The following is a 57,671-nucleotide window of genomic DNA, read 5'->3' as shown; positions in this document are numbered from 1 at the left end:
GAACCAGTCGAGGGGTCGCCGTCGGGTCCGTACACCCTGACGGCTGCTGGGCAAACGCTGACAAGTCTTCTTGGAGTCCTAGCTGCGTCGATTACCCGCACAGCGACAGGCGCCTACTCAACTCCGTAACGCCTGAACGGCGGTTTCGTCCCGATTACGCGGATTTTGCGCCCAATCGCTGCACTGACACATAGCGCACATATCGGTTGACGTCGCATCCATCGCAAAAGATTTCCCTTGACAGCACCACCGCGCCTTGTGACTTTGAAGGCTACGCATGACCTAACTCACGCCGCATCATGTCGCGGCGGTGAGCGGCGGGGGCTGAGGGGAGCTGCGTGGAAACATCGCACCTACAGAACGCGAGAGAGATCTTCGCTCGCAAGTGGGACCTTGTCGTCCTCACGCATCTGTCCGAAGGACCCTTGCGATACACACAGCTTGCGCACGCGATCCGCAAGGAGTACCCCGAAATCACCGAAGGGGTGCTGAGCAAGACCCTCCGACGTTTGACCGGCGATGGGATGGTGCACAAAGTCGCGCTCACCAAGTCGCGGCGTGCGCACGCCCTCACGACAGATGGCCGCGCTATCGTCGGCGTTCTCGCTCAGATCAGCGCGCTCTACGACCGTCACCGCAGGCCCGATGACCCTGCCGGCGAGGCGGACACCGATGACCCTGGTGACGACCCGAACCCAGGACAGCGATCTTGAGCGTCGTTTGAACAATCTCCGCGGCCATTCTGCAGCAGCCCCGCGCCTGCCCTCGCCGCAGAGACGTAGCTTGCCGGGAAGCACGGCCGGCTGCCGCGTGCCGACCGCACGATCCGCACCTACTGGTACGGACCTTCTGGACTGTGGCGCAGCAGGGGCTCCACGAGATACCAAAAGGCAATGGTGTCCGTTAGCGTTCGCGGGAGGTAGCGGGTGTCTGCGCGGGGGAACAGCTCTAGCGCACGGCCAGACCGACGCCGGACCGCTTCGGCAGACGGGGAGCCACTGCCGGCCAAAGCCAACGCCACGAAACGGCGAGGCTCCCCAGTTTCGGCCGCAAGTAGCCGCTCCTATTCGAAGGCGATGGCGCGCGGTGCGTGCTGCACAATCTTCGTGACGCCGCTCCTGCGGTGGGCGATCGTGCACCACTCAGTTTCCGCTCGACGAGCGTGGCGGCGAACGTGCCCTCGGTGCTCCACTCTGCTGGGTCCGAGCGGTGATACAGCTTCACTGACGCCCCGGGCGCGGTGCGGCGTCTGCGGCCAACGGCTCGGACCGCCGCCGTGGACCGTCGAGCTCGTGTTCGTTGCCTCATTGGCGCTGCTGGTCCTGGCGGGCATGCGGGACCTCACGCTGGTGGCGTTCGGTTGGTGGAGCGCGGTGGGCACGGTGTTGATGTTCGTGGACTTGGCCGTACAGCGGTTGCCGGCCCGGCTCTGCTTTCTCGCCGCGGGCGGCCTCGGTGCGCTCCTGCTCGGCGAAGCCGCAGCTAACCATGATTTTGAGCCATGGCTGCGTCTCGTGGTTGGTGGGCTCGGATCCGCTGCTGTGGTCGCTGCTTGCTCCCTGGCCGCTCCGACGAAGGTCCGGTGGGGAGACGTCCGGTTCGCCTTGGCTGTTGGCGGTGCAGCAGCATGGGTCGGATGGCTGGCGTTGTACGCCACGGCGATGCTGGCCACGCTTGCGCCGGCCGTGGTGGGACTCGGGCTCGTTGCGATGCGGCGAGCAACGTTCAAGACCCACCTACCGCAGGGACCGTTCTGGCACATCGCTGCGCTGGTAGTCGTCGTGCTGATGACGCTTTCAGCAGCCCACAACCCATGACGGAATCCCATCACCGGTGTCAGATGGATGTCACTTCCGACACCGTCTTGGAACCGCAGGCGTCGCTGTCGGGGTCACGGGCCTGGAATCTTGGACAGGTTCATCGGTCGGCCCGTCGGGACGGACGCATCGCGTGGTCGCTAAGTGAAGGCCCCCCGCAGCGCAAAGTCGATCACTTCTGTCGCGGAGTCGTCGAGCGTTCTGTCCTCCAGGACGAAGCGGAAGGGCTCGACGAGGCCCTGCTTGCGCAGCTGCTCGTTGCGGCCAGCGAGCTTGCGGGGCTCGTTGTCGACGCCTTTGATCAGGCCGAAGCGGCGTAGTGCGACGTGTGCTTCGTAAGCGTCGCGGGTGAGCCCGAATCGGCGCCTCCGGGTGCTGTCGGTCATAAAGATCCCCGACTCGCGGTAGGCGGTCGGATGCTCCTTAGCGAGCAGGCGCAGGCTGAGCCATAGTGCGATCTCACTGTCGGTGAGACAGTGGACCCAGTTGTTCGTGTAGAACTCCACCGGGATGTCGACGCCTTCGTTCCGCCGTGGCGTGATGTAGCGGCTCTCAGCTGGCAGTCCTGGCTGCACTCCGCCATCGTTGCGCAGCAGGAAGTGCTCAAACTTGTTCCGGGGACGTGTTCCGGCAGGGAGCATGACAGCGCCTTCTCTGACCAATCGCTCGATGGCGCTTTTGACCTGCCGCAGCCGGTTGTCCATCTCAGAGCGCCCTCTGGCGGAGACGGTCGCCGTCACCGCAAGCAGTCCGATCCAGCCGACGTCCTCGGACGACGGCGGCCATAGCAGCCGGTCGTTGGTGTGTGCGCTTCCAGGCCGTTGCCGGACCTGGGTCTCGTAAAGGGTCGTGAGGTACAGCCGCATGGCCAAGCCCCGTGGAGCAATGAGGCGGCCGATTAAGGGTCGGCTCGGGACGGTCGAGTCAGGGTTTTGCTCAGTCTGACGCGCGGCCTCGGGAGTAAGGGCAAGTACATTGGGCCGGAGTCGGACCTCGTTGATACCGAAGATCGCCACCTCCTCCAGGGCGCGGCGGCTGCGCCGGTGCAGGTCTCCCCGCTGTAAGTCCTGCAGTCGCTCCCGCCGAAGTTCCACGGACCAGTTTTGACCCTTTGACCGCAACCCGACCTCATTCCCAATGGGGGGGCCTAGCTGCAAGAACGCCTTTCTCTCGCAGCGCCCTCGTGTTGTCTATGCGCGGGTTAAAGGGTATCGACATCCGGCATGACGAAGGCAGCCAAGCGCTGTGATGCTGTCCGAGACCCGTCCCGCAGAGTTTCGAATGGACAGCGATGAGTTGGATCGAGACCGCCATAATCGAGATGAACAAGACCATCCGCTACGCGTTGCGGAACACCGGAACAACGCTCCGGCTCTGTGCGTTCGTCGCCACGCTGACCGCATGCGTCGCGGTCATGTCGTGGTTCAGCGTCCTGTGACTTTTCGCCTGCTGCTCGGGTAGCCACCTGTAACGTGCTGAGGTCGCTTGATCAGGGCCGACCCTGACGACGAGTACAAAGGCAGCATCCAGGCCGGCGCCCTCAACGTCAAGTTCACACGCGCGCATCGGCCGGATCAGCAACCACATTGCGGTGCACCGACCACCTCGAACCTCACACCGTCAAACGCTGATCCGGGCGAGGGGTGCGCAGGTCACCGGGTGACGGAGTTGTGGCAGTTGCTGTTCGCATCGATGTGTTGACGTGCGTGGGTGGCGGCCGGTCGGCTAATCACTGCGGCGTGCGGTATGGCGGTGTCGAGTTTGGCCAGTTGAGCGGCGGCGTGTTGCGGCTGTTCGGCGCCACCTTCCGGTCGGTGCTCGGCTGGTGCGACCGGTCCGTCTTCCGGTTGCCGCGCGTTGGCGATCGCTGCGTCGATCTCGTCCCAGGAGATACCGTACAGGCGTTGCTCGGTTCGTCCGGGGCGATAGTGCGGGTCGATGAGTCGTCCCCGCTGGGCAAGTCGCTCGGCGGCGTCGAAGTCGCCTGACTTGAACGCTGTGAGGGCGTCGGCCGCGGCCTGTCCGGCTTGGTGGTGACGGTCCGCTCGGATTTGCTCTCGATGTGCGTCCGAGCGTTCGAGCACGTCTGGGGTTGTGTCGATGACGGCGCTCACTGCGGTCCAAACGGTGGCGAGGCTGTACTGCTCCATCAGGTCGCGGAGGTGACCTTCGCTGACGTACCGGGCTGTTGCGGAGGCTCCGGTGTGCAGCGGCCCGAGGGCATAGAAGCCGGCGTGATCGTCGACGGCGTTACGGATGGTTGCCTGCTCGACCGCCGTGAAGCGGCTCAGCGCCGTATGGGCTGGTTCGTCGCTACCGTCCGCGGCTGTAGCGGTGGGCGTCACCGTGTCGGTCGACTGCGCACCGATCGGTGGCTCAGTGCGCTGCCGTGGCTCCGTGTCGCTGGGTGCGGGCGCCGGGTTTGGCGGCGTTGCCGCTGCGAGCAGGATCGCTCGTTGCGTGCGGTCGGTGATGGCCGTGCCGTTGGTGAGGTAGGCCCGGCCGTCCAGGCCGATTCGGTCGACGGTGACAGGGCGGTCACGGTGCTGGATCTGGTCGCCTGGATTGAGGTGAGCCAGCCATACTCGAGACCCGACCTTGTCGGCGTTACTGCTCGTCGGGCGCTGATCGAGGCCGATGGCGCGCAGTAGCGCCTTCGCTGCATCGACGTGGTCCGCGGTGGCGCCTTGGATGGTGGTGCCGTACGTCGTCCGGTTGCGTGGGATGGTCTTCGTCGCGCCGCTGGTGGTGATGTCGGTAAGGTCTGCGCGGATCGCGGCCTGATGCACGGTGTCCAGCGCGTAGAACTGCGCTGCGGACAGCGCTCCGTACAGGCCGACTCGGACGTGGTCTTGGTGCAGCGACGGGACGCCGGCCGCTGCGATGGCGTCCTGTTGCGCTTTGGTGTGCTCGGTTCCTCCGCCGAACCATCGGTGTGTGAGCAGCAGGGTGGTCGACTGTTCCCGAGGGCTGCCGGACGCGGCCACCTGTTCGAGGTCGGCGCGCAGGGCAGCTTGGACGGTCACCGGCAGACCGGCGACCTCGGCCGTCGGTAGTTGTAGGTAGGCGCTGAACCGGTGCGCGGCGGTGCTGTAGCCGGTGCCGGCTGTGGCGACTTCGCTTGCCACGTACTGCTGGGTGGGCGTCAGACCGCCCTCGCTGGAGGGGAGCCTGGCTGGTTCGGCTGGCAGAAGGTCACCGACTGCGCCAACTGTTGCGGTCGGAGTAGCGTGGTGCTCGCGGTTACCGTCCCGAAGGCGCTCAACCGCGCCTATACCCGGTGCGGCCTGCTGCAACGGTATCTGCGGCTCGACGTGCGGCGCTGGCAGGTCGGCGTCACTTTGCCGGGGTGCTGCTGTTGGGTCTGTCGCTTGGGCAGGCGTCGGGATTCGCGCAGCGGTCACCGCGCGCAGCGGCGTTCGTCCCGCTTGCTGGTTTTCTGGATCGGTAATCCAGGCGAGGGAGCCGAGCTCCAGTTGACGACGAGCTCGGGTGACGGTGACGTAGGCGAGGCGGAGCTGTTCGGCGTTGGGCAGCACGGTCCTGCCGGTCTGCTGGTTGGTTTGGGGTTGTGGGAAGTCGCTGGCGATGCGTACGCGGTCCCATTCGCGGCCTTTGGCTTTGTGCGCGGTGGACACGATGACGTCGTACGCGGGTTGCCCGTCCGCCCCGGTCTCGTTTTCGTTGATGAGGTCGCGGACCATCTGGAGCAGGGGGTCGGAGCCGCGTCGGTCGACGAGGGTGACGAATGCGCGGAGCGAGACGGCGTCGGTCTCCGCGTCATCGACGTAGGCGCGGACTTCGTTCCAGGACGTGAACCGGGCCAGTTCCGGGTGTTTGGTGGGTCGGCCGGCCTGTAGGTCCTGGGCAGCCTTGGCGATGTCTTCGATTGCTCTGCCGCCGCCGACCAGGGCGACGCGCCGGCCGGCGTCGAAGGCGTCGGCTACTGCGGCGACCGCGCCCGCGTTGGTGCGGGCGAGCACGGCGTCCGGGAGCGCGACGTCGCCGATGCTGCTCTCCAGGGCCGGGTTACCGCTCAACCGCCACCGAGAGCCGAGCAAGGTCAGGAACTGGTTGCCGACCTCGGCGACGGCCGGGCCGAACCGCCAGGACTGAGTGAGTGGCAGTTCGGTGTCGGCGGGCCAGTCGTGCAGGGCATCGATGGCGCCCCGGAAGCCGTAGATGGCCTGGTTGGAGTCGCCGACCACGATGGTCTGCGCGGGCTGGTCCTGGATGAGCTTGCGCAGCACCGGGTTGATGTCCTGCGCCTCATCGAAGAAAATCACGTCGTAGGGCATGACTGGGTGGGTCAAGGCCCACGCTTTGAGGTAGTCGTCGTGGTCGAAGAACAGCTTGCCCTTGGGATGGACGAGGTCGGCCCAAGCAGTGCGGGCGTGATCGAGCACGACGCGGGCCAGGTCGGGTTGGTCCACCGCGAGGTCGCTGGGGAGATGTCGCGCGACGATGGTATCGGCCTCGCTCTGCCTGAACTCGTGGACGGTGGCGATCACCAGGCGGGCCACCCGGTCAGCGTCCACAACACCGCTGCCGTCGGCGTGCACGTGCGGCTCGATGTTCAGGTGAGCGGCCCATTCCTCCGCCCAGCGGGCGCCTGTGCGGATCGCCTTGTCGCGCAGGGGCCCGTTGCCGAGCGCCTCCCTGGCAAATGAGTGCGCGGTGGCGGCCCGGACGTGGCGTGGGAACTTTGCCGCGGCTTCGGCCGCGATGGGGGCGTTGAACGCGATGTATGCGATTCGGGCGTCTGGTCGGGCGTTCGCGAGCATGAGCAGCGTCGACGTCTTGCCGGTACCTGCGAGGGCTTGCACTGCGACGGCGTGGCCGGCCCGGAACGCTTCGATGATGCGTTGCTGCTGCGGGGTGGGGGTCATCGCGGTGGGCGTTGGCCGGGTGTGGCTGTCGGCGCGGTCTTGCGCCGCCAGCCAGCGGCGGATGTCGCCGAGTGCGGCGTTTCGGTCGGCGGGTCGGCCGTTGTAGTGCCATTCGCGGTTCGCCGAGTTCCATCGGAAGCGGTGCTGTTTGAGCAGACCGCGAAGTCCGTCTTCGCGACGGGCGCCGCTGGTGCCCCGGACGACGGGTTTCGGGTCGTCGGTGACCTGGATACGCTCGGCCCAGGATGGGCGCGCCGCAGTGGTGTCGGCTGCGGTGGCTGGGTCGGCGGCAGTTGCGGTCGGGTCCATGGCAGGGGTCTGTGCGGGGCCTGGTGGCGTGGCTGCCGCGGTGCCGGGGGCAGATTCGGCCGCGGTCGTCTGACCGCTGCTGCCGGGCTGTTTGGTCACGGTGCGGGCGCTGACCGGAGGCGGTCCGCTGGGCGGCTGCGGTGGAGCCTGCCTTGGGGCGGGTGCGGCTGACGCTGGTGTATCCGTTTGGCGGCGGGTCGGCGGGGCGAGGGGCGGTGCGGCCGGTCCTCGACCGTCGTTGGTCGGCCTCGGCGTTGTCTCCGGTGCGGGTGCCCGCGTGTCGGTGAGTTCGGTGTCGCCGGCTGTCTGGATGGGCGGGACGGGTCGTACTTCGGACCGCGCAGGAGTTGCCGGCGCCTGGGCGGCTGCGTGGTCCGGCAGCGCGGTCGGCTGGCGCGGTGCGCGGGGTCCAGGCAGGTTCGCGTCGCTGGCCTGGACCGGCCTCCAGTAGAGGTCGCGTTCGATGATGGTCAGGCCGCGGTTGATCGCCTCCAATTCGGGCAGGTTGACGTAGCCCCACTCGGCGTCGGCCGGGTCGCCGATGTTGATGAAGCCGAAGCCTTCACCGGTGCCGGGGTCGTATTCGGCGAGCCAGACGTCTGTAGCGCCGCCGAAGTAGTGCAGGTGCAACATGGTCTGCTCGGGCGAAATGCCGTCTGTGCCGTACAGCCTGGGTATTACCGCGGCGACCTCGGCTGGTGGGTAGAACGGATGTCCGCGTCGCCATCGGTGCAGCTCCGGCAAGCCGGCCGCGGGTGCCGCCGGTTGGTCCGTCGGTGCCTGCACGCCGTCCGTACTGATGCTGACGCCTGTTCGGCCGGTTTGGCTCGTGTCGTCGTTGTGCCGGCCCTGTTCGGTTGCCGCCGCCGCAGGGGACAGGTCTGCCGGGTGCGCCTGGCCGGGTGCGGCGGTCGAGATGCCGGAGCCGGGCCTGGCTTCAGGGCTGCGGACGGATGATGTCGGGCGGTCGGCGCCGGGCGAGAGGCGGGCGTCTGCGATGTTGGGTTCGCGCAGGCTACTGCCGTCGTCCGCTGGGCCGCTGGCGTCGTCGATCGGCGCGGCGGGGCTGTCGGGAACGGCTGCGTCGACGATGCGGAGTTTTCGGTGCAGGGTGGCGAGCTTGGCGGCGTGCTGGTCAAGGTCGTCCTGCTGCGGGAAGGGCTTGCCGATCCGGTCTGTGGCGCGTCCGATGTTGGTCTGCAGCCGGTCGATGGTCGCCTGTTGACGCGCTCGGAGGTCGTCGGCGCCGGCGAGCTTGTTCTCCAACTGCCGGATGAGTCCGACGCGGTCCTGCCCTTCGCTGGCGGCGAGTGCGTCGAGGTTGTGTTGGCTCAGCTCGATGGTGCTGTCGGCGATCCCGGCGAGAGCGACCCGTGCGCGATGGCCGAGCAGGTCAGGCTCGATGTCGGCGCTTACCGCGATACCGCCGAGCACGCCGAGGTCGAGGCGGCTCCGTCCGTAGGCGGTGTGCACGCTGCGGTGCAGCCGCTCCACCAGCGCGGCGCCGGCAGCGGAGCGGCTGTCGAACGCGGTACCGTCGAGGGTCATCGTGAATTGTTCGTCGCGGGTGTCGGTCCGTCGGGCGAGGACGTCGTCCAGGTCAGTGACGGCCCGGTGCAGCTCGGTGATGCTGCGCCGGTTCTGCTCGACGGTGGCCTCGAGCGCGACCTGTTCGTCCGCCCAGATCCGCTGTTCGAGGCGGAGCGCGCCGACGGTCTCTTCGGTGCGGTGCAGCTCCAGCAACTCCGGTCGACCGGCCGCGACGGCGAACATGACCGCCGGGTCGATCTGGCCGTCGCCCTCGCCGTCCTGGGCGTCGATGATGCGGGTGGTGTCGTTCGGGTCGAGCATCTGTTTGGTGAAGCGGGCCTTGTCGTCGACCTTCTGCCAGAGGAACGGGTCGTAGGAGTTCTCGGTGACCACGAACACGTGGTGGATGGCCGGGTTGGCGTTGCCTTGCCGCTGGCCGCGGCCAAGACTCTGCACGACAGGGCTGAGTTTCCACGTCGGGTCGAGCTGCAGCACGCTGATGACGCGTCGTTGGATGTTGCGTCCCGTGCCGAGCCCGGCTCGGCTGCCAACCAGGACCGCGATCTTGCCGTCGCGGGCGTCCTGGTCGAGCTGGTCCTTCTGCCGCCGGCTGGTGGCGTCCTGGGCGAAGCGGATCGTGTCGGCGGGCATGCCGCGGGCGACCAACGCGTCGCGTAGCCCGTCGTAGACGTTCCACCGTCCGTCGCGTGGGACGCCAAGGTCGCAGAACACGAGCTGCAGGGAGCCGGGGATCGGGTCTTGAGTTCCGTCGGGGCGTGTGTAGACGTCGTCGCGGTGCCGCTGCCAGGTATCGATCAGCCAGTCCGCGGCGGCGTCGAGTTTCTGTGGTGCGTTCGTGTGCTCGCCGATGAGCCGCAGGTCGAGCGACGCGGCCCTCCCGTCGGTGGAGATCCACAGGATGTTGTCGTCGCGGAGGGTGCCACCGGTGGTCAGCCGCTGGTCCGGGTGCCCGCCGGTGACTGCTTTGGCCCGCGCCGCCAGCGAGACGAGGTGCCCTTGCAGTTCGGGCGAGGCCGGCACGGACAGGATCTCCGGTTTGCCGCCGATGATCACTGGTTCGCCGAGGTCGAGGTGTTCCTTGAGTTTGACGTCGGCCCACGAGTACATCAGCTGCTTCTGCTCGGGCAGGTTGACGAAGCGGGTGTGCCGGGTGCGTGAGGTGAACCCGGAGCCGTCCGGGCGCATCTCGACCCGGCGGCGCGGTTGGATGAAGGCGGCGTGGTACTGGTCGTCGTCGACGATGCCCATCTCGGCCAACAGTTCCGGCGCGGCGTACTTGGTCATCGTCAGGATTTCCGACGGACTATTGTCGATCGGGGTCGCGGTTGCCAGCGTGACCACCCGCGGGCTGATGGTGCGCAGGTACTCCAGCTTCATGTCCAGGTCCGCGGTGATCTGGTTGCCGCGGTGTGCCAGCTCGTTGATCGCCGAGATCACCCGCAGGTTCTTGTAGGTGTGTGCTTCGTCGATGAACAGGTAGCCGATTCCGGTGCGCTCGAACTCCACACCCGGGTCGCTGGGTGTTGCGAGCTGCTCCTTGATCTGTTCCTGCAGCGTTTGGATCTGCTTCTCGACGTCCTTGACGGAGAACCGGTCCGCGTCGACTGCGTTCTCCAGGTGGCTTTTGAGCCGGTCGAGCTGCTTGTTCAGGTAGGCGACCTTGTTGGCGCGGGAGACCGGGATCTTCTTGAACGCGCCGTGGCTGATGATGATCGCGTCCCAGGCGCCGGTGGAGCAGCGCGCGACGAACTGGCGGCGCTTGTCGCCTTCGAGGTCTTCGGTGTCCGCGGCGAGCACCTTGGCCCGCGGGTACGCCTGAAGGAACTCGCGGCGGAACTGGCCGAGTACCCCTTTCGGCACAATGTAGGCCGGCTTGCTGACGAGTCCGAGCCGGACCAGTTCCATGCCACCGACGATCATCTCCAGGGTCTTGCCGGCCCCGGTGCCGTGGAACAGCCCGACGCCCCGCGAGTTGCGGATGCGCGCCACCGCGGCCATCTGGTGCGGGCGCAGCGTGAACGCCGCGGACATGCCTGGAGCGGTGATGTGCTCGCCGTCGTAGGTCCGCACGACCCGCGCGTTGAACCGGTCGTTGTAGGTGCGTGCCAGCTCGGCGGAGCGGTCGGGGTCCTCCCACAGCCAGGCCCGGAACCTGCCGTCGAGCTGCTCGGCTTTCGCCTGCGCCATCGCGGTCGCTTCCAGGTCACGGACGGTGCGCTTGTCCGTGCCGGTGCCGATCGTCTTGGTGATCTCGATGCTCTGGCTGTTGAGCAGGTTCGCGGCGAGGTCGGTCGCGGTCCGGTTGCGGGTGCCCCACACGGTGGTCGCCAGCACGCCGGTCTTGGCGGCGCCGCTGACCGACCATGCGGCACCGACGTTGGAGACGATGACGCCAGGGTCGTCCAGGATCTCGCGCAGGAACTGCTGGACGTAGCTGGCTGCGATCCACGGCGAGCCGAGCCGGGCGCTGATCTCGGCTGGCGTGAGGTCACGCGGGAGTACCTGCTGGAGTGCCTCGACGTTGCTGGCGAACCGGGCGTTGGTTTCGGCCGCCTGCTGCGCGGCAGTGAACTTGGCGCGGACGTTGCCCGACAGGTACTCGGCTTTGCGGATCAGCGCACCGGACTGTGGGTCTTCGAACACCAACCCGTCCAGGGCAGCGCGGGCTGCCGCTTCGGAGTCCAGGCCGAGCAGTGAGGCAACGACGTCGAGCCGGACCTCGTTGTGCCGGTCCCAGCACACCACGACGGCGTCATCGGCGGACTGGACCCGCTCGACCGGGGTCGGCACCGTGATGACCCGCTGCCGGAACACCTCGGCCTTCTCTGCGGTGCCGGTGTCGTCGTCGAACTTCTCCAACGCCGCGACGTACGGGAAGTACGGGTCGTCGCGGAACCCGCCCATCCGCGGGTAGGTCCGCCGTTCGGTCTCGATGAGCTCGCCGGTCTCTTTGTCGACCTTGGTGCTTACTGAGGACTGGAACCGGTTGATGGCGCCGAACGTGGCGGCGTAGGCGTTGTACTGCTGGTTCAGGTTGGCTCGCAGCCGTTGGGTCTGCGGGGTGTCGGTGCGGTGGGCGGCTTCCTCGTCGAGCAGGCCGAGGATCGTTTCCCGCAGGCCGATCAGGGCGCGCAGTTCGGCGACCTGGGTTCGCGGCGGTTCGTGTCGGGCCCGCCGGCCGTCGCGGACCTGCCAAAACCGTCCGTCGCCGGCGTCGATGAACAGGCCCTCCTGGTCGGGGGTGGGACCGCGGAGCACCACCGCCGGGGCCACTTGCTCGGCCGTCACGATCTGCTGGAGGGCACGCTCCAGCGCGGTGACGACGTCGGTGTTGTCCGGCTCGACGACGACGGTCGGGCGGGCACGTCCAGTGCCAGTGAGCTGCCGCCCGAGCACGAGTTCCGGCCGGTCGAGGAAGTAGCCGTTGATGTCGAACGTCTCGGCCTGCACGCCTTCGGTCGCGGCGGGCAGCTCGACGGACTGCACGGCCGTCCATGCTGGCCCGGACGGAGCCTGGCCGGCCTCGCGACGTCGGAACACCAACAGGTCGGTGACGACGTTGGTGCCAGCCGCGGCCTGGTGCGCGCCGCTGGGCAGCCGGACCGCACCGACCAGATCGGCCAGCGCGGCCATCTGGTGACGGGCCTCCTGATGCGCATCATCGCGGCCGTCCATGGTGTATCGGGAGGTAATCAGCGCGACGAGCCCACCGGGTCGGGTGGCGGCCAGGGCCTTGAGGATGAAGTGGTTGTGGATGCTGTGGCGGCGACGTGGATTGTGCGCGGGGTCGTGCAGTTTGTGGCTGCCGAACGGCACATTCCCGATCACCAGATCGAGCCCAGAGTCAGGCAGCTGCGTGTCGGCGAACGACTCGGAGCGGATGTCGGCGTGCGGGAACCGGGCCTGGGCGATCCGGGCGGTGAGCGGGTCGACCTCCACGCCCAGCAGCCGGGTACCGGCCGGGGCATCGGCCAGGAAGTTGCCGCTGCCGCAGCCGGGCTCCAGGACCGAGCCGCCGTCGAAGCCGAGGGTGCCGAGCGCGGCCCACACCACCGCCGCGAGGCGCGGGTCGGTGTAGTGGGCGTTGAGCGTCGTGGCACGAGCAGCTCGGTACGCGTCGTCACCGAGCAGCTGCTGCAACTCCGCGCGTTGGGCGGCGAACCGTCCAGCTTCCCTGGGTCGTTCGTCGAAAAGGCCCGGTGTGGCGCCCCACCCGGACCACCGGGCCAGCGCTGCCTGCTCCTCGTCCGTTGCTGGGCGCTGTTCGGCCTCGATGCTGTGCACCAGGACCCGCAGGGCATCGAGATTGGCCTGCACCCGCGCCGCTTCGCCCGACGGCGGCAACACCACGTCGGCATCAACACTGCCGTTTACGTTGCTCGTTTCGGGGATGACCGCGCTGACGTCGGCATTGCCATCGACACCGACGGCTGGCGTCGGCACCGGGGCGGGTGCGGCGGTGGGTTCCGGCGCTGCAGGAGCGAGCCCGGTCGGCGCAGACGATGGCCGGGGCAGGATCTCGAGCGGAAGCATGTCGTCCGACACCGCTAGCGGAGCCGCTACTGCGGGTGTGGCAGGTGCTGTTCCGGGGAGCGGCGGTCGGTCGATGACCGTGAAGTGGGCGCCGGCCACAGGTACGGTCACCGTCACCACCCGGTCCCGGTAGGGCTGGCCGTCCGGATCGCCGACCTTCACGGCCACGTGCGCGACGGTGCTGCGCTGCGTGCCGTGGCTAGGTGTCCACCACCGGTCGTACGTGCCGGTCACTGTTGCGTCGGCGCCGTCGACCAGGCCGGTGATCGTCCCGTAGGCGCCACGGCGTACCGTCCGCAACGGCGTCAGCCCGTGCGTGGTGACGCCGCCCCAGCAGCCTTCCGTGACCGCCTGATCAACCAGGGGCTGCCGTAGAAGCGGGTCGACCCGGCCACGCCATACGCCGTCGCCGAAGAGGTAGGTGGCGATCGACTCGACCTCGTGGAACTCGCGGTCGACGCCGGGGATCGTCCACCGGGTCCGGCCTTGCGCGTCGAGTTCTTCGTGCAGGCTACGGCCGGTCTCGGCAAGGGCTGCGCTGACCTGGTCGATGACCGGCATGTGCCGCCACGGTGCCACGGTTCCAGCCGGCGCATCAGGTGGTGGCGTCACCACCGTGAGGTCCGCACCCAGGGGGACGGCGACAGCGATGCCGTCCAGTGCTTCGGGACTGGTGGCAACGGTCACGACCAGGCAAGGCTCCGGCGTCCAGCCCTGGTACCCGGCGACCGCCTGATGGGTCGCGACGACGTAGCCGGTCAGCCGGGCGTTGCGGCCGTCGGGCAGTTGCCCGGCCACGATGCCGTACGTGCCATGGGCGATTTCGGCGGCCGGGGCAGCACCCAGCTCAGAGCCCGTTGTGGCGGTGTGCTCCAGCAGGGGTTGCAGCAGCTCCTCGAATAGCGGATCTCGCGTCGGACCGCCGGTCGCAGCTTCGGCCACGCCGCCGGCGACGGGCGCATGGGCTGTCGGAGCTACGCGACGGTCAGCAGCATCCCGCGCAGCACCTGGCTCTCGGCCTCGAACCGGGCCGTGGTCAGGCGCCGTACCCGAGCCATGTACGGCTCGTCGGTCGGAGTCGGTCCGGCCAGCGTCCGGGCCAGTTCCTCGATCGCCGCCTCCAGTTCCTCGCCCATCGCTGTAAAGAAGCGCTCCGGGTCGTCCAGATTCCGGACGCGGACCGGCATCGTCTGTTGCCAGTGACGCTGCGCCTGCTGACCGTACCGGTTCACGTTGTGCTCCCTCGTCTGCTCGCGGTTCGTCGGCAGACGGCTCGTCTGCCGGTGCTTCATGTTCTGGTGCTTTGCTTGCGGGTTCTAGCTCCGGCTGTGGCGGATGTGTGCCCGGCAGGCCGAAGGTGAAATCAAACGCGAGCTGGTCAGGGCTTGGTTCGCGGCGGCGCCGAGCCATCTGCTGTCCTCTTATTCTGCTACGGATGAGCGCCGATCGGGGGGCGCCGCGGGGTCGGGTATGTTCGGCCGGCGCAATGGCCGGTCGACACCACGAGGGGGATGTGACGTTCCCGGGCGTTCTTGGCATGCGGCTGACTCCGCCGAGCTGTGACGGCGGTTCAACGGCGCGTCACGGGGTGCGCGGCAGCCTGGGCGGCCGGCGTTGCGCTTCGTCAGCGGGTAAGGGGGCGGCGGATCGCCGCAACTGGCTTGAAGTTCGCGACGGGCGTGATCTTGACGACGTCGCCGGTGTGTGGCGCTTGGACGAGGTACTGCTGACCGTCGCCGCCGCGGCCGATGTACATGCCCACATGTCCCGGTCGTTGCATCGAGCCGTTGGAGCCGGGGATGAGGATCAGGTCTCCGGGCTGCATGACGTCGAGCCCGGCCACGGCGACGCCGGTGTGCACTTGGTCGCCGGTGACGCGCGGGATGCGCACGCCTGCGTGCGCCCACGCCTGCATCATCAGCCCCGAGCAGTCGTAGCTGTCCGGGCCTGCTGCGCCGAACACGTAGGGCTTGCCGAGCTGGGCGAGCGCGAAGGACACGGCGGCGGCTTGCTGCGCGTCGGACGGCAGGGTGTAGCCGGGTGGGATGCCGCCACCGCCGTTGGGCAGTCCGTCGCCGCCGGTGTCGACGGCGTACTTCGGTAGCCGGCTACGGATCTGTTGCGGGTAGTCGTGCGCGAGACCGGAGGCCGGGACCCCACCGGCGGCGAGGATGCCGCCGCGGCCGGCGAAGTACGCGGCCCATGCGAGGTCGAGCGGGTCGCCGACGAGGCGACCGTTGGCGACGTTGGTTTCGGCCCAGGCGACCAGGTCGCACATGAGGTGCCCTTGGGCGAGGATCGCGTCGCCGGGGTCGTAGGGCGAGCTGGTGCCGTTGTGGTTGTAGTCGTAGCCCCACGTCTGCCAGGTGGCATCGGTGAACTGTGCGATGCCCTTCGCCGGTACCGCACCGGTGTCGGTGTAGGCGTTGGGGTTCCAGCTCGACTCCAGGTCGAGCTGGGCGGCGATGTCCGCTGGTCCGATCGACGGACACAACGCTCCGGCCACCCGCACGTGGGGAAGGTATTGAACGGGTACCGGCGCGTCAGAGCGAAGCTGGTTACCGTCGACGCCATCCGCCTGGGCGACGGCCTGGGCCGAGCCTGCCGAGGCCGCCAGCATGAACCCGCCGCAGCAGCAGCCGCCGAGGACCAGCAGGACGACCAGGCAAGCAATGACGACCCACCGCGTTCCGGTCCCTCCCGTTTGCTGATGCCCGCTCACTGCCAAGCCCTCCAACCGCCGCCGAGTCCCCAGTCGCGGTTCTTGCCGTGCCGGCCCGCACCGGCGGCGGCCCGACCGCCCACATCGGCGTGGCGAAGGCCGACACCAGCCGGGTCCGCTGCGCAGCTATGCCTTCGGGTACGCGATCGCGATGTGACGGGCATGGCAGCTCCTCGACGTCGGTGACTGCTCCACCGAACCCGTCAACGGTGGGTGGTGGCGCTACCCGTAGCGCCCGTAGCGCCCGCATCACCTTGTGCGTCAACGCTTTCGTCCACACCGCCGGCTGATCGTCCAGGTCACGGCCCACCACCGCGGTGGGTCACCTGGACGAAGGAGCACGCGTGCTCACACATCTGGCAGACGTCGCGTTGAATGTGCTGGCCGCTCCCGACCCCACCGGGGCGTCGGTGGACCTGGACCCCGCCTCCCAGCCGATCCCCGGACTCGGGGTGCTGGTCACCAAGCTGTTGGCCTGGGCCAAATGGGCGCTGATCGTGGCCGGCATCCTCGGCATGTTCATCTGCGCCGGCATGATGATCATGGGTCGTCGGAACCGCAGCTCCACCGCCGTCGACGGCGCCACCGGCATTCCCTGGGTGCTGGGTGGTCTGACGCTCGGCGCGGTCGCCGCCACGGTCGTCGGGGCGGTGCTGTAGGCGATGACGGACGACATCACCCTGGCGGCCAGACGGCGCACCCGCGCCGTGGTGGCCTCGGTGGCGGCCGTTGCACTGATCGTGGTTGCCGTCGTCGGCGTGCTCGTCGCGACGGTGGGGCGCCGGGGCAACCCGGCGCCCGCGCCACCACCGGCCACCCCCGAGACCACCGCTCCCACGGGACCGCAACCCGGGACGACATCACCAGCCGCCCTGCAGTGGGTCACCGTCGCCGGGGCGCATCTGCCCGCAGGCGCGGACGGACCACGCGACACGAGCGCCGGCCGGGCCCGCGGATTCGCGCGCACCCCGATGGGAGCGGTTCTTGCCGCCGCTCACATCACCGTGCGGCTGTCGCCGCAGGCCGGTCCGTCCGTGTTCGAGCCCACCCTGCGCGAGCAGGTCGTCGGCTCTGACGCCGGTCGGCTGCTCGCCGCCGTGGACGAGGAGTACCGGCAGTTGCGGGCACAGTTCGGCGTCGCGCCGGGCGAGCCGGCCGGCCAGCTGTACTCGACCGTCACCGGCTACCGAATCGGGTCCGCAACGCCCGATGTCGTCGACGTCGGGCTGCTCATCGAAGGACCGAGTCAGTCCGGCCCGACCCTGGTGGCGTTGTCGGCCCAGATGCGGTGGATCGGCACCGACTGGGCGCTGCAGGCGCCGAGTGGCGGCGACTGGAACACCGCAGCGGTCCTCGTGTCGACCACCGCCGGCTACACCGGCTTCCCGACCGGGGGCTGATCACGGTGTGTGCCCCGTGGGACACGAACTGCATGGCCAATGCCGTCGTGACGGCGGTCGCCGACAGCTTCTTCGGTCGGCTCGAACAGATGATCATTGCCGCGGCGTTGTGGATGATCGACATCTCCGCAACCTGGTGGGTGGCGGTGCCCTCACTCAGCCTGTACGCCGATCCGGAGAACATCACTGCATCGTCGTCGCCGATCGACGCTGTCACGCATCTGCGCGCGCTCATCATGCCGATCACCGCGGCTGTCGCCGTCGGAGGCATCCTGTGGCAGGCCATCCTGATGGTGCTGACCCGCAAGCCCGCCCCGCTGGTGAACGTGCTCCGTGGGCTGTGGAACACGGCGCTGTGGGCGGCCGTCGGGATCTTCGGCACCCAACTGTTGCTGACCGGATGCGACCAGTTCAGTACCGCCGTGCTGTCGGCCGCCCTGCAGTCGGTCGGCAACCCCAGCCTCGGCAAACGGCTCGGCGCCCTAGCAGTACCCGCCTCCGGCGGCGGCTTTCCAGAGATCGTCGTGATCCTTGCCGCCACGCTCGCGATGCTCGCCTCGCTCACCCAGGCGTTCCTGATGTTGTTCCGTGACGGCTCCGTCATCATCCTCGCCGCGCTCACGCCACTGGCCGCAGCAGGCAGTTTCACCAACGCCACCAACGGCTGGAAGAACAAACTGCTGGCCTGGCAACTCGCGCTGATCTTCTACAAGCCGATGGCGGCCATGGTGTACGCCACCGCGATCTACGTCACCGGGGAGAACACGTCAACCGATCCGCGGGTCCTGTTCGTGGGCCTGGCCATGATGGTCATCGCCCTGGTCGCCCTGCCCGTGCTGATGAAGTTCTTCAACTGGACCATCGGCTCGCTGCAGAGCAGCAACGGCGGGATCGGCATGTTGGCGACCGCCGGAGCTGCCGGGATGCACGCTGCATCGTCGGTGCTGGGCGGGTTCGACGCCGGTATGCACGCCCGCTACCTCGCTGACGCGTTCGACCGGGCCGGTCCGGCGAGCAGTCCCGGCGGTGCCGACCCCGGTCCCGGGCCGTCCGGTCCTGGCCGCAGTCCTGACGATCGCGACCCACCCAACCCCGGTCCAACATCCGGGCCGGGCCCCGGGTCGGGCGGCGCACCAGGTCCCGGCGGGGGACTCAAACCGCCGACGTTCATCGGCGAAGCCGGCACAGGGAAGGTCGCCACCATCACCTCGGCCGGTGCAGCGCCAGGCGCGGCTGTATCCACCACGACAGCTGCTCCCACCGCAGCAGCGTCCGGTGCCACGAGCAGTGCTGCAACGACTGGTGCCGCCAGCGGCGCGGCAACAGGTGCCGCTGCCGCAGCGGGACCAGCCGGGCTGGCGGTCGCCGGTGCCACCGAAGTGGTCAGCACGGTCACCGAGACCGCCAAGGCCGCCGCTCACGCTGCCGCCAACGCCCTCGACAACCCGACGAAGGAGACGTGACCGTCGTGACCGCATCCGAAAACCAGGTACGAACCTACGGCGGCTGGCGCCGAAGTCGCGGCATCGGGCTGATGGGCCTGGGTTCGGCGCAGACGCTCGCGGTCGTGATCGCGCTGACCGTCCTCATTATCGCCGTCTCCGTGGACCGGACCATCGGCATGATCGTCGCCGGGCCGGCACTGCTGCTCATCGGTGGGACCGTGCTGCGCTGGGACGGTGTGCCATTGCTGCACGGTCTGCTGCAACGCATCCGGTGGGGCTGGGGATCCACCCGCGGCTACACCGCCTACCGATCCGGGGTGACCGCGGCACACCCGCACGGCTGGCAGCTGCCGGGCCTGCTGGCACCGACCACCCTGCTCACGGTGGAAGATCCGGCCGGCGACTACGGCGTCGTGTGGCACCGCCGGCTCGGCACCATGACCGTCACGCTGCGCGTGGCCGCCACTTCGACCTGGCTGGTCGATCCCGGCCAGGCCGAGCGGTGGGTGGCGAACTGGGGTTCCTGGCTGGCCGGGCTCGGCTACCTGCCGACGGTGCGGTGGGTCGCGGTCACCGTCGACACCGCCCCGGCATCCGGGTCGCGGCTCGCGCACTACGTGGCCGGGCGGGTCGCGCCACACGCCCCGGCCGCGGCCCGCAGGGTCCTCGCGCAACTGGTCGAAGTGTCCCCGGCCGCCGCCGCAGACGTGGAAACCCGGGTCAGCATCACCTTCGACCCGGCGTTGTCACCGACCCGCCCGCGGGACCTTGACGAGTCGCTGTCCGAGGTCAGCCGGGCGCTGCCCGGACTGACCGACGCGCTGGGTTCCTGCGGGCTGACCGTCCTGGGCCGCGCCACAGCATCGGACCTGCTGGCCGTGGTCCGTGCTGCCTACGATCCGGCTGCCCGCGGCGACGTCGCCAACGCGCTCGGTGACGGTACTGGGCTGCGTCGCTTCCTGGACTGGGACACTGCCGGGCCGATCGCCGCGAACGAGTTCTACGACCGCTACCAGCATGATTCCGGCTGGTCGGTGTCCTGGGCATGGCACGAGGCACCCCTGGCGAACGTCCACGCCGACGTGCTGAGCCGGCTCTTGGCACCGGGCGGGCATCCCAAGCGCGTCACGCTGCTGTACCGACCGGCCTCGGCCGCCGATGCCTCCCGCATCGTGGAGCGTGAGGTCAACGCGGCCAGCTTCCGCGACGCATTGCGGGCGGCGCAGAAACGCGACGAGAACGCCCGCGACCGAGCCGACAAGGAGCGGGCACTGCGCGCCGCCCGCGAAGAAGCCTCCGGCGCCGGCGTCGGCCTGATGTCGATGTTCGTCACGGTCACCGTCACCAACGAGGACGATCTCGGCCGCGCTGTCGCCGACGCGGAAAGCCGCGCTGAGGTGGCGAAGATCCGCCTCCGGCGATTGCGCGCCAATCAGGCCGCCGGGTTCGTCGTCACGATGCCGTGCGGCATCTGCCCTCCCCAACTGGCCACCCAGTGGCCCCGCTAGCGACGCGCGGACAGGAGTCCATCGTGCAACGACAGTCCACACCGGACCGTGATCCGCGGCTGAGCACCGAACCGGTCGCGCCGTCGTGGGGATGGCGTAATCCCGGTGCGGGCCGGGTCAGCCACCTCGCGCCCGGCATGGAATACCAGGCCACGACCGTGCAGTTCTGCGGCCTGTACCCGTTCGTGGCCGGGTCCGGCTCCCCGATGCTCGGGGTGCCGATCGGCCGGCACATGCTGTGGGGCGAGGTCGTCTGCCTCGACCCCCTGCAGTGGCTGACCAGCGGTCTGGTCACCAACCCGGGCATGTTCCAGCTGGGACAGCCCGGGATCGGCAAGTCCAGTCTGGCCAAGCGGCTGCTCACCGGACTGGTCGGGTACGGCGTGCACGGCCTGGTCCTCGGCGACTCCAAACCGGACTACACGCCCCTGATTCGTGAACTCGGCGGGCAGGTCATCACCGTCGGGCGCGGCATGGACCGGATCAACCCACTGGATGCCGGACCCCTGGGAGCAGCGCTGACCCGGATGAGCGGCCCGGACGCATTGCGGCTCCGTTTGGAGATCCGCGGGCGCCGGCTGTCGCTGCTGCTGGCCCTGTGCACGCTGGTCCGGGCCGGGCGGGTCACCAACCCCGAGGAAATCGTCCTCGGCCGAGCCATCGACATCCTCACCGACAGGCTCGACCGCGAACCCACCGTCCCGGACGTCCTCGCCCTGCTGGAGGAAGGCCCGGACGAAATCCGCACCGCAGCCCGCGCCGGCACCGCCGCCGACTACCGCCGCCGCGTCGACGAGCTCGTCCCAACCCTCGCCCTGCTGTGCGAAGGGTCGCTGCGCGGCGTGTTCGACCAGGCAACCACCACACCGATCGACCTCGACGCTCCCGCCGTGTCGGTGGACATCTCGCACGTGTCGGCGGCCGGCGACCAACTCGTCGCCGCCGCGATGCTGTGCACCTGGAGCTACGCCTTCGGCACCGTCGACGCTGCCGCCGTGCTCGCTGAACAGGGATTGGCACCGCCACGGCAGTTCATCGGCGTGATGGACGAGCTGTGGCGGGCGTTGCGGGGCGCCCCCGGCCTCGTCGACCACGCGGACGCACTGACCCGCCTCAACCGGCAGCGCGGCATGGCCAGCCTCATGATCACCCACAGCCTCGACGACCTGGAGGCGCTGCCCACCGAGGAAGACCGAGCGAAGGCGCGAGGCTTCTTCGAGCGGGCCGCCATCAAGATCCTCGGCGCGCTGCCGGGCCGGGAACTGGACCGCATCAGCCGGATCACCCGCCTGTCCACCCCGGAACGTGACCTGGTCAGCTCATGGGCAGCGCCCGAAGCGCTGTTCCCGGGCAGCGTCCACCCCGGACGCGGCAAGTACTTGATCAAGACGGGCGAGCGACCCGGTCTGCCGGTCGCGATGCGCCTCGTCGGCGATGAGGCCCGGCTCTACGACACCGACCGGGCCGTGCGGGGTGGTGCCGCATGACTACAGCGACGAGCCGGCTGCACGTCATCGCGTATGACGGCGGCGTCCAGTCAACCGCCCTGACCGTACGGAACCGGCCCCTGCGGACCCTCGACGCGGCGCAGGATCCGCTGCCGGGCTTCGAGCCGGATGGTGACGGCGGGCCCTGCGACAACGGGGCGTGTTTCACATGACGCGGCTCTCGGTTCGTGGGCGCGTTGCTCGGGCCGGGCGGCCCGGCCGGCAGGTGTTGCGGCGGTTCACGGTGGGCGTCGCTGCCGGGGCGTTGGCGGTGACCGTGGGATGCGGCCTCGTCTCGACACCGCCGTCACCCGTTGACGGTGGCGCTGCCGTAGCGCTGCTGGTTGCCCTCGCCGTCGCGCATCGCCGGCCGCCACGTCCGGCTGGTCGGCACCGTCATCGGCGTCGGGCGCGTGCACAGGGTGGTGTGCGATGAGTCTGTCGCAGCAGCCGGTGCAGCCCCGGGCCAGCGCGGGCACCATGCCGTTGACCCCGTTCGTGTTGCTCGGTGCCGCCTGGGGCGGCATGGTGCTGACGTGGCTGGCCTGGGCTGCTGGCGCGCTGACCGCCGCCGCGACCGGCGGACGTCCCGGGCCTGGCTACGGTTCGGGATTCGTTGTGGCATTGCTGCGTGGCCAGTGGACTGTGCTGTATCCCCACGTCAGCCATGTCGCGGTTGCCGTGGTGTTCGGTCTGTTCCTGGTCGCGGTGCTCGCGCCGGTGGTCGCCGGGTGGGTGTGGTGGGAACGGCACCGCACCGCGGCCGATGATCCGCTGCCGTCGTTGGCTCGCCCCCATGAGGTCGCCGACCTGACGCCGGCCGGTGTGACGAAACGAGCGCTGCAACTGCGCCCGGGGCTGGCCGGCACTGCGCGCCGCGAGTTGCCGGCCGCGCAGACCGGGCTGGCGTTGGGCACCATGCAGCGGCCACACGGGCGGTTCGGTCCGCAGCTGCGCGCTTCCTGGGAGGACGGCATCCTGGCCATCATGGGCCCGCGGGCCCAGAAGACCACGGCGATCGCGGTCCCGCTCATCCTCGACGCGCCCGGCCCCGTGGTAGCCACGTCGAACAAGGCGGATCTCTGGGCCACCACCAACGCGGTCAGGGCCCGGATCGGACGGGTGTGGGTGTTCGATCCGCAGGCCATCACCCGCGTGGGGCAGCGCTGGTGGTGGGATCCGCTGACGTCGATCAGCTCCGTGGAGGATGCCGCCCGGGTGGCCGGCCACTTCGTGCAGCCGTTGCGCCGCGACCGCGGCGAGGACTTCTGGCTGCTCGCCGCCGAGGATCTGCTGACCTCGTTCTTCCTGGCCGCCGCGGTCAGCCGGGGCTCGATGCGTGATGTCCAGGCGTGGCTGGCCGACGCAAGCGAGGACCAACCGGTCGGGCTGCTCTTCGCCTCCGGCTATCCCGAGGTCGCACGAGCCCTGCGCGGCCGGCAGAACGGCGCCCCGGAGACCCGCGACGGCATCTACGAGACCGCCCGTACCGCAGCGAAATGCCTCCAGGACCCGCGCATCATGGCCTGGGTCAACGAACCCGCCGACGCCGACCTCGAACGATTCGACCCGGACGCATTCCCGGTCAGCAGCGACACGCTGTATCTGCTGTCGAAAGACGGCGCTGGCTCTTCCGGGCCGCTGGTTGCGGCGTTGACCGACCAGGTAATGCGCCACGGTGTTCGCCGGGCCGAGTCCCGCGGCGGCCGACTCGACCCACCGATGCTGGCCATGCTCGACGAGGCCGCCAACATCTGTCCGCTCGCCGACCTCCCGCTGCTCTACAGCCACTACGGCAGCCGCTCCATCGTGCTCGTCACCATCCTGCAGACCTACCAGCAGGGCAGCACCGTCTGGGGCGACAAAGGCATGGGCACCCTGTGGGGCGCCGCCACCGTCAAGCTCATCGGCGCAGGCGGCGACGACCCCCGCTTCGCCGCCGACGTGTCCTCGCTCATCGGGGAGCACGACGTCGCCACGATGTCGCATACCCGCGACGCCAGCGGCGCCACGTCACGGCAGGTCAGCGTCCGTCGGCAACGCATCCTCGGACCTGAGGACGTTCGCGCGCTCCGGCGCGGCACCGCGATCCTGCTCGCATCCGGCGCCCGACCAGCGCTACTGCGGCTCGACCCGTGGTTCCGCCAACCCAATGCGTCGGCGTTGGCGCAGGCGACCGCTGCGGCGGTCGCACAGATCAGCGACGCCGCCGACCGCGAACGGGTGACGGCCGAGCTCGCCAGCGACGGCGTGCACCTGCCGACCGCCCCGACGCCGCCCGTGTTCCCGCAGCCCGACATCGAGCCCGCGCCGAGAAGCGCACCGTTGCCCGACGACGAGGACGGCGGTCCCGGCGCCGCCCGGCGCACGACGAAACCGGCGGTGCCGCAGTTCCGCGGCCCGGCACGACGGCCATGAACGCCAGCCGCTCGTCCGACCCCGCTCGGCTCATTGCCGCCCACCGAGTCGCCAACGAGTTCTACCGCAGCCACCTGCTCGACGAGCCCCGCGCGCTGGCGTACCTGCACAGCCGCGGCATCGTCGCGGCCAGCGCATCAACGGCCCCGTGGACGATCGGCTACGCCCCGGCCGGCTGGACGATCCTGCGTGACCACCTCCGCGCCAACGGCTTCACCGACGCAGAACTGCTCGACGCCGGCCTGATCACCACCGCCCGCAACGGCAACCACATCGACGTGTTCCGCGACCGGGTAACCTTCCCGATCCGCAACGCGCAGGGCGACGTTGTCGCGTTCACCGGCCGGGACCTGTCCGGCCGCGACGGCACCCCGAAGTACCGCAACACCACCACGACCGCCATCTACCACAAGAGCGCCCTGCTCTACGGACTCGCCGAACAGCTACCCGTCAACCCGGCACCATCAGCAGTTCTGCTGGTGGAGGGACCAGCCGACACGGTCGCGCTCGCCAGCACCCACGGCGACCGCAAGCTGTTGCTGGCGGCCCCGTGCGGCACCGCACTCACCGCCAACCAGGTCGAGCTCCTGGCTTCCACGGTGCCTGCACAAACACCGCTCGTACTGGCCTTCGACGCCGACGCAGCCGGCCAGGCCGCACTGGACAAGGCATACCGGCTGGTGCGCAGGTGGCCCGGCCCGATCGAGGCGATCATGCTGCCCACCGGCACCGACCCGGCATTCCTGGTCGCGCGGCACGGAGCGGCACAAGCAGCGGCGACACTGCACGACGCACGCCGCCCACTCGCCGACGTCGTACTGGAGCACCAGTTGGCTCCCCGCCTGCGCCGGCTCGACGAACGCGAACAAGAGTTGACAACGACTGGTCGTGACCCAGGCCTCGAACTGTTCATCCGGCGGGTCGACACCGTCCGGTCGGTCGCCCCGCTCCTCGCTGATGTCGCCCACGTCGACCCAAACCACGCGGCCCGCCTGTCGGTCGAGTTGGCCTTGCGGCTGCATCTCGAACCGTTGACCGTCTTAGAAGCAGTCTTCCCGCCACAGGACGCTAGCGACGAGGCAGCGAGCGCACCGGACCCGCCGCCGCGGCCGGCCATGGCCATGGGCACCCGGGGATATCCCGATCCCAGCATCGTCGGGCACGAGTTCGCGCGAGCCTGCCCGCCCGATGCTCCAGCCGCCACCTGGGTCGAGCACGATCCACACACCGGCCACACCGCCTGGGTGCTGTGCGAGGGCGTCGGCGTTGATCCCGCCGACCGCGACGCGGCGCACCTCGCGGCTGAGGTCGCCGGCCGTTCAGCGGTCCTCGTCGGCGCCTACAAGGCCGTCGAGATCGCCCGGCACGCCGTCAACGCCGCGTTCGCCGAGCCCGGCGTCCGACAGGGCAACGCCAGCATCGTCGTCGTCTGCTCCTTCGACGGAGACCGGCCACAGCCAGGCGCCGGACAATTCACCGTGGCATGGGCCGGCGATGCCGGCGCCTACGCCACCGCCTCGCCCGACCACGCCCGCACGGTCGCTGACACTGCGACGGTACGCAACTGGTTCGCCGCCGTGACCGTCGACCACACCGTGACGTCCCGGCATCCCCACGCCATCAGCGGGCGACAGCCGGCTTCGAGCGCTGACCGGGCAAGAGCCTCGCAACCCGGCGGTCAACGCTCTCCAGCGGGCGGACAACTGCTCACCGCGTCGGTCCGTGGTGGCGCGATCGGTCTCAACCGTCTCGATCTGCCGCCCACGAGCATCGTGCTCGCCGGCCGCCGAACCACCGCTGTCGGCATCGAACGCCTCCGCGCTGCCGTCGAACCGCGGCGACCCGACGTCACCCTGGCCAACCTTCGCCAGCTCGCCGGCCGGCAGACGATCGCCATCGTCGTCCGCCCCGACGCTGCGCGACAGCGCGATGTGATGACCGCCGCCCGGCTGGCCCGCCAGGACCTAGCGGGTGCCAATGTGCCCCATCACCAGACGCACTCCGCCGCTCGTCAAGCCGGTGTACGTCTGACACTCCCGCCGGGACCGGCGAACACGTCCGTGAGCCGCTGATTGGCCGTGACGGACGAGACCGGCCCGCCGAGGGGTCAGATCTCGCAGTGATTAGAGGGCCGGGTCCCACATGTCCAGGATCGTCTGCTCGTGGTGCCGGTAGCCGGCCTCGCTCAGCCAGTCCCGCAACGCCGCCGCCACAATATCGCCGGACCGGTACCGGTACCGGTACTGGTAGATCTTAGAGTACTGACTACGGACGGCGGCGCCGTGCCGCGGGTAGGTGCTGAGGTCGATGACCGCGGGGAGTCCTTCGGCGGTTGTCAGCGACAGGTGCAGGAGCGCGGTTTCGGGTGGGGGTGACTGGTCGTCGAGTTGCGTCCACAGCGCTTTCGCCGTCTGCGTGCACCGGACGAGCGCGTCAGCGAGCTCGAACAAGCCGTGCAGGGTGAACGCTGCGGGAAGGGGCACGACGCGGGCCCGCGCCTCCGCAGGTCGGTGCTGTTCGTCGAGTTCGGCTAGGTGGAATCCGATACCGACGGTCAGCAGCAGCGACTGCTGGTTCGGGCTCTGCGCGGTGTGACCGGTGGTCAGCTGGGCGCCGACCCTGACCGGAAATGCCTGACGCAGGCCGAGCGCGCCGGGCGTGGCGGCTCGAGCACTGGACTGAGCGGTGGTGTGGTGGCGACCGTCAGCGTCGCTGATGGCCCAGGGTTCAGCGGCTATGCCCCAGTCGGAGTGGCGGGCCCGGAGCCAGCCGCTGATCGGTGCGCGTCGCATCGCGGCGAGCAGGACTTCTTCACGTGTGCCGGCTGAGGGACCCCATCCGCTGTGGACCCGTGCAGGAAATTCGTCGCCCGCAGGCAGCAGCACGGCGATTTGCAGCGTCAGGTCGAGCGGTTCGCCTCCATCGTTCAACAACGACGGACGGTAGCTGGTGAAGGGGTGGCGTTGCGCCTCGGGCGGGGTCGGCAGCAGCCTTCCCGGTTCTGTAGTGCCGGCGTCAAGTGCCTCGATAAGGGTGCAGGCGGCGAACCGGCGCCGGTTCGCCCACGACACGTCGGCGCGGTCGAGCGCGCCGAGCCGGGTGCTCGCCGCAGCGCTGTCCAGGTGCGCCCGCACCGCGGAGACACGCTGGCGTCCGATACGCCCCAAGAACGCCGTCGCGTCGAACCCACCGATGCGGGTATGAGGGCCGCCGGACGCGAACACGACCTCAATATCGACCAGTCGAGCCGCGAGATCCACGATTGGTAGACCACTGTCGACGGCGGCGGTGATTCGCCGGTCGACCTCCGCGTCGCCGAAAGCCGACTCCAGCCGGGAGACGTACACGCTCACCGGCTCCACGGGGGCGGTGTCGCCGAGGCGCGTGTGCGCCTGTACCCGCGCCCACGCCGCTTCGTAGGTGGCCCGAACGACGTCCGCAAGCCACGACGAGCCGGGAGGTTGGGCAGCGAGACGCGCGATGGCGGCGTCGGCCGGCTCGGGTACCGCCATCCGGATCGCCTTCAACAAGTACGGCAGCAGACCAGAATCGTCCGGGGCGGTGACGGGCAGCGGCGCGCCGTCGGCACGTTGCAGCAGTGCCGCAAGCCAAACAGTCGCTTCCTCATCAGGACCGAACCCGCCCGCCGCGGGAATGCGAAGGTGGTCGAACTGCTCGAACACGTACGGGATCACCACGGCGGCTTCGCTGCCGGCCAGCTCCGCGGACAGCGACGCGGCCCGCCGGAGCGTCCGGGCCGTCCGGGCACACGCGTGAGCGTCGGTGAGGTCGGGTCGCAACGCCATGGTGAGATCCTCGGTCGCCATGCCGCGGCGTCCCTCGGCCAACTCCCGGATGGCCCGGACAAGGCTGCCGTCGCTGATCTCGCTGGTAATGGACGTCAGGGCGAAGTACCGCTCGGTGTAGTCGGGGTCGCTGATCCGCCGCTGCCCTCGCCGCCGGTGCTGGGCCACTATCGATCTCACCGGGTCGGTGGTCAAACGCGGGAAGAGCCGCTGCAGAGCGTTCGCGACGCGACCAGTGTGCGGCGCCGGGACGTCGAGCCGGGCCAGCGCCGCCTCATCGAATTCCGCGCGGAGGTCGGCGACGTCGGTGGTGTCGACCAGGCCGCCGCGATGCCTGGCGATGGCCTGGTACAGGCGAGGATAGGTAATTCGCAGGAACGTCAGGGTGATGAAGTCGACGACGTCGACCTCGGCGGCGCCGACCAGCGGCAGATAGATATCGACCTGGGCGAGCAGCCGGGCCACGCTGCGCGGCTCGGTCAGAACCCGCAGCAGCAGCGCCTCACGTTCTTCGACCATACGGCGCTGCGCGTCCTCGCTCAACGACGCGGACGCCCGGCCGAGCGCGCCAGCGCAGCCACTGTTGAACAGGGACTCAGCATGCTCCAGACGGACCGGCGGCTGCTCGAGGCGTAACGTGACGATCTTCTCCAGGAACGCGACAGCCCGGGCGCCGTGCTTGTCGGCGATCGGGGTCGTCGACAGCACGTCAAGGATGGTTTCTTGGTCGTATGCGAGGACGTAGTGCACGTGCGGCAGGCGGCCCAGCACCCGCACCGCCCGGAACACCGCCAGGAGCTGCTCGGGCTGCAGCCGGTCGACGTCGTCGATGACGACCAGCGTCGGACGGGCCAGCGTGTACAGGGCGTCCCGGACCTGGTCCGCCTGTTCCCCGAGAGTCGTTCCCTGGTCGGTAAGCCGCTGTATGGCCTCGTTGGCCATCGCGGTCGCGGCGCTACCGACCACCGGCACCATGGACAGCGCTGGCGTGGCCAGGACGCCGTAACGGGAAAGCTGACGCCGGACCCGTGCGCCGGCGGTGGTCTTCTCCGGCACCGCGGCCCGGATCGCGCCGAGCAGTTCGGTGACGACCGCGTCAGGACCGGACAAAGCCCACGGGTTGATCCAAGTGACGCCCCACCGGTCAGGGTTGAGTCCCGCCGCGATCATCCGGATCGTGCTGGTTTTGCCGCTGCCCCACGGGCCTACCAGGCCGATCACCGTGCTGCTCGGCCGGGAGCCGATCTGGTCGAGCAGGGCGATCGCACGTGCCACGAACGGGCCGCGCCCGAGCAGGTCCTCGCCCGGCTCATCGATCGGGTCGTCGACCCACCAGCTGCCATCGGGCAGGCCGGACACCGCCATTCGCCAGACACCTCCAAAGCCGCGGCCAGCGTACCGAACCAACGCCCGCTCACGCGTGAAGTAAGTAGTTGGCGGACACCCGACGAGTACGAGCGGAATAGTCGCTGGCTGCGGGACGAAGGCCTCGGTCTCCACATCTGCCGCAGACAACGCTCGCGTGTGAGAACAACGGCGGATGTGGCCACGAAGAGTGATGACGTGCTGGGGAACGCTCGATGCCGGTGGGCCAGTAATTGACGTCCTGGTAGGGTCACCGAGCTCCGTCACTGCCAGCATCTGATGCCGCACCGATCGGGCAGGTACGCAACGGCGACCGACACGCACGGCAATGCGGCCAAGCCGTCACCGGGCGGAGACCTCACAAGCGCACTTCGCCCGGATGGCGAACCATCCGGGCGAAGCAGCCACCTGTGGTCGTTGAATCTGGCTCGGGTTGCCGCTACCTTTAGGCCGCCGCTGACTGCCGGCCGCTATCGGTGTCGTCGTCGACGCCGAGCAGCTTGAAGAGCAGGTTCGTCGGGACGAGATAGCGCCGGCCGATGCGCAGCACCCGGACCGGGAACTCCTCGGCCTTGGCCAGCTCGTAGGACTTGGAACGGCCGATGCCAAGCACAGCGCCGGCAGTCTCGATGTCCACCGTGGCGGGCAGCTTGCGGACGGCATCGATCGTCCATACCTCGACGGGGTTTCGCGTCGTGACGGTCATGGTGGTCGTTCCTCCTGCCGCCGGCTGTCGGCCGGCACCGCTCGATGTCGCTCCGAGCGTGCTCGGCGACCGTGGATGCAGCGGTGACCCGTAACGCTGGGGTCGTGACGGATAGCGTCTCCGTCAACCCTGCGATTCCAAGCCAGCTCGCTCGCGCTCGCGGGCCCGTTCCCATTTCCACATCGCAAGGTCGTGATCGTGGGCCCGCCGAGCAAGTTCCCACCGCCTGCTCCGGACGCCGTATGCACGATGGCCGTGCTGCTCGCACCAGGTTGAGGGAAGTGCACCCGGCGAGTAGCCGGTGCCAAGATTGCACCTGACGCACAGCGGCCCGGCGGGCGCCTCGTCGGTGTCGGGAAAGGTCCGCTCATACCGGTCGGAGCCGCCAATCGCCAGGATGGTCGCCCGCTGCAGGGCGGGCAGCAGCACGGCCGCCACCGCGCCGGTGATGAATGTCGGCAGCCGAATCCCGCCTGGCCGGACAGGGTCGGTGTCGAGGGCCCGGTCGATGATTTGGGCCAGGAACTGGCCGAGGTCGGTTCCGTACAGGTCGAACTGCCACTCCTCGTGGACGAGGGGCTCCCCGGGGAACGGTTCGGTCGATGCGACAACGAAGAGTTCTCCGTAGCCGGGGTTGTCGACGTACAGCTCGAACCCGGCCGGATAGAAGATCATGCCCATGGTTGTCTCGCTCTCGCGCGGTGGCGGCCCGGAGACCCTGTTGGTTCTGTTGCGTGCTTGCCGCGACGGGCCGACGCGTTCAGGCGCCGTCGACTCGCGAGCGGGCGAGTTCTCGCAGGACTCGGGAGCCGTAGTTGTTGGTGTTGAACGCGACGTCGAGCTCCTTGCCAGTAACGGGCACCCCCTGCGCGATCCGGTCCTGGGCGTAGGCGAGCATCTGCGTCCGCAGGGACGCACCTGACCCACCTCGCCGGGCCTTTGGACCAGCAGCGCTGCCCGCACGAGAAGTGCTGCCGCGCTGACCGTTGCTGCGGTTACGAGTCCCACGACGGGCGGTAGAGCTGCGGGGCTTTTCGGTCTCGTCTCTGGCTCTGGTCTTGCGGCCAGCAGGCGTTTCGTCTCCCACTTTCGTCTCAGGGCCGACGGACGCCTCGTCTCCCGGCTTTGTCTTGTCGCCGACGGTCGTCTCGTTTCTCTCGCCCGTCTCGCTGCCGCCGGTCGTCTCGTCTCTCTCGCCCGTCTCGCTGCCGCCGGTCGTCTCGTCTCCCCGGCCTGTCTCGCTGCCTTCGGTCGTCTCGTCTCGCGTGTGCGTCTCGCGGCCCACGGTCGTCTCGCTCGTCTCGCCCGTGCTGTCTCGCAGCGGCGCGACGGTTCTCGAGGCTTCGTCGTGCGGGGCCTGACCCGTGGAGCGGGTGTCGTGCCCAGGAAGGTCGTCGACTGCCTGCTCCGGGCTGTCGGGGCTTGCCGTAGCTGGGCGCGACGCCGGACGTCCACGGCGAATCGCTTTTCGGGCCAGCTTGGCTGAGCCGTGTTGCTCGATCGCGTCGACAGCGGCGCGCCAGGCAAGGTCGGTGGTGGTGTAGCCGTCGCGGACCGTCAGCAACCAAGCGATGCGGGTGATCGGGCGCATGTGCAGCCATCGGGCGAGTCCGAACCGGGGCCGGGCGGGCGGGAGTTTGCCTTCGGCGCGCAGCCGGGTGCGGTGCCGGTAGGTCGACAGCAACTCCCAGAGGATGACGCCGGTCAGGGACATCAGCCCGTAGGAGACGGCCTCGCCAGTCGGAGCGAAGTTCGGGCCGGCTGCGTGCCAGTAGTTCATGACCGCAGCCCCCGCGGCGAAGCCCCAGGTGGCAGCGCGGAACAGCAGCGACGAGTCGCCGGCCGCGCGGGCGCGCCAGTCCAGTCGAGCCACGTAGGCGGTGGATAGCTCGAACCCGGCGGCGAAGACGATCGCAGCCGGGAGCGGCCAATGCATGACGTCCATCGCGAAGCGGATCTGCCCGACCCAGGCGACCGCCATCGGAAACATGATCGGCAGGCTGAACAACGCCCACTCCGCCACCCGGGGGACCACGGTCGTCAGCCGCGCCCAGCGGGCAGCCCGGCGGGTCTGCCGACGTTTGCGGCGCTCGCGCTGTTCGCGCTCGGCGGCGTCGCGCTCACGGCGAGCCGCGGCGCGGCGGGCGTCCTGTAGCTCCAGTTCCAGCTTGGCCGCGCGAGCGCGCCGCTCGACCTCGGCGTCTGCGTTGAGCCGGTCCTGTTCAGCCCGGCTGATCTGGCGCAGCGTCCGCGCGTCGGTGACCTCCGCTAGTACCGGCCTCGCGGCCGGTCGCGTGTCGCTCGGCTCGGCGTCGGCGGGGTGGCTGGTCAGGGTGGTCACGGCGTGGTCCTTCCAGTTCGGCGCTGTGTCCGGGCTGCGGTGCTCTGGGATGCAGCGGAGGTGCGGAGGCTCTGGTACGGCTGGCCGTAGCGCTTCCGTCAACGCTGGCTGCGCTACAGACCTGGTGGTGCACAGTGATGGTGTCGGCGAACCGTTAGCGGACCCGCTACGGGTCGAGGCATTTGCCCTGGTGGTGGCCCAGGTGGTCGAGTCCGGCCACGTGCTTCCTCGGTGCGGGCGCCGCCGGCGGCGGCGTTCTTCAGTCGTAGCGGTGGGTGGAGCTCGTACAACGGGTGGCCACGGGTCCGCCGCCCCGGACCGGCCCGTCGCGGCCGGATCATCGCTTGGAACCGGAACGACAGGCGTAGCGGTGGGTGGAGCTCGTACAACGGGTGGCCACGGGTCCGCCGCCCCGGACCGGCCCGTCGCGGCCGGATCATCGCTTGGAACCGGAACGACAGGGTTGCGTGAGCGGCCCGCACGGCCCAGCCCGCGGCGTTGCGGCGGTTGCCCTCCCGTCCGTCGCGTGCCCGGCCTGGTCGCTGGGTCTCGGGTTGGTCGGGGTCGGTCAGCGCGAGTGGAGCGGCGGGCGTGGCCTGGTGTGCTGCTGCGGGCGAGCCGTTCGACCATTGCGCACCAACGATGCAACTCCTGGCGGCGGGCCTGGATCACCGCGCACTGCGGGCAATTCAGCGGCTCCTGGGTCGTCACCCAGCCGTTTCGCCGCCGCCGCGCCCGACAGGCCGGGGTCGGCGTACGCGGGGGTGTGAGGCGGGCGAGGTCGAGGTGGATGGGACCGCCATAGGCGCCGATGACGTGCCGCTCACCCGTCACGCTGTGGTGCGACCGGGGCGGCACGGCGTTGGCTCGAGGAGCGGGCACGATCGTGGTCAGTCCGGCCGTGAGCGCCGCGAGGCGGCGCAGCTGTTCGCCGATGCCACGAGTGCCGTCCAGCGGGCAGGTCGCGTGCGGCCAGACGAACCGGGCGAGGTGTGCGTACGACGCCGGAGCGAGGACGACGACGTTGGGGACGTCCAGCAGGCCGAGCTGTTCAGCCTGTTCGCGCAGCCCGTCCCGGGTAACGGTGTGCTTTTGGCCGAACCGCGCGTCGTAGCGCAGCAGCATGTCGGACAACTCCACCAGGCCGTACCAGGCGGACAGGATCATCACCCTGGTGCCCGGGGTGGAGATCGCCTCGGCGGCGCGACGGGCCGCCTGGTGGTAGCTGCCGACATACAGCTCACCGGCCGGTGCTTCGATGCGGTCCGCTTTCCGGGCCCCGCAGACGACGATGATCAAGCGTTGCGGTGCCGGTGCCGGTTCCGGGAGGCTGCGTTGGCCGGCGGCGTACTGCTGGTGCTCGGCGACGGTCCAGCCCAGCCACGCCCAGCTCGGCAGCCAGGTCCGGCCGTCGGGGAAGGTGGTGCGGTATCCCCGGCCATGTCGCCAGGCGGCGACCGCAGGTCCGGCCGAGGGATGCAGCAGGTCGTTGCGGATCCGCCGGGGTCCGCCGCCGTCGACGTCGACCAGGGAGGTCTTGGGCCCGATCGAGCGGAGGATGCCGTCGCCTTGACCGCCGTCCGGCGCCGGGAGCGAGCCGGGCATGCAGCGGACCCGCTGGCCGGGCGTGACCGTGCCCGGCCCGGTCGGCAGCGGCACCTCCATGCAGGTCTCGGTCGGCGTCGCGAGCGGGGTGCTGGGCTGCCAGCCGGGCGTGACGGGGGCGTGACGGTTGACGGTGCCGTTGCGGTAGGCGGCGGCGTGTGGCCGGCACACGGTGACCTGCCCGCCGCCGGACAGGCTGAGCTTCAGCGTCGCCCGGTTCGAGCAATCCGCGCACGCGTACGGGTTCGGGTGCGCGAGCCGCTCCTCGGCCAGGACGGCGGGCTGGGCGGACTCGGGGTGGGTGCTGGTCACGGTTGGCGCTCCAGAGCTCGGGGCCGGCCCTGGCAGCGGGGCCGGCCGACAGCGGGATGGTTACCGGAGGTTCCGGGCCGGGCAGTCCAGCTCGTTGTGCCGATCGGCAGTCGGGCCGCAGACGGCACCGGCGAGCGCCCAGTCGAGCTCGGCGCAGGTCTCGGCCGGCTCGTGCAGGGTGCGGATTCGGGTCCGGTCCTCCGCCGCGTCGCAGCGCCCGGTTTCGTCCCACTGGTTGCCACGCCACGGGCGCCGGGAGCCGGCCAAGGGCGGGTAGGCGTAGATCGGGTGCCCGCAGTGCCTGCAGGTGGCCACCTGGGTTCCGTCGGCGTAGCACTCGCGTGTGCCCGCCCGCAGCGCGATCGTGGTGGCAGCGCTGTCTTGCAGGATGCGGTGGACCTGCTCGGTGTGCGGTCCGCAGGCCGCGAGCGTGTGCCCGCGGCGGGCGAGCACGATGTTGACGGCCGTGACCGAGCACTCCTCCGCGTCGCAGGGCATGGTGGCCGGTTCGTTCGCGTCCAGGCATCGCTGGCACCGTGCCTCGGGAGCGTGTGCGCGCAGGCACGGCTGACGCGCGGGCTCGTGCGGGGCCCGAGCGCGGTGTTGGAGGTCGACGAGGTTGTACCCGCACCTCGTTTCGCCTTCGGGGAGCAGCAGGTCCGCGACCGCGGTGCCGTCAGCGCGCACGTGGACCGCGGTCACCGTCGCGGCGGCGCTGATGCCCGAAGCGGCCACGCTGTCGCCGACGCGGACGGGGATGCTGTACGCGCCACGCGGGAGGATCACCGAGCGGCTCGGGACGCCGCTGCGCCACGCACCGCGGGCCGTCAACTCGATGCCGCTAACCTCGAAGTCGCCCTGGTGATCGGGCCGGACCGAGGTGACGTCGAGGGCGAAGCCGACGGCGAGGGTGCGGTATGTGTGGCCGCTCTTGGCCGCGCCAGGGGATACCGTGATGCGGTCCCCGGGCCGCAGCCCGTACACGTCAGTGCTGGTCATGCTGGGCTCCTTCATGTGGTCGCAGAGTGGCCGAGCCGCACGAATCCGTCGCGATGTCGGCAGCTGACGCGTCATAGGAGGACCCGTGCGTCAGTGGGTTGGCGGGTTCGGCTCGGGTGACGAAGAGTTGGTGGATTCGGCGCAGGTCAGCTGTCGACTTCGCCGAAGTCCTTGGCGTTGAAGTGGGCACCGTCAAGGCGCGCCGCTGCGGCGTACAGCGAGAGGCCGATGTCCTGGAGGTCGGCGGTCATCCCGTGCAGGTAGACGACCAGGGCCCGCATCGGCTGTGGCGCGGCGCCCCACTCCACGACGAGGAAGTCGGTGAGGAACTCGCGTGCCTGCTCGACCAGCGGCGTGGCGTGTGTTTCGCCCACGAGCTCGACTGCGGCGGCGACCATCGCGGATCGAAGATGGTAACCACTGCGACGCCGATCGCGGCGGACGGTCCACTCGACAAAGCCCAGCTCGCGCATGACGAGACGTCGGGCCTGGCCGTCGGTGACTCGGTGGTCTGCCAGGCGTCGTACCGTCGCCCGCAGGATGGTCGACTCGCCGAAGACACCGGTCTGGAACGGGCACGCCAGGCGGCACGGGGCGTTGCGGTTCGTGCCGCAGCCGACGCAGTTGCCGTTGTGGTCGTACTCGGTAACGGGGGTGGCAGCCCGCCCGTTGGAGCGCTCGGGTCCATGGGTCGTGGTTTCGGGCATTGCCGGCCGCCTTTCGCGCTGAGGAGCGGGTTTGACTGGTTGTGGGAGTGCCGCGTGGCAGCGCTTCGCGCAGGCCGGTGGTCCTAGCTGCGGTCCAAGGGCAGGTACCAGCCGCCGCCCAGCTCGCCGGGCTCGAACAGAGCCGCTCCGCGCTCGCGGTAGACCGCGGTGAGCAGCCGGTTGATCTCAGCGAGTTCCGCGTACGGGTCGCCGTCACGCTCGCCGAGCCACAGACGCTCCCCAGGGTCGTCCGCGCCCTGGGACACTTCGCCGTCCTCGTCGGGCCACAGCGGCCGACCGTCGCCGGCGAGATCCCATAGGATGATGCGGTCGTCGTCATCGTCGCTGGGATGGTTGAGGTACGCCATGACGGCGTCGGGGTAGCGGCGGTGGATGCGGGTGATCACCTCATCGAGGAGGGCGGCGGCGGTGTCACGCTGACAGTCGTGGCTGCTGGCCGGGTGAGCGGCAGGTGCGTCGCCGGCCGCCGGGGCTGCTTCGTTCGACATGGGTTCCTCCAGACAGAGCGCGGGATCGGGTGGCCGGCTGGCCGCGCAGGACCTCATCGCGTACGCGGCCAGCCGGAGCGCAAGGTCAGCCGTCGAGCCGGGCGGACGCCGTCGCGCCATCGCCGGACGGGGCGGTCTCGGCGGCGGGACGGACAGCGATCTCCGCGAAGCGGGCGGTCTTGATCGACCGGAACGGCTCCGTCCAGGAGCTGCGCGGGTCAGCCGCGTCGCGGATGGCACCTTCGGTCGTGTGCTCCACGGCGGCGTTGAGTCGACCGATCCGCACGATGACACCGACACGCCACCGTCCCCGCGAGTCGATCGCCGCGACATCGCCGAGCTTGAGGTCGGTGCCGAAGGTGAATCCGGCGGCCTCCACCTGGTCGCGGTTGGAGTAGCACGCCACCAGACGCATCAGGTCTTCGATGGGCGGCGCCGTGGGACGGCTCTGACCGGCGTCGGAGGACGTAGGGTTGGTCATTGGAAACACCTTTCGCAGTGGTGGTTGTTTCCGCAGCCCGGCCGGTGTTCCAGCACCTGTCGGGCGCCTTCACCACAAGCGTATAATAAATGGTATAGACAAGTCTAGGGGTGGGCTGTCTTTTCTCAGACCTTTTTCTGTACGCTGCAGGGATGCCGCAGAACGAACCCCGCCCGACCCGACCCGAGGTCGCTGAAGGGATGGCTGCCGCCCGCGACCGCGGCGTACGGCTCGGGCGACCGCCCGCAGCGCTTCCCGAGGGCGCCCCGCGAGCGGCTGAACTCCGCGCCGCCGGCAACTCGCTGGCACAGATCGCCGCCGCCCTCAACGCCGAACAGGTCGCGACGCCGTCCGGGCGCGGGCAATGGACGAAGAGCAGCGTCCAGTACGTGCTGACCCGCTACGACCAGGAGCGCGCCGAGGAGGCGTAGCCAAGCAAACGCCGCGCCCGCCGACGCATCCATGAACCGACGCATCGGAATGGATGGCTCACGGCCGGCAGCCACCGCCAGGCGCGCCTCGCCATTGCCCATTGGTGCCGGCGCAGCCGACCCGTAGCGCCCTGGAACCAGAGTGGATGGACTCCCGCTGAGTTGCGGGAGCAAGTTATAGGCTCCGGTTACCGGAGCGACGGTTGACCGGGCGCGGTCAGCCGTTGAGCAGCGACGATGCGTCGTCGCTGGGTGGACCCGTCGTAAGCGCTAACGGTGTCGGCAATGGCGGTCGGCGACCGTGGCCTGGTGATCGAGCAACACTCGCCGAAGGATGCCAACGCGTCGCCGCGTTCCGGTCGTGGCCGCGACCGGCGCCACCTCTACCCTGGGCGGCCCGCACGAATCGCTCCGCGGTACACCGAGCAGGAGATCGCCGACATCGCGGCGGCAGCCGCCGCCGCGGGGCTGACGCCGACCGGGTTCGTCGGCGAAGCCGGCCTGGCCGCCGCCCGCGGTGACCAGCCGACGACGTTAGGCCGTGAAACCCTCGCGCAGCTTCAGGTAGAACTGTTCGACGCCCGGGTCGCGGTCGGGCGGATCGGCACCAACCTCAACCAGGGCATCACGGCGCTACACGCCACCGGCGACGTACCGGCCTGGCTGGCGCGGGCCGCGGCGCTGTGCGAGCAGCGGATGCGGCGGGTCGATGACGTGATCGCCCGGATCGACCGGGCCCTGCGATGATCCCCAAGATCGGCCGAGGCCGTCGGGTGCACGGGCTACTGCGCTACCTGTACGGGCCGGGGCGACGCGAAGAGCACGTCGATCCGCACCTGGTCGCCGCGTGGGACGGCGCCGGGCCGCTGTCGAGCCTCGAGCCGCCGATCGGCCCGGACGGTAAACCGGATCTGCGCAAGCTCGTCGACCTGCTGGAGCAACCGGTGCGGCGCGGGGTCAACCCGCCACGCCAGCCGGTCTGGCACTGCTCGATCCGCACCCACCCCGAAGACCGGTGGCTCACCGACGAGCAGTGGGCGCGAATCGGCGCCGAGGTCATGGCCAAGGTCGGACTCGCACCGCACGGCGACTCCCGCGCAGTTCGATGGGTCGCCGTACGGCACGCCCCGGATCACATCCACATCGTTGCGACGCTCGTTCGGCAGGACCGGCGCACAGCGTGGGCACGTAACGACCGATGGCTCGCCCAGGCGGCATGCCGAGACCTTGAGGAACGCTACGGGTTGCACCGGGTCGGTCCCGCTGACCGCACCGCACACACCCGACCGACCACCCGCGAGGTGCATAAGGCCGCCCGCACCGGTCGGCGTGAACGCCCTCGCGACCAGCTGCGCCGCCAGGTCCGCCACGCCGCCGCCGTCGCCGACAGCCAGGAGCAGTTCTTCGCGCTCCTGCGAGACACCGGGCTACTCGTTCGGACCCGAACAAGTGAAGTGCACCCCGGGCAGGTCACCGGTTACGCCGTGGCGTTGGCGAGCCACACCACAGCTGCGGGTCAACCGATCTGGTACGGCGGCGGCCGGCTCGCACCTGACCTCACGCTGCCGCAGCTGCGTCGTCGCTGGGGTCAACCCACCGGCTCGGTCCCGCCGCCTCCACGGCTGGTCCAAGCCGAGCTGTATGACGACGCCGCCAGCGCGGTTCGCGCCGCTGCCGACCTGATCGGACAGCCGGGCACGGATCGAGCGGCTGCGAGCGCCGCCGCGTACGCCGCGGCCGACACGCTCACCGTTGCTGCCCGCCTACTGGAGGGTGATCAGCGCGGTCCGCTGCACCGCGCGGCCGAGGCCCTCGACCGGGCCACCCGAGAGCCGTACCGGCGACCGCTGCCGTCAACCGGCCGCCGAGGAGCGCTGCGCTCGATGTCGCGGCGCCTGCGGCTGGCCGGAGAGCTCAGCGACAGCAACGCGACAGTCGCCATGCTCCGGCTGATCCGCAACATGTCGATGCTCGCCGACTCCCTCGCCGAGCTGCGTAACGCCCAACGTCGTCTGCACCAGGCACGCGCCGCCCGTACCGCCGCGCGGCTCCTGCGATCGGCCAGCACCCGCAACAGCATGCCCCACGGCCACATCCCGGACGTGACCGCAGCACCGCCATCAACGCGGCCATCAACCATGCCGCCAACGCGCCCCAACGATTCTCGACGCCAACCCGGGCCGGGCGTCGGCCACGGCAGATAGGGGAAAGGCTGATGGACCTCGGACAGGAGCAGCACCCAGACATCGCTGCGGAGATCACCCAACGCGCCGGCCAAGCTCTGGCGGTCCTCGGGACCCTCGGCGAGGCCCTGGCCCGACTCGCCGCCGAACAGCGCCGCCGCAAGCAAGGACGGGAGGAAGCGCAGGCGCAAGCGCAGCAGCGTCAGCAGGAACAGGCTGGGAAGCTCCGCGAGCACAGCGACCGGCTCGCCGAGTACGCCGCCCGGCAACGCGCGACGCACGACCGGCGCCTCATCAACCAGACGCTCGACCCGAACTGGGTCGCCACCGCAGACCTCTACGACCTCGCCACCGTGTGGCGGACCGCTCGGCTCCGCGAAGAGCAGTTCCCCGAAGCACGCGCCGCCGCGGAAACGGTCGAAGACCGGCTCCGGGACATGTACCCGCGGCCGATGCACCTGTACGACGAGGCCGTACGCAACGGCACCCCGCGCGCCGACGCGATGCGTACCGCCGCAGAGCAGATGGCCCATACCCCGATGATGCGGCCATACGGTCCGGGAACCCGAGCCGGCGCCCTCGGCACCAGCGATGAGCCTCTCGTCGGTCCGGCCGCTTTCGATACAGCGGTCGCCGACGAACAGATCCGCCTCACCACCGGGATCGACCCGACCGATTACCTTGCCGAACTGCACCGGCTCGGGCCAGGCGGCGACGCCGCCGTCGAGGCACTCCGTGCTGCGCTCGCCGAGCGTGCGGGCCAGGAAATCGCGCACGGTCTCGCCGACGCAGCAACACCTGACAATCCGGCCACGAAGGGCGTCGACGAACACGCCGTCGACGGCATGCCGGACAATGCAAACCACATCGGCGCCGCCAGCCGCGATACCGCCGCCACGAAGCGCAACGCCGCGCAACTGGCCGGCGAGTGGTACCCCAGCGGGCTGAACCATCCCGGCGCCATGCCACGTGATGTCGCCCGCCGCACGCCCGCAACCGCTGTCCCCGCGAACACCGCGGGCCGCACGGCCGGACTGGCCCGATGACCACACCGGCGCCCACGAGCGCGACCGAGCAGGAGCAGCACCCGCCGCTGTACCCCAGCCTCGAAGCCTGGGTGATCGGCTACTTCACCCCGATGTTCCTGCACCGCATCCCTGGCAACCCCCGACTGCGCTGGTGCGCCGAGTGGTGGGACCACGCCGAAGCCATCGCCCGACTCACCCTCCTGTGGACCAGCTGGGAAGCCGCCCGCTGGCAACCCGAAGCCAAAGCCGGCTGGTGGCTCGACTTCGACCACCACCTGCAAATCCTGCTCGCCGTCGACGGCCCGTTCCGCAACTGTCGCCAGCCCGAAGGCACCAGGGCCGGAAAACACGAGCCGCCCGCCCTCCCCGACGTTTCACCAGCGCCAACGGACTGGTGGGACTAACTCGACAGCCATGCGCCCTGCACGGCGAACAAGCTTTGCGCCCCTGGGCGGACACGTCAACCTCTGCGAAAGGGCACAACCATGTCAACCACACCGGTCACCCTGCGCGACCTGCTGCTCGGCATCACCGAAACCCTGCCCGCGACAGTCAATCCCGACGACAGTTCTGTACTGCGGGCGCTCTCGCTCGCCGCGCACGCAGCAACCGCTACCGCTGAGGGACCAGCCGCGCAAGACTGGGCGTTCTACGCTGACGCCGTCAAGCATGCGGTCAGGGTGCTGGAAGTCGACCATGCCCACACCGCGTCTGTGATACACCCCGCGCCTACGGCCGGACCAGACAGTATCGAACTCCGCCGAGCGACCATCGGACTGGTCAAACGTCTCGCCGACCTCTATGCAACGGCAGCTGCAGATGCGATCGGTACCGAACATCAGCGGAACATCTGGTCACGCGTCGCGCACTACCTCGACGACGCCGCTGCCGAGTTGGCATAGCCGATATGCAGTTTGTGGGGCACTCGGCGAACTGACACCTCTTTGCTGGCAGCGCGCTCCGAACATCCCAGTGCGCTCGATTGCATACCTTCGCCACCTCCAGCCCGGTGGGCCCAGCGAGCGGAGGGGGACGAGCGTGGCGCTTCGGCATTCGTGACATTTATGACTCTACGGTCAGGTGCAGGGCGCCGATCATGGAGCCAGCTGCAACGAGCCCGGCCAGCAGGGCTGATGGCCAGCTTTTTGTTTCCGCAAATGTGAGGGTTCCCACTACAAATATGGCGTGCGAGGCTGCGGTCAAAATCACCATCCATCGCAAGGGGATAGGCGCGGCACCAGATCGTGATTTGCGCATTTCTGCGCCTCCTTTCGACTGCGTGTCTCTATTTTTCAGTGCCCTGAGCTCACCCTTGACGAACCGCTCCAAATTTTGCCGATCCAATACAGTCTTTTACAGGCGCTTACAGAAGTGCGCCCTCTCCGGACCTAGCTTGGACCGGCGTGGGATCCTGATGCGCACCATGGCAAACCACGCTAACAACCTACGAGGTCCTGGTGAGGACGCCGCTCTTCAAGCGTTGCGTGACGCTTTGCAGCGGGCACTCCTGCACGGCGGCGAGCCGAGCCTCCGTGACATCGCGAGACGAACGCATGGGGCGATCAGTCATACAACAGTCGCGGGCGTACTTCGCTGCGACCGGGTACCGCGCTGGGGCCACGTCGAGGTCACCGTGGTAGCACTCGGGTTCGAAGTCGATGAGTTCCAAAGGCTCTGGCGTGTAGCACGCGAGGCAGAGAAGCTACGACAAGAGGCGTCGAAGCGGTCGCCGCGGATCAGTGCGGCGACCAGCCAGGAGCAGTCAGATATTGCACTCCGCCTGCGGTTTATAACGCATCAGACGCTACTCCTTGGCGACTGTCAGACTTATATTGGGATCGTCGACTGTGGCCAGCTTGTCGAATGGCACGGTGCCTACCACGAAAATCTTTTCACAGGTGCGCAACACGAATTCTGGACGAGTTCCGAGGCGCAAAGCATGATTGCAGATATACGGAGAATTGACCCCGAGCATCTCCTGACGTACTTTAACGGCATCTCAATCCTATCTAATGAGATCCGAAAATGCGAGGGGATCGCCACGGAAGGTTGTCTCAACTTGGTCGCCAGGCAGGTTCGAATAATCAATGGTATATCAACCATTAAGTGCCTTGTGGCCGCAGCTCGCGACGCCTCATACGACCTCCGCCAGGTCAAAGCATTGGTACACGTTATTGGCAGCGCCTAGCTTCGTACCAACGATGCCTGCGGGATGAAGGTAGACCAGATAATCTAGGTTTGACTTTGTCTTCGAGTTGATCTGCTACCTGAGCTCACTCATCTCGGCAGAACGGCAACACTTGGCCTCGGCAAGGGCGGTCACCTTGTGTAGCGGTCCGTGGCTGGTCATCGCGTATCGCTGCGATACCAGTGACCGACATGATCTGATTTGTCACCTTCGCAGTGGCTCAATGATCGGTGGGTCCCAAACTCACCGACAGTGATTGTGGAGCGGCGACCTGCCTGGGTCCCAACGTCGTGCACATTTGGGCCCCGCTCTCACCAGCGGAGCCAGCCGATGTAAAGGGCGACGACTGCCGCGGCCCGCTCGCAGCGATGATGCTGCTCTCGGTTGTTCAGGAGCCACCGGTTCGCCAGGAAAAGAGGTGGCTGCCCGCGCTAATGTCGCCTTGAACTGTACCGAGCAGCGCTTTCGGTATGGCCTCAAGAGCCACGACAGGGCATGCGTTGTGCAGGGTCGGGTCGGTTCGCGACGGCAGCCATCTGAGGATCGGCTCGGTGGCGGAGACGTGCTGGCCGACCTGCGCGAGGGTCTGTGACGCGGCCTGCCGTCCGTTGGCGTTGACTCCCAGGTGAACCAGGATCGCCCGGTCGTCCAGCCCCACCATGACGAACGCGTGAGGCGTGAGTATCCGCAGCACGCCGCTTATCGGCGCGGACACTGTGTGTTCCTGCAGGCTGGGTAGGATCGCCCGGCCTGGCCCGACGAGTTCCTGCGCGAATACGGGATCTGGTACATCGGACAGGGGCAGGACAGCGCCTGCCAGCGGGGCCAGCACGGCAAGGGCCCGGGTGATCATGGAGTGTCGTTGGCTGCGGCGGCGGCAATCAGTTGCGCCATGGCGGTGGCGAACGGGGTGACCGCTGCGGGTCCGACCACGATCTGGAGAGTCTCCCGCCGTAGTACGCCGAGCACGGCAGGGTGGCTTCGAAGTCTCGTGTCGTCGAGCAGCCGCAGATCGGCCAGTGCAATGCGCAGGCGGGTGACGCAATGCTCGAGGGAGGTGATGTTGGCCGGCCCGCCGAGTGCGCCGACGATCGCCTCGGCGGTGGCCACATGTTTCGGTGTGACGTCGTCAATGCCGGGTCGCAGGTTCATCGGGCACCCCACAAGTAGCGTTCAATGTCAATGGACGCGTATTCGATGTGTGTCTTGTTGTCCCAGTAGGCTTTGGCGACCTCGTGCGCGAGGAGGGACCGCAGCCGAAGGTGACTGTCGAGCCACGTTCCTGGCTGCCGGGCGCGCGCCCATGCGTCCGGGTCGGCTGCCTCGAATTCATGCAGAGCCTGATCGAGCCTTGTGCGCCACTGATGCAGCGTGCTGGCGGAAATGCTCAGCGCATCGCGGTCTTCGTCCGCGAGCAAGAGGGTCCGCATTTCGTCGATCAGCTCAGCGATGTCCTCGTGGACGCGTAAGCCGACTGGTGTTGGCGGTGTGGCGAGCTGGCGGAGAAGCCGTCGGGTCGTGAGTGCCTGCCCGTGCGTCATCGGTCCTCCCATGCTTCCGGTGCGAGAACGGCTGTCAGCTTGCCGGCAAGGGGCTGTGGGAGCAGTGCGGCAAGCTGAGGCCAGCCCAGGTCATCGTCAGCCTCGATCGAGATCAGTTCGGGATGAGGCGTGAGCCAGGCATCCAGGCGGGTCAGGAACTCGTGATAGGCGGCAAGGAAAGACCGATCGAACCAGAGTGCGTACCGAGGGTCGGTGGCGTACCGGGCTCGGCGGGCGATAGAGCGTTCCGGATCGATGAGGATGACTAACGCGCAGACATTGGTGCGGGGTATAAGCAGGCCCATTGTGTGGCACAGGGTCAGGGCGTCGTCGAACGTGCGTTGTGGGCTGCGGCCCGTCTGTGCGAGCGCGTACCGGTAGGCCAGTACGCCGATGTGGCAGCGGTCGGAAGCGACGACCAGGCCGGGCTGTGCGGTGATGAGCTGTCCGGCGGTCGTGATGCGGTCGGCGGCCTCGTTGAGCAGCTCTCTGGCGACCTGCAGGTCGTCGCTGTGATCTGTTGGTTGCGCTTCGGGGAAGATCTTGACTTGGCCGGGCGCTGCGTCATGTAGTCGGCGCAGCAGCGTGGTTTTTCCGGCGCCGGGCATGCCGTCGAGGGCGATCATGGGAGATGTTGCGGGTCGTGTTCGAGCGCGTCCAGTACGGGCGCGACGAGGGCAAGGATCTGGCTGGTCAGGGGGGCGTCGATCTCCGGGGCCCATTGCAGGACCCAGCGGAAGTACAGGGCGGTGTGGAAGAGCAGGTGCCCTGCGTCGATTTCGGCAGCTTCGGAGCGAAGCCGTGCTTGTTCGGACTGGTACCCGGCCACGATAACGTTGATGTCGCGACCGTCGATGAGGCAGTTCTGCACGTAGAGGTTGGTGATGTCCTCGTAGACGCACCCTACGCCGCAGCCTTCGAAGTCGATCACCCCCGGGTCGTGCCCGGGAGCGATGAGCGTGTTGCGTGCCGAGAAGTCGCCGTGTACGAATCCCTGACGGCATTGCGCGAGTTGCTGGTGTTTCGTCTCGTCAAGCACGGTGGCGAGGCGGGTGCTCAGCGCGGGGGTGTCTGCTGGTAGCGGGCGGATGTTGCGCAGAAAGGTGGGGAGCTCGGAAAGCTCCTCCGCGCCTGCGGTGTGCAGGCGGGCTGCCATCGCTCCGAGCAGGCTGGTCTCGTCGCGGTCGAGGGGATCGGACGGCGGCGTGCCTGGCAGTTTGCTCATCGCCACCCAGGACAAGGCGCCGGGCACGTCGTTGTGGCCGAGCACGGATGGCGTGACCAAGCCCGGCCGCTGGCCGCCGAGCGCCAGTCCGGCCAGTTCCCGGCGGGCTCGTTCCGCAGGGCGGTGCGTGTAGATCTTGAGGACGGTTTCGGAGCTGAAGAACACGATGGAACGGCCGCCGTAACCGGGGATCGCCTCGCCGTCGAAGGCGACGCCGAGGGCGGATTCGGCCGCCTGACGGGCGCATTCGATCTCGTTTGCCAGTCGGGCGAGGACGGGGTGCTGGGCCACTGCGCCGGTGCGGTCGTGCATGCGGGGTTCCTCCCGGGAGAGCCATTCGAGCAGCCAGTATGGCTGGCGGTCGGCGAGGTGACGGGCGTCGACCGACACGTGTGGCGTGCTGTTCGGTCGTGATCTGTCCTGGGCGGTCTTGCGGTAAACGTGCGCGGCATGGGCTGCCAGTGCGGGCCATGAGAACCGATTGAGGACGAGCCGACGGCCGGCATCGCCGAGCCGCTTTCGCATGGCCTTGTCGTGGAGCAGCTGCGTGACGAGGTCCGGGAAGTCGGCCATCGCGTCGGCTGCGGAGACCAGCGCGAAGGTCTGCGGGTCGGGGATGCCCGCGAAGGCTTCTCTAGTGCCGACCACGGGCAGGCCGGCCGCCATGTACGCCAGCACCTTCAACTTCATCCCGCCGCCGGAGTCCAACGGCGCGACGCCCACGGCGGCGGTGCGAAGGGCCGCCTGGAGGTCGACCACCGGGCCATGCAGCCGAATGCCGGGTCGACCGAGACGGCGCAGCGCGCGTGGATATCGGCCGTACACGTCGATCCAGCCGCCGACCGTCGCCAGCCTCTCGCGTAGCCGGTCGTGCAGAAACTCTACGGCCCGGACATTCGGTTCGTAGAAGAGGTTGCCGACAAACGCCACGGCCGCCGCCGGCGGCCCGGCGCGCGAGACGGCCCTTCTCCGATCACGGTTCACCCCACACGGCACGACGAACACGGCGGTGGCGCCGAATCCGCGAGCCGCAGCCTCGTCGCGCCCGGTGAAGGTGACCACCGCGTCCGCGAGGGTCGCCGCTGCGGTCTGCAGCGTGCTCGCCCGGCGGACCTCGAGGTCGCCACCGCCGATGCTTCGTGCCAGCTCGGCTTCGTTGTCGTGCATTTCGTAGATCAGGGCGCCGCCAGTCGCGTCCGTGAGGGCTCTGCCGTACCGGACGGTCAGTTCGGTGTTCGACATCACCAGAACGTGCGGGGCGAGCTCGCTGACGATCGTCGTGAGCTGGTCACCATTGCCGTACATGACGTCGAAGTCCAGGTAGCGCACCGGGAAAGGCCAGTCCTTGGCGGGCCGGGATCGGGGGTTCAGATCACACAGCAACAGCGTGACGTCCACCCCGTGGTCAAGCAGGTGCCTGTTCAGCTCCAGGGTGCGGGCGGCAGCACCCGTGAGTGGCAGCGAGTGCAGGAACCCGGCGGTGTCGAACAGGACCACGGCTCGTAGGCGTTCCGGGTTGCCGTTATGCACCGGTCTTCTCCACGACGTAGTTGCCGATCTTCTCCACGACGTAGTTGCCGATCACGAGCGCATCGAGATCGGTGTGACAGAACGTGGCCAGCGCGTCGGCCGGACTCTCGACGATCGGTTCGGTGTCATTGAAGGACGTGTTGAGCACCACGGGCACCCCGGTGATCTCACCGAACCTGCTGATGAGCCGGTGGAAGGCTGGATGCACGTCCGGGTCGACGGTCTGCACCCGGGCGCTGCCGTCAACGTGGGTAACCGCCTCCAGCTGGTTGCGCGCGCTGTCTCGCACGTTCGGTGCGAAGAGCATGTACGGGCTTTCGCCCTCCAGCTCGAACCACGCGTCCGCGTCCGCGACGGTGACGGCGGGCGCGAAGGGCCGGAACCATTCGCGGTGTTTGATGCGACTGTTGAGCTGATCGCGGATGTCGGCGCGGCGTGGATCGGCGAGGATGCTGCGGGAGCCGAGTGCTCTGGCGCCAAGTTCGCTGCCACCCTCGAACCAGCCGATGATCTTTCCTTCGCTGATCATGTCCGCTGCCACGGTCGAGGGATCGGATTCCCATCGATAGGTGAAACCGGGCATCGGGTACCGGTGTACCCGTCCAGCGCGCGGATGGCGGCGCAGCGCGAGATGGATCTCCTCGCTGGTGTACCTGCGGCCGAAGGAATCGCGGCCCCCAAGCGGCATCTTCGGCGCACGCCCGGTGAGCTGGTGCATCCCGAACAGTGCGTTGCCCAGAGCCTGTCCTCGGTCGGAAGCCGCCGGCGGAACGAACAGGTGCGCGCCTGTCCGCTGGCGGATCGCCTCGTTGGCCACGCAATTCATCGCTACGCCACCGGCGAAGCAGACCCGCCGCTGCTGGTATGTGCTCATGAGCATGCTGACCAGCTCGACCAGTGCCTCTTCGGTCTCGTGTTGCACCCACGCGGCCAGGTCTCGGGCCCGGTGGCCATGCCAGTCGCCGGGGTCGCCGAGGTCCAGGCCGCTGGCCCTGGCGAAGTCCATCAGGCCCCGGTCGTGGGTGCGGGTGAGGCGGCCTTCGACCTGGAGTCCGTGCACGGCGAACAAGGGCGCGCCGATAGCCGAGGCGTCACCGAAGGATGCCAGGGCCATCGTCTTGCCTGACTCCTGTCCGTCGAAGCCCAGCCAGTTGGTGACGGCCTCGTAGACGGCGCCAATGCCGCCGGCCCGAGGGCGGTCTGCACGGTTGCCGCCGATACGGGTCAGCGCTGCAGAGTTGGCGACGAAGTAGCTCTCCGTCTGATGATCGTTTCCCGAGCCGTCGGCGATCACCACCAGGGCATCATCAAAGCCCGACAGGCAGAACGCGCTGTAGGCATGGGAGAGATGGTGATCGACGCTGACGATCCTTGTCGGCTTGACGCCATAGCGGTCAAGCCCTCCGGTGTACCCTGCTGGCAGCCTTGGGCCCACACAGCTGAACACGAAGATGTCCACGTCGGCAAGGTCAAGATCGGCGCTGTCGAGGCAGTAGGCCAGCGAAGCGTGCCAGCCGTCGCTGTAGCGCTTCCGGTTGAGCCGTTCCTCGGCGATCGCCACGATGGCATCGCCGCGTATGACGGCGCATCCGCCGTCGTGTCCGAGGTTGAGACCGACAGCGACAGGGTCAGACATGCTGATCAGCTTCCTTCCCGGGCTCATCTTGGGGGTTGCGCGACGGCCTGGGTCGCTCGACGCCTCGTTTATGCGTGCGCAGCTTCGCGGCGAGACGGGCACCGTGATATCCGGCGAGGCGAGCCAGGTGGGTCAGCCGGGTCAGGTGATCGCTCTCGGTGATCACATCCCATAGCCGGTAGCTGTCGACGATGTAGCAGGCCGGGACGTGCCTGCGCAGCTGCGCGACCGACACGCCGTGCCAGAAGGCCCGGCTGAGCAGCGCTCGCAGCCGAAGGTCATCGGCTGTGACGGTCCGGTGCACGGCCGCGGCGGGAACGAGGAGCACCCGTTGGCCGGCCATCTGCGCCCGGATGACCAATTCGAGGTCTTCGCAGCTACGGTGGCGGCGGCCGACGGCCCCGAGGTTCTCGTCGAACATCGGCGGCGGGCTGGTGCGCCGGAAGCCCATGTTGCATCCGACGATCCAGTACGGGGGTGTGAGCTCCTGCGTGTGTTCTGGCCAGACGGGAGGCACGAACCATTGGCGAAGCTGCGGGCGCAGCGCCACTTCCATCGGGAGCCGAGGTGTCGCCGGGCCACCCGCGACAGCAGCAGCCTGGTCGATGAGCGCGGTAGATAGCTCCCTCACCCAACTGCCGCCGGGCCGGGAATCCGGGTCGGTGATTAGCACGCATGCGCCCCGCGTACGCCTGATCCCGGCATTGCGCGCACGGCTCACACCCGCTATGGGCTCATGCACCAGTTGCCAGTCGAATTCGACTGCGGCGAACAAGGTCGGTTCCACCACGGCCGACGGATGGTTGTCGACCACGACCAGCTCATAGAGGTCGGTTCCCATGTCTTGGCGGCTGAGCGCAGCGAGCAGCCCAGGCAGGTCCCGGGCATTTCCGTGTACCGCGACGACGACGCTGGCCAGCAGCCCGGACTCGTCGGCCCTCACGGCATCGGTCGCACCGCCGCTGGCAAGGACAGAAGGCATGTCGTTGATCCACCGTCGCCGCGACATTGCTGCATTACCCATGTTCGACACCGCGGAGGTGGTCCGAGGAGCGCAGTGCTCCATCCGCCGCACAGTGGACGCGGTAGCTGGACGTGATCATCCGGTCGGCCCTGACCGTCCGCGGTGACCGGCGTCTGTTGCGTCAAGGGCCTGCGGGTCCAGATCGACCACGATCGGCAGGTGGTCCGACAGCTGCCGGGCCGCTGGTGTGTCGATCACCTGGTAGCCGCGTAGCGCCGCCGGCCGGGTGGTCCAGAAGATGTCTTCGCGCCGTCCCCAGCCGCCGTGGTGGCCGCCGGTGGCTTTCCACGGCACCCGCAGTGTCGGAGCGGCGTCGTGGAAGCCGCTGCGCTGCATCAGCTGTGCCGGCCGCCGGTCGGCTACCCAGGGCGCGGACGGGTCGTCGTTCCATCGGACATGCCGGGCGGTCCACTCGGGAGGCAGCGCCGACCAGTCCGGCTCAACGTCATACCCGGGGTCGGCGCCGAAGGAGTTCCAGTCGGTACCCAGCAGGACGGCGTCGGACAGCGGTAGCTGCCCGGTCAGGGTGAACGCGTCGTCGAGCTGCTTGCCGGGATTCCACGGCCCGAGGTGGGTAACTGCCACCGTCAGCGGCACGTCCGCGCCGACGTCGAGCCGGACAATGCCCAGGCCGTGCCACATCAGCAGGTCATACGCGCGCTTCGACAACACGTCGTACTCCGGCCGCCACAAGATCGCGAGGTGGCAATCGGAATGCCTTGCAGGAACCGCGAAGGCGGCCATCCCCAGAGCCTCGGCGATCGAACTGACCAGCTGGCCGAGCTCCGCCACGTCCGCGCCTACGGTATAGATCTCCTGCAAGCACACCACATCGGGCCGCAGGAAACGCAGCAATTCATGCTGCCCACGCCGCGTTGATACCGCCGACTTGCCATACGACAGCAAGTTCCAGCTCACGGCACGGATCAACGGCGCGCTCATACCGCCACCGCCCCACGGCAGCTGGCATAACCGCCTCGCTCACGAAGACGTGCCACCCGTGCCCAGTCTGCGATCCGGAGTCGCCGTGAACCTGAAACCTTCTTGGATTCCCCGGTCACAGGCCAGATCTTCACTGCCGAGCCGGTACGGCGCAGCAGGACCAGGTCCGCGGCGACGGGTCCGAAGGCGCGATGCAGGCCGGTGAAATCGTAGCCGCCGGTTCGGAGTCCACCGTCTTGAACATGGCGAGCTGCGACCCGCAGCAGAGTGCGCTCTACCGTCGGAAAATCTTTATGCGCCATGCTTATCCTCTCGCTCACCGGGGACCTGTCGTGGCATTGGCTCGATCGTCCGCGGTTCGCGGGCGGGGTGGTCGGCGGCTGGTGTCTGCGCCGTCGCTGGAGCCGGGCGGCGCGGTGCTGCTGTGTCGGGATCGGCTGCGGTGTGGCGGGCCTGGCCGGCATGGTGTCGGCGGCTGACGGTCTGCCAGGACATGCCGAGCTCGTCGGCTGCGGCGATCTGCTGCTCGGTGAGCCGTCCCGCTTCGCGATCTCTGCGCATCCGAGCGATGAACAAGCTGAGCATCACGCCGTAGTAGCTGACGCGGCGACGGACGTGGAGGTGGCCGTGGGCGGCGTGGAAGCGGCGCAGGACATCGAGGTTGTCCCACCAACGCTGATCGCGAGGCTCCCAGATCATGCCCATGGCGTCGAACTGGGCCCGTTCGTCGGGGGTGAGCCGGCCGGCGCGAGCGTCCTGACGCCGTCGGGCCAGCCACGTTCCGACGTCGACGCCGTTGACCCTGGTGCGGCACGGGATGTCCAGGTGGCCGTGCTCGCGGTGGAACGCTTGGACCGCGGCGAGGCCTTCGGCCCATACGGCTCTGAACCGCCAGATCATCCCGAGGGCGGTGAGCGCGGCGGCCCGGTCTGGGGCGAGCCGGCCGCCCTGGTGTTCGGCCCGGCGGCCTTGGAGCCAGGTGTGCAGATCGAGGCCATCGTGGTGGTGCCCGGCCGGCACCCGCAGGTGGCCGTGCTCGGCGTGGAATGCGGTCGCGGCGGCCAGGCCACGTCGCCATTGTGCGTCGTGGCCCTGTGGTGCGAGGTCCAGGCCAAGGGTGGTGAGCATGGCGGCCCGGTCGGCGGTGAGCTGGCCGGACTTCGCGGCGGCTCGCTGGCGGCCGATCCAGAAGTCCAGCCGCACGCCGAGCTCGCGGTGGCCGGTCGGGACATGGACGTGGCCGTGGCTGGCGTGGAAGGCTTGCAGGGCGGTGTAGCCGTCCAGCCAGTCCGAGGTCGTCCCGTCCAGCACGCGCAGCGTGATGTGGTCGACCAGGCTGGCAGTGGCATGCCCGTCGGGAAGACGCAGCAGCACCCGGGCCGGCAGTGCGGCGGGGCCGCTCCGTGCCTGCTGGCGGCAGCGGTCCAGTTCGCCGCCGAGCATCTCGTCGTGGGCGCGTAGCGCCCGCAGCACCTGGTACAGCGTCTCCCATTCCCCGAGGCCGCCAGCCGGGTCGCCGGCCTCGCCGGCGATGTCGGGCACCAGGATCGGCAGCAGGACGGTGGCCGTGCCGGAGCCGGCGGGACTGCGGCGCAGTCCTCGGCCGACGGCCTGGATCGCCTCGTTCGAGGCGCGGCGCCGGCCCGCGAACGCGATCCCGTCGACGGCGGGCACGTCCACGCCGGTGTGCAGGCACCGCACACTCGACACCACCGTCCACCCGCCCCGCGGCGGGTTCGCTAGGTGCTCGAGGTGAATGGCCCGCTGCGCGATGGTCTGCTGGCCATCGACATGGCCGGTCGTGAGCAGGCCCGGCGGTAGCACCCCACCGGCCGCAGCGACCGCCGCCACCGCGGCGGGCAGGGTCCGGGCGAACTCGCGGCTAGCCGCCAGACTGGTCGCGAAGACCAGCACCCGCCGCAGCCCGAACTCGGCCGCGGCCCGGATCAGCGCCAGCTGCAGCACCACCGTGGCCGATGACGCCAGCCCGTCCCTGCCCAGGACACCCCGGCTCGTCGTGCGTAACGCCTGCAGCACCTCACGGTTGGTGACGCCGACCGCGACGAGGCGATAGTCATCCAGCCAGCCGTCGCGGATCGCCGCCGCGGTGCTGTAACGGGACAGGACCGGCCCGAACACGGCCTCGTCGTCCATGGACAGCAGCCGTCCGTCGTCGATCCGGCCGCGACGGTCGGCCTGCAGCACCCGCGGTGTCGCCGTCATGTACAGCCGCCGCAGCGCCGGGAACCGGGCATCATCGTGGATCGCGGCGAGGCTGCCACCGGCCCGGCCCGCGCTCTCGTGCGCCTCGTCCACTACCAGCAGGTCACAGACCGTCCCGGTGGCGGCCAGTGCGGCCCCGACCAGATGGGCCGACACGTGCGTGGTCAGGATCAGCCGCCGACCGGAGCCCGGGCGACGTAGAAACTCGGCAATCGCTGGAGCGTCGGTGGTGACCGGACACGCCAGCTCCGCGGCGTCGCGCAGCGCGGCGTCGCGGACCGTCTCGTCGCAGCACACCGCGAGCAGCGCATCGGCCACACCGTGACGAGCCCACACCGCAAGGGTCTGCGCGATAAGCCCCAGCGACGGACACGCCACCACCACCAGCCCCGACGAAACCAGCTCGGCCGCCACCGCCACCGCGACCAGTGTCTTGCCCGTCCCGCATGCCGACAGGTACTGACCCCGACCTCCGTCCCGCAACGCCGCCACGGAGGCAGCCACCCCGGCCTGCTGGTAGTCCCGCAACGGCGGCAACAACCGCCGCACCGATGCGTCGCGGACCACGCCGGGCCGTCGACCAGCCGAGTGTCCGGCCGGGGCGTGCGGAGCACCCGGGATTGTGGTTGCCGACCTCGTCATCGATGACCGCCGACCGGTGCTCGTCCTGCGATCCAGCGTCGCCGCGAACCTGTGTCGGTCGTGGAATCCCTGATTCCGGGCCAGCGTCCCGCCGTCGGGCCGGGAGTGTTGAGCAGGATCAGCGTCGGAGGGCGCTCCAGATTGGCGACGGCGCCTTGCATACGTCGCCCGTCGTTGCGGCAGCCTGCGTCGAGGTCATCGGCTTCGACGTTGGACAGCGCGATGGTGACCACGGTGTGGTTCGTCCTTCCTGGCGACGCGGGAGATGGGCTCACGGCAGCCTGGCCACGAAGGCGTCGAAGGCGGTCTCCGCCGGTGTTGGTCGGGTTGCCTGGTCGTCGATCGGGTGCCAGTCGACGACCGATACGACGCCGGGTTCGATCAGCTGCAGTCCGTCGGCGAAGCGGGTGATTTCCTGGCGGGTGCGGGCACGGAAAGTGCCGTGGCCGGCAGCCGGGTCGGCGAGTTTGGTCAGCCGCACGCGGACGTCGTCCGGGAGCGGGTCGAACGTGACGTGGGACAGGGCAAGGTAACTGCCGGGCGGGAGCGCGGCAAGCAGGTCGGCCACCACCCGGAACGGGTTGTCATGATCGTCGATGAAGTGCAGGACAGCGAAGAGCAGCACCGCAACGGGCCGGGTGAGGTCGAACGTGCGACGCAGCGCCGCGCTGTGCAGAATCGCGGCAGGGTCACGCAGGTCGGCTTCGACGGTGGCGGTGACACCGGGAGGCTTCGGGGTGAGCAGGGCGCGGGCGTGGGCCATGACGACGGGGTCGTTGTCGACATAGACGACCCTGACGTCCGGGTCGACCGCTTGGGCGATCTCGTGGACGTTGGGTGCGGTCGGCAGGCCGGTGCCGATGTCGAGGAACTGCCGTATCCCGGCTTCGCTGGCGAGGTACCGGACCACCCGGTTGAGGCATCGGCGGTTCTCGACAGCGGCGGTTCGTATCGCAGGAAACGCCGTAACAAGCTGATCGCCGGACTCCCGGTCGGCGGCGAAATTGTCTTTGCCGCCGAGCAGGTAGTCGTAACGGCGGGCGGCGTGCGCCACGGTGGTGTCGAGCGGTGCGCTCATCATGCGGCGACTCCTGCGGGCGTGCCGGGTGTGTGCTGCGCCCGGTCGCCTGGACGACGCCGTGTTGCGGCAGCGGTGGGTAGGCCGGTCCAGGAGCGTGCGGGGGCGGGTGCCGGCCGGTGCAAGGCGGTAGGATCGACGGTCGTCATGCGCTGTCGCCACCCTGACGGGCGTCCACGCCGCCATGCGGGGCGATCCGGTCCGGTGCCTGTGGCGCGGCCGGGCAGTTCGGCAGGTGAGCGGTCAGCTTGAGGGACTGCAGGTAGGGCGCTGTCTGCGGTCTTGGTCCCGGGGCCGGTTCGGCCATGCCGTCGTGCGTCGCCGAACCGTCGCAGGGTGCCGCTCCGGGTGCGGCTGGTTGTGCGACGATCAGCGCGTACAGGTCGTCGTCGATCCAGCTGAAGAACTGCCAGATCAGGCAGCCGGGGCAGGCGTCGGGCTGATCCAGCCAGGCACGGGCGAGATTGCCGGTCAGGGTGAGCCCCACCCCACGGCCGTTTCCGGCGTGCACGGCGGCGGTGAGGTCGGTCTGCCGGATGGCACACGGCCACGGCGTCCCGCACGTGGCGCAGCACCAGTCCGGCCGCAGTGGCTGATGCGCCTCCATCAACCTCACGGAGCTCGGATCGGTGCGGGAGATCGGCAACAGCAGCGCCGTCGAGGGCACCGCGCGTCCCGCGTCCGCCGGGAGACAGCCAGGCCCGGGACGACGTGAGAGGCTCAACGGTCGCGATGCCGCGAATAGCGTAACGGGACCAGCAGACACCTCGGTCTCCGTCATTCGTCTGGCCAACGTCAACTCCTCCGCCCCGTTCCACGCCGCAGTCCGTCTTGTCGGTTCCCGACGCCGGGCATCGACACGTCGCTTGCGGTGAGTCCACGATCACGGACGGTCCGGCAGGGCGGGAAGGCGCAGTTTTGGGGAGAGTTAGGGGGAGAGTTACGCGGAGATCAGCCGCTGACCAGGTATTTGGCTGCCGCTCGGCAGCTCTTGACGTTCTGCGGTACGGGATGCGGCGTTACGCTTCCGGGCAGTGACGGCCGACGCATCGCTGGTCGTTGGGACCGTCGCGTCGGTGCAGCGGAGAGGCGGGCTTTGGCGTGATCAGGCCGTATGTGCGTCGGCTGCGACTGGCGCGGGACTTGCACCGTCTGCGCGACGAGCGGGGTATGTCGGCCGAGCACCTTGCCCGCGTGGTGGGCATCCCCCGCCAGCGCATCAGCGGCATCGAGAACTGCCATGTGCGCCCCGATGACGACGAGTTGACCCGCATCCTGAACGCGCTCGAGGTAGCCGAAGGGCGGCGGACCGCGATCCTCGCGGTCGCGGCCGATGCGCGCCACCGGGGCTGGTGGGAGAAGATCGCGGAGACGATCGGGCCACGACAGGCGCTGTACGCCGACCTGGAAGCCGGCGCCAGCGCCATCTTCGAGTACCAGCTCACGCTGCTGCCCGGTCTGCTGCAGATCCCCGCGTTCACCGCGACGCGCGCTCGCGCCGACCGGCCGATGTACCCGGAGGGGTTCGATCCCGAGCGGGCGGTTGAGGCGCGTGCCGCCCGGCAGGCGGTGCTGCACCGTGATGACGCACCCGAGTACGAGGTTCTCATCGATGAGCTGGCAATCCGACGCTTCGCTGCCGGCGCTGACGTGGTTCGCGAACAGCTCGACCACCTCGCGTTCGTGGGCCACGAGCATCCGCATATCACCATCCGCGTGCTGCCGTTCACGGCACGCATCACCGAGCAGCTGGTACCTCGCTCCGCGTTCTCGGTCTACCGCTACCCGGACCCGAACGATCCCGTTGTGGTCGCGGTCGACACCATCACCTCCGACCTGGTGCTGACGCAGCCGGTTCAGATCAGTCACTACCAGCGCCTCTACCAGCACTTGCGGGATGTTGCGCTGACCCCGGCCGACAGCCTCGACTTCCTCGCCACGGTGGCCGAGGAACTGCTTCAGACAGGATGACCTGCATGACCGACACGACCGTGTTCAGCAACTGGCGCAAGTCCCGCCGCAGCGGCGGTGGCGACAACTGCGTCGAGGTCGCGTTCGCCGCCGACGGAACCGTCGGCATCCGCCATTCCAAGCACCCCGATGACGCCGTCCTGATCTTCAGTCCTGGCGAATGGGCCGCATTCACCGGCGGCGTCCGCGACGGCGAGTTCGACGGCAGCGACTAACTGCCAGCCGGCCAGACGACCCGCGCGGCTGCCGGCTGGCGCCGAACCGGCGCCGAACCTCATGCTGGAGCGCAAGGTGAAGAGAGGAGATGGCTGTGACGGCTCGAACCGAGCCACCACCGAACGAACTGCTGCGCACGGCGCGACGCCGCATACTGTCGCCGTCTGGCTCCGGTCGTCCCCTGTCTCGGCAGGAGCTCGCCGACGCTGCCATTGCGTGGCTCGTCGATCGCCATCCGAGCGAGGCGGCCCTGGACGCCAACTACATCGGCAAGCTCGAGCGCGGCAAGCACCGCTGGCCTAGCGCCGGCCGCCGCGCAGCGCTCCGCCACCTCCTGCAGGCTCGGACGGACGCCGAACTCGGCTTCTATATCAACCGCAACTACCAGAACATCGAACCGCCACAGGCAGCACAGATTGATCACGAACAGGTTATGCCGCACCTTCCCACTGCCCCCGACCCACACCGGCGCGCACTGCTGAAGTCCATCGCAGCGGTCGCGGCTGGATCGGGGCTGCTGGCTATAACGCCGAGCGCCGCCCGCCGCCGCATCGGCGCTGGCGACGTCGCTCGCATCGAAGCCGTCACCGTGCTGTACCGGTCGATCGACTACGAGTGCGGCGGAGGGCTGCTGTGTGACGAGGTCGGCCGGTTCGCTGAGGCGACTTCAGCACTGCTCACGCACGCCGACGCAGGCCGCTCGGCCGCGCCGCTAGCCGCGGCGGTTGCCGCTGCCCGCCAGCTGGCCGGTTGGACCGCCTTCGACGCCGGACGGCATAGCGACGCCGGACGGCACTGGCTAGCCGCCGAACGCGCCGCTCTCGCCGCAGGCGACCAGCGGCTGGCCGCCCGGATTCGCTACTGCCAGGCTCGGCAGTTCCAGCACCTGCACCACAATCAGGA

General features: G+C 69.1%; 46 protein-coding genes and 1 pseudogene (2 of these 47 running past the window's edge). 22 read left to right on the top strand and 25 right to left on the bottom strand.

Annotated features, from left to right (window positions below):
- The 3 genes from ACQPY0_RS47885 to ACQPY0_RS47875 form a co-directional block, all read left to right on the top strand.
- A protein-coding gene (locus ACQPY0_RS47885; protein WP_432976817.1) for a hypothetical protein crosses the window boundary here: on the top strand, nt 1-129 show its 3' end. Its footprint begins 183 nt before the window's first position; the window shows 129 of its 312 coding nt (coding positions 184-312); its start codon lies off the left edge, out of view; its stop codon occupies nt 127-129.
- A gap of 209 nt (nt 130-338) precedes the next feature.
- The gene (locus ACQPY0_RS47880) at nt 339-713 is read left to right on the top strand and encodes a winged helix-turn-helix transcriptional regulator (RefSeq protein WP_432976814.1); all 375 of its coding nucleotides are present in this window, start codon (nt 339-341) and stop codon (nt 711-713) included.
- 594 nt (nt 714-1,307) lie between these two features.
- Entirely contained in the window at nt 1,308-1,817 is a 510-nt protein-coding gene (locus ACQPY0_RS47875; RefSeq protein WP_432976811.1) for a hypothetical protein, read from the top strand.
- A gap of 140 nt (nt 1,818-1,957) precedes the next feature.
- Here the strand turns inward: ACQPY0_RS47875 and ACQPY0_RS47870 are convergent, their stop codons facing one another.
- Complete coding sequence (locus ACQPY0_RS47870) at nt 1,958-2,683, bottom strand: hypothetical protein (protein ID WP_432976808.1); 726 nt, start codon at nt 2,681-2,683, stop codon at nt 1,958-1,960.
- Between the two features lie 425 nt (nt 2,684-3,108).
- Here ACQPY0_RS47870 and ACQPY0_RS47865 point away from each other — a divergent pair, with 425 nt between their 5' ends.
- Nucleotides 3,109-3,255 (top strand): hypothetical protein, encoded by a 147-nt coding sequence (locus ACQPY0_RS47865; RefSeq protein ID WP_432976805.1) that lies wholly within the window; start codon nt 3,109-3,111, stop codon nt 3,253-3,255.
- Between the two features lie 214 nt (nt 3,256-3,469).
- Here ACQPY0_RS47865 and ACQPY0_RS47860 read toward each other — a convergent pair whose 3' ends face one another.
- The 3 genes from ACQPY0_RS47860 to ACQPY0_RS47850 form a co-directional block, all read right to left on the bottom strand.
- The gene (locus ACQPY0_RS47860) at nt 3,470-14,041 is read right to left on the bottom strand and encodes a UvrD-helicase domain-containing protein (RefSeq protein ID WP_432976802.1); all 10,572 of its coding nucleotides are present in this window, start codon (nt 14,039-14,041) and stop codon (nt 3,470-3,472) included.
- A 32-nt stretch (nt 14,042-14,073) separates the two neighbouring features.
- Nucleotides 14,074-14,391 (bottom strand): hypothetical protein, encoded by a 318-nt coding sequence (locus ACQPY0_RS47855; protein ID WP_432976799.1) that lies wholly within the window; start codon nt 14,389-14,391, stop codon nt 14,074-14,076.
- A 332-nt stretch (nt 14,392-14,723) separates the two neighbouring features.
- Nucleotides 14,724-15,611, bottom strand: coding sequence for an NlpC/P60 family protein (locus tag ACQPY0_RS47850; RefSeq protein ID WP_432976796.1), 888 nt, complete (start codon nt 15,609-15,611; stop codon nt 14,724-14,726).
- A 554-nt stretch (nt 15,612-16,165) separates the two neighbouring features.
- On the opposite strand from ACQPY0_RS47850, the gene ACQPY0_RS47845 reads away from it, so the two are divergent.
- From ACQPY0_RS47845 to ACQPY0_RS47810, 8 genes are all read left to right on the top strand, one after another.
- Nucleotides 16,166-16,480 carry a hypothetical protein gene (locus ACQPY0_RS47845; RefSeq protein ID WP_432976793.1) on the top strand — a complete coding sequence of 105 codons (315 nt, stop codon included), beginning with the start codon at nt 16,166-16,168 and terminating at the stop codon, nt 16,478-16,480.
- Between the two features lie 3 nt (nt 16,481-16,483).
- On the top strand, nt 16,484-17,221 hold the full coding sequence (locus tag ACQPY0_RS47840; protein WP_432976790.1) for a hypothetical protein: 738 nt from the start codon (nt 16,484-16,486) through the stop codon (nt 17,219-17,221).
- A 32-nt stretch (nt 17,222-17,253) separates the two neighbouring features.
- Nucleotides 17,254-18,684 carry a hypothetical protein gene (locus ACQPY0_RS47835; RefSeq protein ID WP_432976787.1) on the top strand — a complete coding sequence of 477 codons (1,431 nt, stop codon included), beginning with the start codon at nt 17,254-17,256 and terminating at the stop codon, nt 18,682-18,684.
- A 5-nt stretch (nt 18,685-18,689) separates the two neighbouring features.
- Nucleotides 18,690-20,174, top strand: a complete 1,485-nt coding sequence (locus ACQPY0_RS47830; protein ID WP_432976784.1) for an SCO6880 family protein — start codon at nt 18,690-18,692, stop codon at nt 20,172-20,174.
- Nucleotides 20,175-20,197: 23 nt separating this feature from the next.
- Nucleotides 20,198-21,661, top strand: coding sequence for a hypothetical protein (locus ACQPY0_RS47825; RefSeq protein ID WP_432976781.1), 1,464 nt, complete (start codon nt 20,198-20,200; stop codon nt 21,659-21,661).
- Complete coding sequence (locus tag ACQPY0_RS47820) at nt 21,658-21,834, top strand: hypothetical protein (RefSeq protein ID WP_432976778.1); 177 nt, start codon at nt 21,658-21,660, stop codon at nt 21,832-21,834. The genes ACQPY0_RS47825 and ACQPY0_RS47820 overlap by 4 nt, the downstream gene beginning before the upstream one ends.
- Nucleotides 21,835-22,093: 259 nt before the next feature.
- Nucleotides 22,094-24,079 carry a TraM recognition domain-containing protein gene (locus tag ACQPY0_RS47815; protein WP_432976775.1) on the top strand — a complete coding sequence of 662 codons (1,986 nt, stop codon included), beginning with the start codon at nt 22,094-22,096 and terminating at the stop codon, nt 24,077-24,079.
- Nucleotides 24,076-26,151, top strand: coding sequence for a toprim domain-containing protein (locus ACQPY0_RS47810; RefSeq protein ID WP_432976772.1), 2,076 nt, complete (start codon nt 24,076-24,078; stop codon nt 26,149-26,151). Before ACQPY0_RS47815 ends, ACQPY0_RS47810 begins: the two co-directional genes overlap by 4 nt.
- Nucleotides 26,152-26,202: 51 nt before the next feature.
- Here ACQPY0_RS47810 and ACQPY0_RS47805 read toward each other — a convergent pair whose 3' ends face one another.
- The 5 genes and pseudogenes from ACQPY0_RS47805 to ACQPY0_RS47785 form a co-directional block, all read right to left on the bottom strand.
- A complete protein-coding gene (locus ACQPY0_RS47805) occupies nt 26,203-29,250 on the bottom strand; it encodes a P-loop NTPase fold protein (RefSeq protein WP_432976769.1) in 3,048 nt (1,015 codons plus the stop codon).
- Nucleotides 29,251-29,695: 445 nt separating this feature from the next.
- Nucleotides 29,696-29,956, bottom strand: coding sequence for a DNA-binding protein (locus tag ACQPY0_RS47800; protein WP_432976766.1), 261 nt, complete (start codon nt 29,954-29,956; stop codon nt 29,696-29,698).
- A gap of 123 nt (nt 29,957-30,079) precedes the next feature.
- A complete protein-coding gene (locus ACQPY0_RS47795) occupies nt 30,080-30,637 on the bottom strand; it encodes a hypothetical protein (RefSeq protein WP_432976763.1) in 558 nt (185 codons plus the stop codon).
- A gap of 79 nt (nt 30,638-30,716) precedes the next feature.
- Complete coding sequence (locus ACQPY0_RS47790) at nt 30,717-32,297, bottom strand: DUF2637 domain-containing protein (RefSeq protein ID WP_432995691.1); 1,581 nt, start codon at nt 32,295-32,297, stop codon at nt 30,717-30,719.
- A 972-nt stretch (nt 32,298-33,269) separates the two neighbouring features.
- Nucleotides 33,270-33,902 (bottom strand): annotated as a pseudogene (locus ACQPY0_RS47785) (DUF6884 domain-containing protein); the annotation flags it as partial.
- On the opposite strand from ACQPY0_RS47785, the gene ACQPY0_RS47780 reads away from it, so the two are divergent.
- Nucleotides 33,901-34,026 carry a hypothetical protein gene (locus ACQPY0_RS47780; protein WP_432995925.1) on the top strand — a complete coding sequence of 42 codons (126 nt, stop codon included), beginning with the start codon at nt 33,901-33,903 and terminating at the stop codon, nt 34,024-34,026. The pseudogene ACQPY0_RS47785 and the gene ACQPY0_RS47780 sit on opposite strands and share 2 nt — an antisense overlap.
- Nucleotides 34,027-34,274: 248 nt before the next feature.
- Here ACQPY0_RS47780 and ACQPY0_RS47775 read toward each other — a convergent pair whose 3' ends face one another.
- From ACQPY0_RS47775 to ACQPY0_RS47760, 4 genes are all read right to left on the bottom strand, one after another.
- Nucleotides 34,275-35,213 (bottom strand): hypothetical protein, encoded by a 939-nt coding sequence (locus ACQPY0_RS47775; protein ID WP_432976760.1) that lies wholly within the window; start codon nt 35,211-35,213, stop codon nt 34,275-34,277.
- Nucleotides 35,214-35,359: 146 nt separating this feature from the next.
- The gene (locus tag ACQPY0_RS47770) at nt 35,360-35,920 is read right to left on the bottom strand and encodes a hypothetical protein (protein ID WP_432976757.1); all 561 of its coding nucleotides are present in this window, start codon (nt 35,918-35,920) and stop codon (nt 35,360-35,362) included.
- A gap of 83 nt (nt 35,921-36,003) precedes the next feature.
- Nucleotides 36,004-36,429: a hypothetical protein gene (locus tag ACQPY0_RS47765; protein WP_432976754.1), complete on the bottom strand. Its 426-nt coding sequence runs from the start codon at nt 36,427-36,429 to the stop codon at nt 36,004-36,006.
- Between the two features lie 85 nt (nt 36,430-36,514).
- Nucleotides 36,515-36,910 (bottom strand): hypothetical protein, encoded by a 396-nt coding sequence (locus ACQPY0_RS47760; RefSeq protein WP_432976751.1) that lies wholly within the window; start codon nt 36,908-36,910, stop codon nt 36,515-36,517.
- Between the two features lie 152 nt (nt 36,911-37,062).
- On the opposite strand from ACQPY0_RS47760, the gene ACQPY0_RS47755 reads away from it, so the two are divergent.
- From ACQPY0_RS47755 to ACQPY0_RS47730, 6 genes are all read left to right on the top strand, one after another.
- Nucleotides 37,063-37,341, top strand: a complete 279-nt coding sequence (locus tag ACQPY0_RS47755) for a recombinase family protein (protein WP_432976748.1) — start codon at nt 37,063-37,065, stop codon at nt 37,339-37,341.
- A 285-nt stretch (nt 37,342-37,626) separates the two neighbouring features.
- Nucleotides 37,627-38,088, top strand: a complete 462-nt coding sequence (locus tag ACQPY0_RS47750; RefSeq protein ID WP_432976745.1) for a hypothetical protein — start codon at nt 37,627-37,629, stop codon at nt 38,086-38,088.
- Complete coding sequence (locus ACQPY0_RS47745; RefSeq protein WP_432976742.1) at nt 38,085-39,545, top strand: relaxase/mobilization nuclease domain-containing protein; 1,461 nt, start codon at nt 38,085-38,087, stop codon at nt 39,543-39,545. The genes ACQPY0_RS47750 and ACQPY0_RS47745 overlap by 4 nt, the downstream gene beginning before the upstream one ends.
- 11 nt (nt 39,546-39,556) lie before the next feature.
- Entirely contained in the window at nt 39,557-40,570 is a 1,014-nt protein-coding gene (locus tag ACQPY0_RS47740) for a hypothetical protein (RefSeq protein ID WP_432976739.1), read from the top strand.
- A complete protein-coding gene (locus ACQPY0_RS47735) occupies nt 40,567-40,956 on the top strand; it encodes a DUF4913 domain-containing protein (protein WP_432976736.1) in 390 nt (129 codons plus the stop codon). The genes ACQPY0_RS47740 and ACQPY0_RS47735 overlap by 4 nt, the downstream gene beginning before the upstream one ends.
- An 81-nt stretch (nt 40,957-41,037) precedes the next feature.
- The gene (locus ACQPY0_RS47730) at nt 41,038-41,454 is read left to right on the top strand and encodes a hypothetical protein (protein ID WP_432976733.1); all 417 of its coding nucleotides are present in this window, start codon (nt 41,038-41,040) and stop codon (nt 41,452-41,454) included.
- A gap of 1,674 nt (nt 41,455-43,128) precedes the next feature.
- Here ACQPY0_RS47730 and ACQPY0_RS47725 read toward each other — a convergent pair.
- The 12 genes from ACQPY0_RS47725 to ACQPY0_RS47670 all read right to left on the bottom strand — a co-directional run bounded on the left by ACQPY0_RS47725 (nt 43,129) and on the right by ACQPY0_RS47670 (nt 55,068).
- Nucleotides 43,129-43,593: a PTS sugar transporter subunit IIA gene (locus tag ACQPY0_RS47725; RefSeq protein WP_432976730.1), complete on the bottom strand. Its 465-nt coding sequence runs from the start codon at nt 43,591-43,593 to the stop codon at nt 43,129-43,131.
- Complete coding sequence (locus tag ACQPY0_RS47720) at nt 43,590-43,892, bottom strand: PTS glucose/sucrose transporter subunit IIB (protein ID WP_432976727.1); 303 nt, start codon at nt 43,890-43,892, stop codon at nt 43,590-43,592. The genes ACQPY0_RS47725 and ACQPY0_RS47720 overlap by 4 nt, the downstream gene beginning before the upstream one ends.
- Nucleotides 43,889-44,281, bottom strand: coding sequence for a hypothetical protein (locus ACQPY0_RS47715; RefSeq protein ID WP_432976724.1), 393 nt, complete (start codon nt 44,279-44,281; stop codon nt 43,889-43,891). The genes ACQPY0_RS47720 and ACQPY0_RS47715 overlap by 4 nt, the downstream gene beginning before the upstream one ends.
- On the bottom strand, nt 44,278-44,907 hold the full coding sequence (locus ACQPY0_RS47710) for an AAA family ATPase (protein WP_432976721.1): 630 nt from the start codon (nt 44,905-44,907) through the stop codon (nt 44,278-44,280). Before ACQPY0_RS47710 ends, ACQPY0_RS47715 begins: the two co-directional genes overlap by 4 nt.
- Nucleotides 44,904-47,036: a glycosyltransferase gene (locus tag ACQPY0_RS47705; RefSeq protein WP_432976718.1), complete on the bottom strand. Its 2,133-nt coding sequence runs from the start codon at nt 47,034-47,036 to the stop codon at nt 44,904-44,906. Before ACQPY0_RS47705 ends, ACQPY0_RS47710 begins: the two co-directional genes overlap by 4 nt.
- The gene (locus ACQPY0_RS47700; protein ID WP_432976715.1) at nt 47,029-48,672 is read right to left on the bottom strand and encodes a carbamoyltransferase family protein; all 1,644 of its coding nucleotides are present in this window, start codon (nt 48,670-48,672) and stop codon (nt 47,029-47,031) included. The genes ACQPY0_RS47705 and ACQPY0_RS47700 overlap by 8 nt, the downstream gene beginning before the upstream one ends.
- Nucleotides 48,665-49,654, bottom strand: a complete 990-nt coding sequence (locus ACQPY0_RS47695) for a glycosyltransferase (RefSeq protein WP_432976712.1) — start codon at nt 49,652-49,654, stop codon at nt 48,665-48,667. Before ACQPY0_RS47695 ends, ACQPY0_RS47700 begins: the two co-directional genes overlap by 8 nt.
- 117 nt (nt 49,655-49,771) lie before the next feature.
- Entirely contained in the window at nt 49,772-50,638 is an 867-nt protein-coding gene (locus tag ACQPY0_RS47690) for an endonuclease/exonuclease/phosphatase family protein (protein WP_432976709.1), read from the bottom strand.
- A 291-nt stretch (nt 50,639-50,929) separates the two neighbouring features.
- Nucleotides 50,930-53,410: a Helicase associated domain protein gene (locus ACQPY0_RS47685; RefSeq protein ID WP_432976706.1), complete on the bottom strand. Its 2,481-nt coding sequence runs from the start codon at nt 53,408-53,410 to the stop codon at nt 50,930-50,932.
- 89 nt (nt 53,411-53,499) lie between these two features.
- Nucleotides 53,500-53,736 (bottom strand): hypothetical protein, encoded by a 237-nt coding sequence (locus ACQPY0_RS47680; RefSeq protein ID WP_432976703.1) that lies wholly within the window; start codon nt 53,734-53,736, stop codon nt 53,500-53,502.
- Nucleotides 53,737-53,774: 38 nt separating this feature from the next.
- Nucleotides 53,775-54,584 (bottom strand): SAM-dependent methyltransferase, encoded by an 810-nt coding sequence (locus tag ACQPY0_RS47675; RefSeq protein ID WP_432976700.1) that lies wholly within the window; start codon nt 54,582-54,584, stop codon nt 53,775-53,777.
- Nucleotides 54,585-54,726: 142 nt separating this feature from the next.
- Nucleotides 54,727-55,068 carry a hypothetical protein gene (locus tag ACQPY0_RS47670; RefSeq protein ID WP_432976697.1) on the bottom strand — a complete coding sequence of 114 codons (342 nt, stop codon included), beginning with the start codon at nt 55,066-55,068 and terminating at the stop codon, nt 54,727-54,729.
- 614 nt (nt 55,069-55,682) lie between these two features.
- Between ACQPY0_RS47670 and ACQPY0_RS47665 the strand changes: the two genes are divergently transcribed.
- The 3 genes from ACQPY0_RS47665 to ACQPY0_RS47655 all read left to right on the top strand — a co-directional run.
- Nucleotides 55,683-56,552: a helix-turn-helix domain-containing protein gene (locus tag ACQPY0_RS47665; protein WP_432976694.1), complete on the top strand. Its 870-nt coding sequence runs from the start codon at nt 55,683-55,685 to the stop codon at nt 56,550-56,552.
- Between the two features lie 5 nt (nt 56,553-56,557).
- Nucleotides 56,558-56,767 (top strand): DUF397 domain-containing protein, encoded by a 210-nt coding sequence (locus ACQPY0_RS47660; protein WP_432976691.1) that lies wholly within the window; start codon nt 56,558-56,560, stop codon nt 56,765-56,767.
- Nucleotides 56,768-56,949: 182 nt separating this feature from the next.
- A protein-coding gene (locus tag ACQPY0_RS47655) for a hypothetical protein (RefSeq protein ID WP_432995689.1) crosses the window boundary here: on the top strand, nt 56,950-57,671 show its 5' portion. The gene runs 565 nt beyond the window's last position; only the first 722 of its 1,287 coding nucleotides appear in the window; the start codon lies at nt 56,950-56,952; its stop codon lies beyond the right edge, outside the window.

The organism is Dactylosporangium sp. CA-233914 (genome assembly GCF_050942935.1).
Taxonomy (GTDB): Bacteria; Actinomycetota; Actinomycetes; order Mycobacteriales; family Micromonosporaceae; genus Dactylosporangium.
This window is presented reverse-complemented; position numbering and strand designations above follow the sequence as displayed.

Bases quoted from the DNA above. Each gene is read 5' to 3' on its own strand.
- ACQPY0_RS47870 (WP_432976808.1), bottom strand. From the start codon at position 2,683: ATGCGGCTGTACCTCACGACCCTTTACGAGACCCAGGTCCGGCAACGG.
- ACQPY0_RS47865 (WP_432976805.1), top strand. From the start codon at position 3,109: ATGAGTTGGATCGAGACCGCCATAATCGAGATGAACAAGACCATCCGC.
- ACQPY0_RS47855 (WP_432976799.1), bottom strand. From the start codon at position 14,391: ATGAAGCACCGGCAGACGAGCCGTCTGCCGACGAACCGCGAGCAGACG.
- ACQPY0_RS47840 (WP_432976790.1), top strand. From the start codon at position 16,484: ATGACGGACGACATCACCCTGGCGGCCAGACGGCGCACCCGCGCCGTG.
- ACQPY0_RS47835 (WP_432976787.1), top strand. From the start codon at position 17,254: ATGGCCAATGCCGTCGTGACGGCGGTCGCCGACAGCTTCTTCGGTCGG.
- ACQPY0_RS47820 (WP_432976778.1), top strand. From the start codon at position 21,658: ATGACTACAGCGACGAGCCGGCTGCACGTCATCGCGTATGACGGCGGC.
- ACQPY0_RS47815 (WP_432976775.1), top strand. From the start codon at position 22,094: ATGAGTCTGTCGCAGCAGCCGGTGCAGCCCCGGGCCAGCGCGGGCACC.
- ACQPY0_RS47810 (WP_432976772.1), top strand. From the start codon at position 24,076: ATGAACGCCAGCCGCTCGTCCGACCCCGCTCGGCTCATTGCCGCCCAC.
- ACQPY0_RS47805 (WP_432976769.1), bottom strand. From the start codon at position 29,250: ATGGCGGTGTCCGGCCTGCCCGATGGCAGCTGGTGGGTCGACGACCCG.
- ACQPY0_RS47800 (WP_432976766.1), bottom strand. From the start codon at position 29,956: ATGACCGTCACGACGCGAAACCCCGTCGAGGTATGGACGATCGATGCC.
- ACQPY0_RS47795 (WP_432976763.1), bottom strand. From the start codon at position 30,637: ATGGGCATGATCTTCTATCCGGCCGGGTTCGAGCTGTACGTCGACAAC.
- ACQPY0_RS47780 (WP_432995925.1), top strand. From the start codon at position 33,901: ATGCAGCGGACCCGCTGGCCGGGCGTGACCGTGCCCGGCCCGGTCGGC.
- ACQPY0_RS47775 (WP_432976760.1), bottom strand. From the start codon at position 35,213: ATGACCAGCACTGACGTGTACGGGCTGCGGCCCGGGGACCGCATCACG.
- ACQPY0_RS47770 (WP_432976757.1), bottom strand. From the start codon at position 35,920: ATGCCCGAAACCACGACCCATGGACCCGAGCGCTCCAACGGGCGGGCT.
- ACQPY0_RS47765 (WP_432976754.1), bottom strand. From the start codon at position 36,429: ATGTCGAACGAAGCAGCCCCGGCGGCCGGCGACGCACCTGCCGCTCAC.
- ACQPY0_RS47760 (WP_432976751.1), bottom strand. From the start codon at position 36,910: ATGACCAACCCTACGTCCTCCGACGCCGGTCAGAGCCGTCCCACGGCG.
- ACQPY0_RS47755 (WP_432976748.1), top strand. From the start codon at position 37,063: ATGCCGCAGAACGAACCCCGCCCGACCCGACCCGAGGTCGCTGAAGGG.
- ACQPY0_RS47750 (WP_432976745.1), top strand. From the start codon at position 37,627: ATGGCGGTCGGCGACCGTGGCCTGGTGATCGAGCAACACTCGCCGAAG.
- ACQPY0_RS47745 (WP_432976742.1), top strand. From the start codon at position 38,085: ATGATCCCCAAGATCGGCCGAGGCCGTCGGGTGCACGGGCTACTGCGC.
- ACQPY0_RS47740 (WP_432976739.1), top strand. From the start codon at position 39,557: ATGGACCTCGGACAGGAGCAGCACCCAGACATCGCTGCGGAGATCACC.
- ACQPY0_RS47735 (WP_432976736.1), top strand. From the start codon at position 40,567: ATGACCACACCGGCGCCCACGAGCGCGACCGAGCAGGAGCAGCACCCG.
- ACQPY0_RS47730 (WP_432976733.1), top strand. From the start codon at position 41,038: ATGTCAACCACACCGGTCACCCTGCGCGACCTGCTGCTCGGCATCACC.
- ACQPY0_RS47725 (WP_432976730.1), bottom strand. From the start codon at position 43,593: ATGATCACCCGGGCCCTTGCCGTGCTGGCCCCGCTGGCAGGCGCTGTC.
- ACQPY0_RS47720 (WP_432976727.1), bottom strand. From the start codon at position 43,892: ATGAACCTGCGACCCGGCATTGACGACGTCACACCGAAACATGTGGCC.
- ACQPY0_RS47715 (WP_432976724.1), bottom strand. From the start codon at position 44,281: ATGACGCACGGGCAGGCACTCACGACCCGACGGCTTCTCCGCCAGCTC.
- ACQPY0_RS47710 (WP_432976721.1), bottom strand. From the start codon at position 44,907: ATGATCGCCCTCGACGGCATGCCCGGCGCCGGAAAAACCACGCTGCTG.
- ACQPY0_RS47700 (WP_432976715.1), bottom strand. From the start codon at position 48,672: ATGTCTGACCCTGTCGCTGTCGGTCTCAACCTCGGACACGACGGCGGA.
- ACQPY0_RS47695 (WP_432976712.1), bottom strand. From the start codon at position 49,654: ATGCCTTCTGTCCTTGCCAGCGGCGGTGCGACCGATGCCGTGAGGGCC.
- ACQPY0_RS47690 (WP_432976709.1), bottom strand. From the start codon at position 50,638: ATGAGCGCGCCGTTGATCCGTGCCGTGAGCTGGAACTTGCTGTCGTAT.
- ACQPY0_RS47675 (WP_432976700.1), bottom strand. From the start codon at position 54,584: ATGATGAGCGCACCGCTCGACACCACCGTGGCGCACGCCGCCCGCCGT.
- ACQPY0_RS47660 (WP_432976691.1), top strand. From the start codon at position 56,558: ATGACCGACACGACCGTGTTCAGCAACTGGCGCAAGTCCCGCCGCAGC.